Annotated in this window: 50 protein-coding genes and 1 pseudogene (1 of these 51 only partly in view); 22 read left to right on the forward strand and 29 right to left on the reverse strand. The window is 74.1% G+C overall.

Going from position 1 to position 56100, the window contains the following annotated elements:
* From ACYVO2_RS29990 to ACYVO2_RS30000, 3 genes and pseudogenes are all read left to right on the forward strand, one after another.
* Nucleotides 1–528: pseudogene (locus ACYVO2_RS29990) on the forward strand (glycoside hydrolase family 3 protein); the annotation flags it as partial.
* Nucleotides 529–661: 133 nt separating this feature from the next.
* Nucleotides 662–1723: an SIS domain-containing protein gene (locus tag ACYVO2_RS29995; RefSeq protein ID WP_461011184.1), complete on the forward strand. Its 1062-nt coding sequence runs from the start codon at nucleotides 662–664 to the stop codon at nucleotides 1721–1723.
* Nucleotides 1724–2059: 336 nt separating this feature from the next.
* Nucleotides 2060–3574 carry a histidine kinase N-terminal domain-containing protein gene (locus ACYVO2_RS30000; RefSeq protein ID WP_461011238.1) on the forward strand — a complete coding sequence of 505 codons (1515 nt, stop codon included), beginning with the start codon at nucleotides 2060–2062 and terminating at the stop codon, nucleotides 3572–3574.
* A gap of 202 nt (nucleotides 3575–3776) precedes the next feature.
* Here the strand turns inward: ACYVO2_RS30000 and ACYVO2_RS30005 are convergent, their stop codons facing one another.
* Nucleotides 3777–4034, reverse strand: coding sequence for a WhiB family transcriptional regulator (locus ACYVO2_RS30005; protein ID WP_461011185.1), 258 nt, complete (start codon nucleotides 4032–4034; stop codon nucleotides 3777–3779).
* Between the two features lie 331 nt (nucleotides 4035–4365).
* Nucleotides 4366–5328, reverse strand: a complete 963-nt coding sequence (locus ACYVO2_RS30010) for a diacylglycerol/lipid kinase family protein (protein ID WP_461011186.1) — start codon at nucleotides 5326–5328, stop codon at nucleotides 4366–4368.
* A 95-nt stretch (nucleotides 5329–5423) separates the two neighbouring features.
* Between ACYVO2_RS30010 and ACYVO2_RS30015 the strand changes: the two genes are divergently transcribed.
* Entirely contained in the window at nucleotides 5424–5921 is a 498-nt protein-coding gene (locus tag ACYVO2_RS30015; RefSeq protein ID WP_461011187.1) for a hypothetical protein, read from the forward strand.
* A 33-nt stretch (nucleotides 5922–5954) separates the two neighbouring features.
* On the opposite strand, the gene ACYVO2_RS30020 is transcribed toward ACYVO2_RS30015, so the two are convergent.
* The 4 genes from ACYVO2_RS30020 to ACYVO2_RS30035 all read right to left on the reverse strand — a co-directional run bounded on the left by ACYVO2_RS30020 (nucleotide 5955) and on the right by ACYVO2_RS30035 (nucleotide 10049).
* Nucleotides 5955–6803: an RNA polymerase sigma factor SigF gene (locus ACYVO2_RS30020; RefSeq protein WP_461011239.1), complete on the reverse strand. Its 849-nt coding sequence runs from the start codon at nucleotides 6801–6803 to the stop codon at nucleotides 5955–5957.
* Between the two features lie 319 nt (nucleotides 6804–7122).
* The gene (locus ACYVO2_RS30025) at nucleotides 7123–7536 is read right to left on the reverse strand and encodes an ATP-binding protein (protein ID WP_461011188.1); all 414 of its coding nucleotides are present in this window, start codon (nucleotides 7534–7536) and stop codon (nucleotides 7123–7125) included.
* A gap of 230 nt (nucleotides 7537–7766) precedes the next feature.
* Nucleotides 7767–8252 carry a GNAT family N-acetyltransferase gene (locus ACYVO2_RS30030; protein ID WP_461011189.1) on the reverse strand — a complete coding sequence of 162 codons (486 nt, stop codon included), beginning with the start codon at nucleotides 8250–8252 and terminating at the stop codon, nucleotides 7767–7769.
* Nucleotides 8253–8369: 117 nt separating this feature from the next.
* Nucleotides 8370–10049: an MFS transporter gene (locus tag ACYVO2_RS30035; protein ID WP_461011190.1), complete on the reverse strand. Its 1680-nt coding sequence runs from the start codon at nucleotides 10047–10049 to the stop codon at nucleotides 8370–8372.
* A 456-nt stretch (nucleotides 10050–10505) separates the two neighbouring features.
* Here ACYVO2_RS30035 and ACYVO2_RS30040 point away from each other — a divergent pair, with 456 nt between their 5' ends.
* The gene (locus tag ACYVO2_RS30040) at nucleotides 10506–10997 is read left to right on the forward strand and encodes an ATP-binding protein (protein ID WP_461011191.1); all 492 of its coding nucleotides are present in this window, start codon (nucleotides 10506–10508) and stop codon (nucleotides 10995–10997) included.
* Between the two features lie 138 nt (nucleotides 10998–11135).
* On the opposite strand, the gene pgi is transcribed toward ACYVO2_RS30040, so the two are convergent.
* A complete protein-coding gene (pgi, locus tag ACYVO2_RS30045) occupies nucleotides 11136–12776 on the reverse strand; it encodes a glucose-6-phosphate isomerase (protein ID WP_461011192.1) in 1641 nt (546 codons plus the stop codon).
* 294 nt (nucleotides 12777–13070) lie between these two features.
* Nucleotides 13071–13466, reverse strand: coding sequence for a superoxide dismutase, Ni (gene sodN, locus ACYVO2_RS30050; RefSeq protein ID WP_461011193.1), 396 nt, complete (start codon nucleotides 13464–13466; stop codon nucleotides 13071–13073).
* A 140-nt stretch (nucleotides 13467–13606) separates the two neighbouring features.
* On the opposite strand from sodN, the gene sodX reads away from it, so the two are divergent.
* Nucleotides 13607–14038: a nickel-type superoxide dismutase maturation protease gene (gene sodX / locus ACYVO2_RS30055; RefSeq protein ID WP_461011194.1), complete on the forward strand. Its 432-nt coding sequence runs from the start codon at nucleotides 13607–13609 to the stop codon at nucleotides 14036–14038.
* Here the strand turns inward: sodX and ACYVO2_RS30060 are convergent.
* A complete protein-coding gene (locus ACYVO2_RS30060) occupies nucleotides 13933–14571 on the reverse strand; it encodes a CGNR zinc finger domain-containing protein (RefSeq protein WP_461011195.1) in 639 nt (212 codons plus the stop codon). The two genes, sodX and ACYVO2_RS30060, sit on opposite strands and share 106 nt — an antisense overlap.
* A 156-nt stretch (nucleotides 14572–14727) precedes the next feature.
* Here ACYVO2_RS30060 and ACYVO2_RS30065 point away from each other — a divergent pair, with 156 nt between their 5' ends.
* A complete protein-coding gene (locus tag ACYVO2_RS30065; RefSeq protein ID WP_461011196.1) occupies nucleotides 14728–15507 on the forward strand; it encodes a class I SAM-dependent methyltransferase in 780 nt (259 codons plus the stop codon).
* Nucleotides 15508–15583: 76 nt separating this feature from the next.
* Here ACYVO2_RS30065 and ACYVO2_RS30070 read toward each other — a convergent pair whose 3' ends face one another.
* From ACYVO2_RS30070 to ACYVO2_RS30080, 3 genes are read right to left on the reverse strand one after another with little or no spacing between them, the layout of a single operon-like run.
* Entirely contained in the window at nucleotides 15584–16336 is a 753-nt protein-coding gene (locus ACYVO2_RS30070; protein WP_461011240.1) for an amino acid ABC transporter ATP-binding protein, read from the reverse strand.
* A gap of 11 nt (nucleotides 16337–16347) precedes the next feature.
* Nucleotides 16348–17283, reverse strand: a complete 936-nt coding sequence (locus tag ACYVO2_RS30075) for an amino acid ABC transporter permease (RefSeq protein WP_461011197.1) — start codon at nucleotides 17281–17283, stop codon at nucleotides 16348–16350.
* Between the two features lie 42 nt (nucleotides 17284–17325).
* Nucleotides 17326–18288, reverse strand: coding sequence for an ABC transporter substrate-binding protein (locus ACYVO2_RS30080; protein ID WP_461011198.1), 963 nt, complete (start codon nucleotides 18286–18288; stop codon nucleotides 17326–17328).
* Nucleotides 18289–18896: 608 nt separating this feature from the next.
* Here ACYVO2_RS30080 and ACYVO2_RS30085 point away from each other — a divergent pair.
* Together ACYVO2_RS30085 and ACYVO2_RS30090 are read left to right on the forward strand one after the other, a co-directional pair.
* Nucleotides 18897–20108, forward strand: a complete 1212-nt coding sequence (locus ACYVO2_RS30085) for an NAD(P)-dependent malic enzyme (protein WP_461011199.1) — start codon at nucleotides 18897–18899, stop codon at nucleotides 20106–20108.
* A gap of 85 nt (nucleotides 20109–20193) precedes the next feature.
* Nucleotides 20194–21159, forward strand: coding sequence for a zinc-binding dehydrogenase (locus ACYVO2_RS30090; RefSeq protein ID WP_461011200.1), 966 nt, complete (start codon nucleotides 20194–20196; stop codon nucleotides 21157–21159).
* Between the two features lie 25 nt (nucleotides 21160–21184).
* Here the strand turns inward: ACYVO2_RS30090 and ACYVO2_RS30095 are convergent, their stop codons facing one another.
* From ACYVO2_RS30095 to ACYVO2_RS30105, 3 genes are all read right to left on the reverse strand, one after another.
* Complete coding sequence (locus ACYVO2_RS30095) at nucleotides 21185–22231, reverse strand: PadR family transcriptional regulator (RefSeq protein ID WP_461011201.1); 1047 nt, start codon at nucleotides 22229–22231, stop codon at nucleotides 21185–21187.
* A complete protein-coding gene (locus ACYVO2_RS30100; RefSeq protein ID WP_461011202.1) occupies nucleotides 22231–23085 on the reverse strand; it encodes a DUF4097 family beta strand repeat-containing protein in 855 nt (284 codons plus the stop codon). Before ACYVO2_RS30100 ends, ACYVO2_RS30095 begins: the two co-directional genes overlap by 1 nt.
* A 177-nt stretch (nucleotides 23086–23262) precedes the next feature.
* The gene (locus ACYVO2_RS30105) at nucleotides 23263–23442 is read right to left on the reverse strand and encodes a DUF6104 family protein (protein ID WP_461011203.1); all 180 of its coding nucleotides are present in this window, start codon (nucleotides 23440–23442) and stop codon (nucleotides 23263–23265) included.
* Nucleotides 23443–23709: 267 nt separating this feature from the next.
* Between ACYVO2_RS30105 and ACYVO2_RS30110 the strand changes: the two genes are divergently transcribed.
* Nucleotides 23710–24945, forward strand: a complete 1236-nt coding sequence (locus tag ACYVO2_RS30110; protein WP_461011204.1) for an aKG-HExxH-type peptide beta-hydroxylase — start codon at nucleotides 23710–23712, stop codon at nucleotides 24943–24945.
* A gap of 152 nt (nucleotides 24946–25097) precedes the next feature.
* On the opposite strand, the gene ACYVO2_RS30115 is transcribed toward ACYVO2_RS30110, so the two are convergent.
* From ACYVO2_RS30115 to ACYVO2_RS30130, 4 genes are all read right to left on the reverse strand, one after another.
* Nucleotides 25098–28877 (reverse strand): multifunctional oxoglutarate decarboxylase/oxoglutarate dehydrogenase thiamine pyrophosphate-binding subunit/dihydrolipoyllysine-residue succinyltransferase subunit, encoded by a 3780-nt coding sequence (locus tag ACYVO2_RS30115; protein WP_461011205.1) that lies wholly within the window; start codon nucleotides 28875–28877, stop codon nucleotides 25098–25100.
* A gap of 277 nt (nucleotides 28878–29154) precedes the next feature.
* Nucleotides 29155–30207 (reverse strand): HAMP domain-containing sensor histidine kinase, encoded by a 1053-nt coding sequence (locus tag ACYVO2_RS30120; protein ID WP_461011241.1) that lies wholly within the window; start codon nucleotides 30205–30207, stop codon nucleotides 29155–29157.
* A 236-nt stretch (nucleotides 30208–30443) separates the two neighbouring features.
* Nucleotides 30444–31181, reverse strand: a complete 738-nt coding sequence (locus ACYVO2_RS30125) for a response regulator transcription factor (protein ID WP_461011206.1) — start codon at nucleotides 31179–31181, stop codon at nucleotides 30444–30446.
* Nucleotides 31182–31259: 78 nt separating this feature from the next.
* Entirely contained in the window at nucleotides 31260–31961 is a 702-nt protein-coding gene (locus ACYVO2_RS30130) for a spermidine synthase family protein (protein ID WP_461011207.1), read from the reverse strand.
* Nucleotides 31962–32108: 147 nt separating this feature from the next.
* On the opposite strand from ACYVO2_RS30130, the gene lon reads away from it, so the two are divergent.
* Nucleotides 32109–34550, forward strand: a complete 2442-nt coding sequence (lon, locus tag ACYVO2_RS30135; RefSeq protein WP_461011208.1) for an endopeptidase La — start codon at nucleotides 32109–32111, stop codon at nucleotides 34548–34550.
* A 67-nt stretch (nucleotides 34551–34617) separates the two neighbouring features.
* Here lon and ACYVO2_RS30140 read toward each other — a convergent pair whose 3' ends face one another.
* A complete protein-coding gene (locus tag ACYVO2_RS30140) occupies nucleotides 34618–35331 on the reverse strand; it encodes a FadR/GntR family transcriptional regulator (RefSeq protein ID WP_461011209.1) in 714 nt (237 codons plus the stop codon).
* Between the two features lie 205 nt (nucleotides 35332–35536).
* Between ACYVO2_RS30140 and ACYVO2_RS30145 the strand changes: the two genes are divergently transcribed.
* The 4 genes from ACYVO2_RS30145 to ACYVO2_RS30160 are packed head-to-tail and all read left to right on the forward strand — an operon-like array spanning nucleotide 35537 to nucleotide 40519.
* The gene (locus ACYVO2_RS30145) at nucleotides 35537–36853 is read left to right on the forward strand and encodes an enolase C-terminal domain-like protein (protein WP_461011210.1); all 1317 of its coding nucleotides are present in this window, start codon (nucleotides 35537–35539) and stop codon (nucleotides 36851–36853) included.
* 6 nt (nucleotides 36854–36859) lie between these two features.
* Nucleotides 36860–37909 (forward strand): sugar ABC transporter substrate-binding protein, encoded by a 1050-nt coding sequence (locus tag ACYVO2_RS30150; protein WP_461011211.1) that lies wholly within the window; start codon nucleotides 36860–36862, stop codon nucleotides 37907–37909.
* The gene (locus ACYVO2_RS30155; protein WP_461011212.1) at nucleotides 37906–39441 is read left to right on the forward strand and encodes a sugar ABC transporter ATP-binding protein; all 1536 of its coding nucleotides are present in this window, start codon (nucleotides 37906–37908) and stop codon (nucleotides 39439–39441) included. Before ACYVO2_RS30150 ends, ACYVO2_RS30155 begins: the two co-directional genes overlap by 4 nt.
* Nucleotides 39434–40519: an ABC transporter permease gene (locus ACYVO2_RS30160; protein WP_461011213.1), complete on the forward strand. Its 1086-nt coding sequence runs from the start codon at nucleotides 39434–39436 to the stop codon at nucleotides 40517–40519. The genes ACYVO2_RS30155 and ACYVO2_RS30160 overlap by 8 nt, the downstream gene beginning before the upstream one ends.
* A 313-nt stretch (nucleotides 40520–40832) precedes the next feature.
* On the opposite strand, the gene ACYVO2_RS30165 is transcribed toward ACYVO2_RS30160, so the two are convergent.
* Nucleotides 40833–41678, reverse strand: coding sequence for a lysozyme (locus ACYVO2_RS30165; RefSeq protein WP_461011214.1), 846 nt, complete (start codon nucleotides 41676–41678; stop codon nucleotides 40833–40835).
* Between the two features lie 235 nt (nucleotides 41679–41913).
* Here ACYVO2_RS30165 and ACYVO2_RS30170 point away from each other — a divergent pair, with 235 nt between their 5' ends.
* Nucleotides 41914–42468, forward strand: a complete 555-nt coding sequence (locus ACYVO2_RS30170; RefSeq protein ID WP_461011215.1) for a YbaK/EbsC family protein — start codon at nucleotides 41914–41916, stop codon at nucleotides 42466–42468.
* A 62-nt stretch (nucleotides 42469–42530) separates the two neighbouring features.
* Nucleotides 42531–42965 carry a MarR family winged helix-turn-helix transcriptional regulator gene (locus ACYVO2_RS30175; protein ID WP_461011242.1) on the forward strand — a complete coding sequence of 145 codons (435 nt, stop codon included), beginning with the start codon at nucleotides 42531–42533 and terminating at the stop codon, nucleotides 42963–42965.
* 1 nt (nucleotide 42966) lies between these two features.
* Here the strand turns inward: ACYVO2_RS30175 and ACYVO2_RS30180 are convergent, their stop codons facing one another.
* On the reverse strand, nucleotides 42967–43800 hold the full coding sequence (locus ACYVO2_RS30180; protein WP_461011216.1) for a hypothetical protein: 834 nt from the start codon (nucleotides 43798–43800) through the stop codon (nucleotides 42967–42969).
* Between the two features lie 506 nt (nucleotides 43801–44306).
* Here ACYVO2_RS30180 and ACYVO2_RS30185 point away from each other — a divergent pair.
* The 3 genes from ACYVO2_RS30185 (at nucleotide 44307) to ACYVO2_RS30195 (ending at nucleotide 46783) form a co-directional block, all read left to right on the forward strand.
* On the forward strand, nucleotides 44307–44831 hold the full coding sequence (locus tag ACYVO2_RS30185; protein WP_461011243.1) for a GTP-binding protein: 525 nt from the start codon (nucleotides 44307–44309) through the stop codon (nucleotides 44829–44831).
* 71 nt (nucleotides 44832–44902) lie between these two features.
* Nucleotides 44903–46153 (forward strand): styrene monooxygenase/indole monooxygenase family protein, encoded by a 1251-nt coding sequence (locus tag ACYVO2_RS30190; RefSeq protein WP_461011217.1) that lies wholly within the window; start codon nucleotides 44903–44905, stop codon nucleotides 46151–46153.
* 201 nt (nucleotides 46154–46354) lie between these two features.
* Nucleotides 46355–46783: an SsgA family sporulation/cell division regulator gene (locus tag ACYVO2_RS30195; RefSeq protein ID WP_461011218.1), complete on the forward strand. Its 429-nt coding sequence runs from the start codon at nucleotides 46355–46357 to the stop codon at nucleotides 46781–46783.
* A 50-nt stretch (nucleotides 46784–46833) separates the two neighbouring features.
* Here ACYVO2_RS30195 and ACYVO2_RS30200 read toward each other — a convergent pair whose 3' ends face one another.
* The 5 genes from ACYVO2_RS30200 to ACYVO2_RS30220 all read right to left on the reverse strand — a co-directional run bounded on the left by ACYVO2_RS30200 (nucleotide 46834) and on the right by ACYVO2_RS30220 (nucleotide 51039).
* A complete protein-coding gene (locus ACYVO2_RS30200) occupies nucleotides 46834–48024 on the reverse strand; it encodes a C40 family peptidase (RefSeq protein ID WP_461011219.1) in 1191 nt (396 codons plus the stop codon).
* Nucleotides 48025–48292: 268 nt separating this feature from the next.
* On the reverse strand, nucleotides 48293–48550 hold the full coding sequence (locus tag ACYVO2_RS30205; RefSeq protein ID WP_461011220.1) for a hypothetical protein: 258 nt from the start codon (nucleotides 48548–48550) through the stop codon (nucleotides 48293–48295).
* Nucleotides 48551–48578: 28 nt separating this feature from the next.
* Nucleotides 48579–49334, reverse strand: coding sequence for a metallophosphoesterase family protein (locus tag ACYVO2_RS30210; protein ID WP_461011221.1), 756 nt, complete (start codon nucleotides 49332–49334; stop codon nucleotides 48579–48581).
* Nucleotides 49331–50062, reverse strand: coding sequence for a TetR/AcrR family transcriptional regulator (locus ACYVO2_RS30215; protein ID WP_461011222.1), 732 nt, complete (start codon nucleotides 50060–50062; stop codon nucleotides 49331–49333). The genes ACYVO2_RS30210 and ACYVO2_RS30215 overlap by 4 nt, the downstream gene beginning before the upstream one ends.
* A gap of 47 nt (nucleotides 50063–50109) precedes the next feature.
* The gene (locus ACYVO2_RS30220) at nucleotides 50110–51039 is read right to left on the reverse strand and encodes an AurF N-oxygenase family protein (RefSeq protein ID WP_461011223.1); all 930 of its coding nucleotides are present in this window, start codon (nucleotides 51037–51039) and stop codon (nucleotides 50110–50112) included.
* 214 nt (nucleotides 51040–51253) lie between these two features.
* Here ACYVO2_RS30220 and ACYVO2_RS30225 point away from each other — a divergent pair, with 214 nt between their 5' ends.
* Nucleotides 51254–52255, forward strand: coding sequence for a Gfo/Idh/MocA family protein (locus ACYVO2_RS30225; protein ID WP_461011224.1), 1002 nt, complete (start codon nucleotides 51254–51256; stop codon nucleotides 52253–52255).
* 24 nt (nucleotides 52256–52279) lie between these two features.
* Here the strand turns inward: ACYVO2_RS30225 and ACYVO2_RS30230 are convergent, their stop codons facing one another.
* Entirely contained in the window at nucleotides 52280–52900 is a 621-nt protein-coding gene (locus ACYVO2_RS30230) for a DedA family protein (protein ID WP_461011225.1), read from the reverse strand.
* A 241-nt stretch (nucleotides 52901–53141) separates the two neighbouring features.
* Nucleotides 53142–54542 carry a hypothetical protein gene (locus tag ACYVO2_RS30235; protein WP_461011226.1) on the reverse strand — a complete coding sequence of 467 codons (1401 nt, stop codon included), beginning with the start codon at nucleotides 54540–54542 and terminating at the stop codon, nucleotides 53142–53144.
* 651 nt (nucleotides 54543–55193) lie between these two features.
* Between ACYVO2_RS30235 and ACYVO2_RS30240 the strand changes: the two genes are divergently transcribed.
* Nucleotides 55194–56100, forward strand: the 5' portion of a protein-coding gene (locus ACYVO2_RS30240) for a hypothetical protein (protein ID WP_461011227.1). Its footprint extends 50 nt past the window's final position; the window shows 907 of its 957 coding nt (coding positions 1–907); it begins with the start codon at nucleotides 55194–55196; its stop codon lies off the right edge, out of view.

Here is a 56100-nt window from a genome sequence, read left to right on the forward strand (position 1 = left end):
CGGGCGGTGCGGGCGGGCGCGCGGTCCGGCGCGGCACGGGGCGCGGCGCCGGACCCGGAGGTCGGGCTCGCCGCGGCGCGCCGGGCCCTGCGCCTCACCCCCGGCCCCGGCGCCTTCACCCCCGTCACCGAGCCGCCGCACGTGGCGGCCCTGACCCCGGTGGCCAACATCGCCGTGGGCGAGGACACCCCCTGGGGCCTGGCCGCCGAGCTGGACCGGCTGCTGCCCGGCACCACCGTGGGCACCCTGCGCGCCGCCGACGCCGCTCCCGGCGCGCTGCCCGGCGCCGTCGCGAACGTGCTCGACGAGGCCGGGGACCGTAGGATCGTCGTGGCGGTGCGCGACGTGCACCGGCACCCCTGGATGGCCTCCGCGCTGGCCGCGCTGGTGGCCGCCCGGCCCGACGCCGTCGTCGTCGAGATGGGCGTGCCGCAGGCCCCGCCGGCCGGAGCCCTGCACATCGCCACCCACGGCGCCGCCCGGGTGTGCGGCCGTGCCGCGGCCGAGGTCATCGTGGGCCTGCGCTGACGCGCCGCCGCCCGCGCCGCCCGACGACCGGACCGCCGCGCCGCCCGCGCCCGCGCCGCCCGCCGTGCCGTCCGACAGCGCTGTCCGAACCACCGGTCCCACCCGAACCACCGCCCGCCCTGGAGGCCCCAGCATGACCGCCGACCGCCCGACCCCCTCCGCTCCCGGCCGGATCATGGCCGGGGAGATGGCCGAGCAGCCCGCGGTCCTGCGCCGCGTCCTCGACGAGGGCGCCCCGCGGATCCGCGAGACCGCCGCCGCCATCGCCGCCCGCGGCCCCCGGTTCTTCCTGCTCACCGCGCGCGGCACCTCCGACAACGCCGCGCTGTACGCCAAGTACCTGATCGAGGTGCTGCTCGGCAGGCCCGCGGGCCTCACCTCGATGTCCACCACCACCGCCTACGGCGCGCGGCCCGACCTCACCGACTGCCTGGTGATCACCGTCAGCCAGTCCGGCGGCTCACCCGACCTGGTCGCCTCCACCGAGGCGGCCCGGCGCGCCGGGGCGATCACCCTCGCCGTCACCAACAACCCCGGCTCCCCGCTCGCCGAGGTCTCCGAGTACCACATCGACGTCCTGGCCGGGCCGGAGAAGGCGCTGCCCGCCACCAAGACCTACACCGCGGAGCTGCTGGCGCTGTACCTGTTCGTCGAGGGCCTGCGCGGCGGCGACGGCGGTGCCGCGGGGCCCCTGCCCGACCTGGCCGCCGGCGTGCTGGAGCGCACCGACGAGGTCAGGGAGCTGGCCCAGCGCTACCGGTTCGCCCAGCGGCTGGTGATCACCTCGCGCGGCTACGGCTACCCCACGGCCCGCGAGGCGGCGCTGAAGCTGATGGAGACCTCCTACATACCGGCGAGCCCGTTCTCCGGCGCGGACCTGCTGCACGGGCCGCTGGCCATGGTGGACAACGTCTCCCCGGTCATCGCGATCGTCCCCGACGGGCGGGCCGGCGAGGCCCTCCAGCCGGTGCTCGACCGGCTGCGGGGGCGGGGCGCGGACCTGGTCGTCATCGGGCAGCGGCCCCAGGTGGAGGCGGCCAGCGCCGGGTTCGTGCTGCCGTCGGGCGTCGCGGAGGAGGTGCAGCCGGTGCTGGAGATCCTCCCGCTCCAGCGGCTCGCCTACGAGGTGACGGTGGCCAGGGGGCAGGACCCGGACGCGCCGCGGGCGCTGGCGAAGGTGACGGAGACGCGCTGAGGCGGAGAGCCGGGCGCGCGGCTCACTTCGGGCCGCGGCGCCGGTTCGGGACCCTCAACCCGGCCGGCACCGCAGCCCTCCGCTGATGCCGGTCACCGCCGCGTCCCGGGGTGTGCGGACCCCGCCGACGCGCGTACGACCGGCTCGTAAGGCGGACCGCGCGGTCAGGGCAGAAGGCGCGTTCCGCCTCGTCCACCCCCTGTGCGGTCGGGAGTGGAAGTCGAGGCCGCCGTCCATTGTGGACTAGACCAATGATTCTGTCCAGGAGTTCCACCGGGAGTTCCACCGGATCCGGTGAAGACGCGATCTGGGGGTACGCTCCGCTACGTGCCCTCCATGAACGACCTCGTACGGCAGCACACCGCGCTCGGCGCCTCCGACCTGGAGTGGCTGCACCTTCTCGTCTCGGAGTGGCAGTTGCTCTCCGACCTGTCCTTCGCCGATCTCGTGCTGTGGGTGCCCACCCGCGACGGCACCCGCTACGTCTCCGTGGCCCAGATGCGGCCCAACACCGGCCCCACCTCCTACCTGAACGACATGGTGGGCCACATGGTTCCCCGCGGCCGCCGCCCGCTGCTCGACGCGGCCCTGGACGAGGGGCGGATCGTCCGCGAGGGCGACCCGGAGTGGCGGGAGGAGGTGCCGGTGCGGGTGGAGTCCATCCCCGTGCGCCGCGAGGGCCGGGTGCTCGGCGTGATCGCCCGCAACACCAACCTGCTCACCGTGCGCACCCCGAGCCGCCTGGAGCTCACCTATCTCCAGAGCGCCTCCGACCTGGCGCAGATGATCGCCGCCGGAACGTTTCCCTTCTCCGACGAGCAGGTCGACATGGACGCCTCGCCGCGGGTCGGCGACGGCCTGATGCGGCTCGACGCCGAGGGCGTCGTCCAGTACGCCAGCCCCAACGCGCTGTCCGCCTACCACCGCCTCGGCCTCGCCGCCGACCTGGTGGGTCTGCACCTGGGCCGCACCACGGCCGCGCTCGCGCCGTCCCGGGGCCCGGTGGACGAGGCGCTGGTGAAGCTGGCCAGCGGGTGGGCCCCGCGTGAGGCGGAGGTGGAGGGCCCGGACTGCGTGATCCAGTTGCGCACCATCCCGCTCAAGCCCAAGGGCGAGCGGATCGGCTCGCTGGTGCTGTGCCGGGACGTCACCGAGCTGCGCCGCCGCGAGCGCGAACTGATCACCAAGGACGCCACCATCCGGGAGATCCACCACCGGGTGAAGAACAACCTCCAGACCGTGGCCGCGCTGCTGCGCCTCCAGGCCAGGCGGATGGACTCAGCGCCGGCCCGCTCGGCGCTGGAGGAGGCGGTGCGCCGGGTCGGCTCCATCGCCATCGTCCACGAGACGCTCTCCCAGACGCTGGACGAGCGGGTGGACTTCGACGCCATAGCCGACCGGGTGCTCGCGATGGTCACCGAGCTGTCGCCGGGTCTTGTGGAGGGCCGCAGGACGGGCCGGTTCGGCATACTCGCGGCCGAGGTGGCCACCCCGCTGTCCATGGTCCTCACCGAGCTGCTCCAGAACGCGCTGGAGCACGGCTTCGGAGCGGGGGAGCGGGGCGCCCTGGAGGTCGGCGCGGTGCGCAGCCGGGAGGCGTCGCGGGCCGGTGACGGGCCGGGGCACGGCAACCGCGGCGACCGGGAGGCCCCGCGGGACCGGCTGCTGATCACCATCACCGACGACGGGCGCGGCATACCGGCGGACTTCGACCCGCAGACGTCGGGCAACCTGGGACTCCAGATCGTGCGCACCCTCGTCGTCGGCGAACTCGGCGGCCGCTTCGACATGAAGCCGGGGCCGGAGGGGGGCACACGGGTGCTGCTCGACCTGTGGATCGACGGGACCTGAGCCGGCGTCAGGGGGCGGGGGAGCGGGGTTGCTCCACGGGCCGCGGGCCCTGACCCCGCCCCGGCCCCGGGCACGCGAAAGCCCCGGCCGCGGGGAACGGTCGGGGCTTCTCACGCCGTTGCGTGGTGCGGGTTGCGCTGCTGGCTCGGGGGTGGGCCGTACCCGGTGGGCTGGGCCCTGGGCAAGCGCTGCGGGGGGTTCGTCAGGCGCTGTTGCTGCGCGCCCGGTTGCGGGCGGCGCGGCGCTTCATGGCGCGGCGCTCGTCCTCGCTCAGGCCACCCCACACACCGGCGTCCTGTCCGGTCTCCAGCGCCCACTGAAGGCACTGGTCCATGACCGGGCAGCGCCGGCAGACAGCCTTGGCTTCCTCGATCTGCAGCAGCGCAGGACCAGTGTTGCCGATGGGGAAGAAAAGCTCGGGGTCTTCCTCGCGGCACACAGCGCGGTGGCGCCAGTCCATAGCTGCTCCGTCTCCTCCTGTCGGCGGGATGGCCCCGCTGACACTGCTTGTGAATGTGAACGCTTTCACGAATCCCCTCACAAGAGAAGGGCCGACAGACGGGCTGTTCCCGCTGTGGTCCCGCAAGGGTGAGAGTGGATTCTGGCTTGTCGGGGCCCTTCGGAGGGGGCCGTCCCGATCGCCATGTAGAGCCTCGCAAACCTCGGGCCCGGATACAACCCCTTCCGGGAAGGTTTTTTTGATTCATTGGTGTCGTCTAGCTCACACCCCTACTTCCATGGGGTGGAAACCAGCCTGTGCGTTCGAGAAAAAGGGCTTTGCGGCCTTCTACTCACACAATCACACGCAGTGCTCGCCGAACACCTGTGAACGTGATGTTACTGCGGAGGCCCAGGTGATCGCCGTCCACCTGGAACGGCAGGGGCGTGTCCGTGGTGAGGGAGAACTCGGCGACGTCGTGGCGCGTCACCACGTGCTTGCCGCGCGGCCCGCGCGCCGACGACGACAGCAGTTGTGAACCGTACCGGAGCACGGCCGCCGGTGTCAGGCGGGTGAGCGCCATCAGGTCGAGGTCCGCGTCGAACGAGGCGTCAGGAGTGGCCCACACCGGGCGGTTGCCCAGATACGTCCACGGCGCGGTGTTGGCGACGATGGCCACCACCAGACCGGGCACCGGGTCCTCGCCCGGCTGCTCCAGGGTGATCCGGCCTTCCTTGCGGTGCGGGTCGCCCAGGTACTGCCGCACCACCTGGCGCACGTACAGCGGGTGCGTGGAGCGCTTGCCCTCGGCGCGGCGCCCCTCCACGCGGCCCACCACCCCGGCGTCGAAGCCGAGCCCGGCGCAGAAGGTGAACCACCGCGGCGGCACCGTCTCGTCGCGGGTGCCCGGGGTGCCGGTGGCCAGGCCCAGGCCCACGCTGCGGTCGCTGCCGGTGCGCAGCGCGTCCAGCAGCGCGCCGGTGGCCTCCACCGCGTCGTTGGGCAGGCCCAGGTTGCGCGCGAAGACGTTGGTGCTGCCGCCCGGCACCACGGCGAGCTTCGGCAGACCGGGGGCGGGGCCGTTGTGCAGCAGGCCGTTGACGACCTCGTTGACCGTGCCGTCGCCGCCGAGGGCGACCACCAGCTCCACGTCCGAGGACTCCGCCGCCCTGCGGCCGAGGTCGCGGGCGTGGCCGCGGTACTCGGTGGCCGCCACCTCCAGCTTCAGATCGCTGGCGAGCGCGTGGATCAGCACGTCACGGGTGCGCGCGCTGGTGGTGGTGGCTGCCGGGTTGACCACGAGAAGAGCGCGCATGGCGCCCAAGAGTACTGTGCTCCGCCGGGCCGCGGCGCACAGGTCCCAGGCGGGGCCGTTGCGCGGCGGCGCCCGGCGGGTTCTACGCTTCAGGGGTGAGCGCTAAGACCCCCCCGAAGCGAAACGGCCGCGGCCGGGACGGCCGGCCGAAGGGCCGCCCGGCCGAGGAGCCCGCCCGCAGGACGGACGGCGCCGGGCGCCCGTGGACGGTCGTGGTGGCCGCCGTGGTGGCGGCCGTCGAGGGCCTGGTGCTGGCCGCCTGGGGGCTGTACACGATCGTCGCCGGCCTCCTCGGCGACCCGGACGACCCGGCGCGCGCCGAGTTCGGCGGGCTGGTCGTGCTGTGCCTGGCGCTGATGCCGCTGGCGGCGGCGCGCGGCCTGTTCCTGACCCGCTCCTGGAGCCGGGGCCCGGTGCTGGTGCTGCAACTGCTGGCGCTGCCGGTGGCCTGGTCGATGGTGCAGAACGGCGGCGGGATGATCGCCGCCGGGGTGGCCCTGGGCGTCGCCGCGCTGGTCGGGGCGTTCACCCTCGTTCACCCGGCGACCACCGAGGCCCTCCAGAGCGAGCCGGGCGAGGGCCGGCCGGGCTGAGACGCCGCCCGGCCGCGGCCTGCGCCCGGCCGGCTACTCCTCGACCAGCAGCCGCTCGCGCAACTGGGCCAGGGTGCGGGCCAGCAGCCGCGAGACGTGCATCTGCGAGATGCCGACCTCCTGGGCGATCTGCGACTGCGTCATGTTCCCGAAGAACCGCAGCAGCAGGATCTTCTTCTCCCGCGGCGGCAACTGCTCCAGCAGCGGCTTGAGCGACTCCCGGTACTCCACGCCCTCCAGCGCGTCGTCCTCCGCGCCGAGGGTGTCGGCGACGGCGGGCGACTCGTCGTCCGCGTCCGGCACGTCGAGCGACAGGGTGCTGTAGGCGTTCGCCGACTCCAGGCCCTCCAGCACCTCCTCCTCGGAGATGCCCGGGTGCTCGGCGAGCTCGTGCACCGTCGGGGCGCGGCCGTGCCGCTGCGACAGCTCGCTGGTGGCCGAGGTGAGCGACAGGCGCAGCTCCTGGAGGCGCCGGGGCACCCGCACCGCCCAGCCCTTGTCCCGGAAGTGGCGCTTGATCTCGCCGACCACGGTCGGGGTGGCGTAGGTGGAGAACTCCACGCCGCGCGCCGGGTCGAACCGGTCCACCGACTTGATCAGGCCGATCGTGGCGACCTGGGTGAGGTCGTCCAGTGGCTCGCCGCGGTTGCGGAAGCGGCGGGCCAGGTGCTCCACCAGCGGCAGGTGCATGCGCACCAGCCGGTTGCGCAGCTCGGCGCGCTCGGGCGAGCCGTCCGGCAGCGTGGCCAACTGCTCGAACAGCGCACGGGCTCCGCTGCGGTCGGTCGGGTCGTGGTGGTCCATCGGCTCCGCCCCCGTGGTCCTGCGGTCCGGGGCCGCTCCCGGGGCGTCCGCCTCCGGGTCCGGCCGGCCCGGGCGCACCGGCTGCTCGGCGGGGACGCGGTCGCGGCCCCGCGGCGCGGCGGTGCCCCGCCGGCCGCCGTGCCCGGCCGCCCCCGCCTGGGAGGGGAGACGCGGCTCCGGCTCGCCGGTCGCGACGCGCTCCGCGCTCCGTTCCGATTCGCTCACGGCGCTCCCCCATTCCCTTCGGGACGAACCGGCGCCCGGCCGAGGGGCGCCGAGGCCGGACGCGAAACCGCCTCACGGCACCGGGCCGCCCGTGGCGCGCGGGCCGCGGAACCCCGCGGCGGGCGCCCGAGGGGGCCGGTGGTCGTGGCGGTGGTGGTCATGGCGGTCTTCCTCACGACTGCCCGGGGCCCGCACCGCGCTTCTTGTGCAGGCTGATGCTGACGGTACGGTCCTCGGCCACGCTGGAGTCCACCTCGCCGGCCAGTGCGGACAGCACCGTCCAGGCGAAGGTCTCGCGCTCGGGGGCGCGGCCGTCGGTGGTGGGGGCCGAGACGGTCACCCGGAGGGCGTCGCCGACGAGGCGGAAGACGCAGGACAGCACGCTGCCCGGCACCGCCTGCTGGAGCAGGATGGCGCACGCCTCGTCCACGGCGATCCGCAGGTCTTCGATCTCGTCGAGGGTGAAGTCCAAGCGGGCGGCGAGCCCGGCGGTCGCCGTGCGCAGTACCGACAGATAGGCCCCTGCCGCGGGCAGCCGGACTTCCACGAAGTCCTGCGTCCCGGGCTCGCCTGAGATCTGGGACACCCTCACCTCCAAGGTGACGCATGGTGGTTGTGCTGTTCCGCGACGGCTCCGCCGCTGGACGCGGCGGCCCGCCGTCGCTTACGGCCTGCGGTACGCCCCGATGCGCGACCGCCCGCAGACGCTATCGCGATCGGCAGCACGATGTCGCCCGGACGGAGCATGCTCCGCACCTGCGTCCTGTCACTCATGGTAAATCAATGAGTGCGCACAGTCACAGGGGTTGGGGCCCATCAATTCGAACGCGATGCCGCGAGCTCGCCCAGGGCGGCGCCGGAGAGCCGGAAGGTCGTCCACTCGGCCATGGGCTGGGCCCCCAGCGACTTGTAGAAGGCTATCGACGGCTCGTTCCAGTCCAGGACCGACCACTCGAACCGGTCGTACCCGCGCTCGGCGCAGATCCGGGCCAGCTCGGCCATCAGCGCCCTGCCGTGCCCGGCCCCGCGCGCCCGCGGACGCACGAACAGGTCCTCCAGGTACACGCCGTGGGTGCCCGTCCAGGTGGAGAAGTTGCGGAACCACAGCGCGAAGCCGACGGCCTCACCGGTCGCGTCGTCCTCCGCGACGAGGGCGAACGCCGCCGGGTGCGCGCCGAACAGCGCCGCGCGCAACTGCTCCTCGGTGGCACGGGCGCTGTCGGGCTCGCGCTCGTACTCGGCGAGCTCGCGGATCATCGCGTGGATCTCGGGGACGTCCGAGGCGGTGGCCGGTCGAATCATGCCGCCAGGGTACTAAGCCGCGGCGACACCCACACGGCCGCCGAGGACCGGCCGGCGGGCCGGCCGGTCCTCGGGGAAGGTGTGCCCGGCCCGGCCCGGGGGCCGCCCCGTCCGCCGTCAGTCCTCGCAGGGGGTGCCGCGCGGCAACTGGTAGCGGGCGCCTATGCGGTACTCGCCGGGGGCGCCGGCGTTCAGGCGCGTCCAGTCGCCGTCCGGCGCCAGGCAGCTTCCGGTGCCCTTCGCCTCGTCCTTGGGCAGGCCCAGCCAGGGCGAATACGGTATGCGCACCAGGACCGAGTCCGCGGAGGGCAGCTCGACGGTGATCTCGTCGGGCCCGGCCCGCTTGACCTTCGCCGGGGCCTCCACCAGCGGCTCCGCCTCGGTGAAGCGGAACAGGCGCCAGTTGTCGTCCTGCCACACCGGCTCCAGCCACGGCTGCCCGGCCCGGACCAGCTCCGCCTCCTCCTGCGCGTGCTTGTCCGGCGGCGCCTCGGGCAGCACCACGTAATGGACGGCCCAGCGGCGCAGCCACTCGCGGTAGGTCTCCGGGGTGAGCGTGCCGTCGTAGAACAGCGGGTGCCTGGCCATGTCGAGCTGCCGGTTCCACCCGCGCGCCAGGATCACGTGGGGCGCGAGGCCCGACGCCTCCCGGTGCGAGCGCTCCGGCACCACTTCCACACGCCCCCGGTACGCGCCCACGCGCTCCAGCTCCTCTATCAGCGGCGCGGTCCGCTGGTTCCACGAGGCGGCGGGCGTGGTCTCCACGATGTCCCGCGCGGGCTTGGCCACCGCCCACACCGCGGCCACCGCGAAGACCACGTATATGGCCATCACCTTGGGCCGGGTGGCCGCGGCGGCCAGCAGCACCACCCCGCCGAACAGCAGGGACAGCCGGTCCACGTTGGTGCCCACCGGCGAGGGGATCGCCCAGGCCAGCACCACGCCCACGGCGTACACCGCGGCGCCCACGCGGATGGTCTTCCACGACTTGGGCGCGAGCAGCGCCACGGCGACGGCGATGCCCGTCGGCAGGAACACCGAGATGAACGGCATCGGCTGCATGCCGCGGAAGGGGAAGAACAGGCTGGACACGCCCACCACGACCAGCGGGCCGACGGCCAGCGCGTACGCGGGCGGGCGCCGCTTGGTGAGGAACAGGGCGGCGGCGACGACCATCAGGAACAGGCCCGCCACCGGGCTGGAGAGCGTGGCCAGGGCGCCGAAGGACACCGCGCCCACCCCGCGCAGCGTCCGGGTGCCGCGGGAGGCGAACACGGCCACCACGGCGGCCAGCGCGAACATCACCCCGAGCGCGAAGGTCACGCGCCCGGACGCCGCGTTGCCCGCCAGGGCGCACGCCGCCCACAGCGCGGCGGGCCGCGGCCTGGCGACCTTGGCGCGCAGCAGGAGCAGCGCGACCAGACCCGCCGAGATCGTGCCCGCGAGCACCGCGACCGTGCGCACGCCGATCGCCGCCATGAGGTACGGCGAGATCACGCTGTAGTTGACCGTGTGCATACCGCCGTACCACGACAGGTTGTACGCGGAGTCGGGGTACTTGGAGACGAAGTCGGCCCAGGCGTCCTGGGCGGCCAGGTCACCGCCGCCGCTGGCCAGGAACAGCACCCACAGCAGGTGCAGCGCCGCGGCGAGCAGCATCGCGGCGGCGGCGGGGTGCCGGGGGTTCAGCCGGCGTCTCCATTGGCGCAGCCCGTGCCATCGCTGGAACCGCTCCCCGAGCGGGGCAGCGGGTCCCGGCTTCACCCCGGCGTCGCGCGCCGGCTCCCAAGTGGCCACTGCTGACGACTTCTCTTCCGGTAGCTGGTCGGTTTCGGAGCCCGGTCAGGGCGGCTTCTCCGTCGGTTTCCCCGGATCTCGCCGGCCTCCCGCCGGTTTCGCGCCGGTTTTCCGTCGGATTTCGTGGGGCCGCCCTCGGCAGGATACGAATCCGCGCACACAGCTCCGGTATGGCGAACGGCGCAACCGACGCTAGCACGGGCGTTCTTCCGACCGTCAAGCGGGTTTCCCCTGGCGTGGCGCGCCCGCGTGCGGCCCGTGCGGGGGCGCGCACGCCCCGTGATCACCGCGGTCCGGTCGAGTAACGCTAGGGGACGCGGTGGATCAGGCGGAACGCTGGGTAGTCGCTTATAGGGGCCTTTCCACCGCGGACCGGAAGGTGGGCGCGGCGGGCGGGCCCCGGGTACGGGGACAGACGCAACGGGCAGGCTGTGACGTGACAACGGGGGTTCCATCATGCGTGCTGCCAGGACGGAGCGGGCCTCGCCCGCCGGGGCCGGCGAGACGGACGGGGATCGGGCGGCGGACAGCCGAGTGCTGCGCCTGGACCGCGGGGCGAGCAGCGCCGCGGCGCGGGCGTTCGCCCGGCGCTGCCTGGCCGACTGGGGCGTGACCGAGGACTCGGCGCTCGGCCAGGACGCGGTGCTGGTCGTCAGCGAGCTGGTGACGAACGCGCTCATGCACGCCGACGCCGCCGAGGAGCTGCGCCTGGTGTGGCGGGCCCCGACGCTGGTGGTGGAGGTGCGGGACGTCGGCCGGGGGATGCCGCGCCCGCGCAGGGCCGGGACCGGCGAGCCGGGCGGCCGGGGGCTGGACATCGTCTCCAAGCTGGCGGAGCGGTGGCAGGTGAGCCTGGAGCCGCGGGGGCGCAAGACGGTGCGGGCGGAGCTGCGCCGCGCCGCCGCCGCGCCGGGCGTCGTGCACGAGCTGCGCGGCTCAGCGGGCTGACGGGCGCCCCGCGGCCCCGGAGGCGGCCGCGGGGGCGTCGACGAGGAGCCCCGGCCCGTCGGTGACGGACCGGGGCCGCTCCGCCCGCCCCCGGGTCCCACTGCCCCGGGCCCGCTGCCCGCGGGCCCGGGGAGGCGTTCAGCGCCCGCGCATCCGCCGGTAGCGGCGCACCAGGGCGCGGGTGGAGCTGTCCAGGGACGCGTCCACCTCGCCGCCGGGCACCAACTGCGGCTCGATGCGCTTGGCCAGCACCTTGCCGAGCTCCACACCCCACTGGTCGAAGGAGTTGATGTTCCACAGCGCGCCCTGGACGAACACCTTGTGCTCGTACAGCGCGATCAACTGGCCGAGCACGGCCGGGGTCAGCCGGGGCGCCAGGATGGTGGTGGTCGGGCGGTTGCCGGGGAAGGTCCGGTGCGGGACGAGCTCGGGGGCCACGCCCTCGGCCGCGACCTCCTGGGCGGTCTTGCCGAACGCCAGCGCCTGCCCCTGGGCGAACAGGTTCGCCATCAGCAGGTCGTGCTGCCCCCACGGGTCGGCCACCGGCTCGGCGAACCCGATGAGGTCGGCCGGGACCAGTTGGGTGCCCTGGTGCAGAAGCTGGAAGTAGGCGTGCTGGCCGTTGGTGCCGGGGGTGCCCCACACCACGGGGCCGGTGCGCACGGGCACCGGCCGGCCCTCCCGGTCCACTGACTTGCCGTTGGACTCCATGTCGAGCTGCTGGAGGTAGGCGGTGAACTTCGACAGGTAGTGGCTGTAGGGCAGCACCGCGTGGCTCTGCGCGTCGAAGAAGTCGCCGTACCACACGCCGAGCGCGCCGAGCAGCACCGGAAGGTTGGCCTCGGGCGGCGCGGTGCGGAAGTGCGTGTCCATGGTGTGGAAGCCGTCCAGCAGCTCCTGGAACCCCTCGGGCCCGATCGCCGTCATCAGGGACAGGCCGATCGCCGAGTCGAAGGAGTACCGGCCGCCCACCCAGTCCCAGAACTCGAACATGTTGGCCGTGTCGATGCCGAACTTGGCCACCTCGTCGGCGTTGGTGGACACGGCCACGAAGTGCCGGGCCACCGCGGACTCGTCCGCGCCGAGCCCGTCGAGCAGCCAGCGGCGGGCGCTGGAGGCGTTGCTGATCGTCTCGACCGTGGTGAAGGTCTTGGAGGAGACGACGAACAGGGTCTCGGCCGGGTCCAGGTTGTGCGTGGCCTCGTACAGGTCGGAGGCGTCCACGTTGGAGACGAAGCGGAAGTCCAGCGCCCGGTCGGTGTGGTCGCGCAGCGCCTCGTAGGCCATGGCGGGGCCGAGGTCGGAGCCGCCGATGCCGATGTTGACGACCGTGCGCACGCGCCTGCCGGTGTGCCCCGTCCACTCCCCGGAGCGCACCCGGCGCGCGAACGCGGCCATCCGGCCCAGCACCTCGTGCACCGCGGGCACCACGTCGCGCCCGTCCACCTCGATCACGTCGCCGGGCCGCGAGCGCAGCGCCACGTGCAGGACCGCGCGGTTCTCCGTGGTGTTGATCCGCTCGCCGCGGAACATCGCGTCGCGCAGCGGCAGCACGCCGCGGGCCTCGACGAGCGCGAGCAGCAGCCGCAGCGTCTCGTCCGTCACCAACTGCCGCGAGTAGTCGGCGTACAGGTCCCCGGCCTGGAGGGTGTAGCGCTCACCGCGCTCGGGGTCGGCGGCGAACAGGTCCCGCAGGTGGGTGTCGCCGAACGCCTCGCGGTGCTCGCGCAGCGCCTTCCACTGGGGCAGTGCGGTCAAGGGGGCGGGGGCTTCACTCATGGGGTGTCGCCTTTCTTCCGTCTGGTGCGTCAGCCGGTCGGGTGGTCTGGCCCGCCCGCCGCCGGACCGTGCCGTCCGGCCGCCGGGCGGGGGCCGGGAGCCCTCGGGCCCGCTTCCGGCGGGCGCCGGGTCGGGGCGTGCAGGCGAAGCGCCCGGTCCGCTTCAGCGGCCGGGCGCTCCGTTGCCGTGCCGCGTCACGGCCGGGCCGCCCCGCCGCCCCGTCCGCCGCTTCCACTGCGGCGGACGGGGCGGAACGGGCGCGGAGCACCGGACGTTGACGCCGCGTCAGGCCGGTCAGGCCTTCTTGGTCTCCCAGAAGATCTTGTCGATCTCGGCGATCAGGTCCAGCAGGGCCTGGCCGGTCTTGGGGTCGGTGGAGCCCTTGGCCGCGCTGGCGGCCTTCAGGGCGTCGTTGAACAACTGGTGGAGCTGGGGGTACTTCTCGAAGTGCGGGGCCTTGAAGTAGTCGCTCCACAGCACCGACAGGTGGTGCTTGGCGAGCTCGGCACGCTGCTCCTTGATGACCGCGGCCCGGGTGCGGAAGTGCGCGTCCTCGTTGGCCTGGTACTTCTCCTGGATGGCCTTGACGGACTCCGCCTCGATGCGCGCCTGCGCCGGGTCGTACACGCCGCAGGGGAGGTCGCAGTGAGCGCTGACGGTCACCGTGGGGGCAAACAGACGAGCGAACATGGAAGTCCTTCCTCGTGATCGTCTTCTCACGTGCGAGATTACTCCCAGAACCAGCGGATTTCTCGACCGCCCCTAGGGTCTTAGGACGAAAGTCTGGGTCACCCTGGGAAAGAGGGACCAACGCACAGGGAGGAACCGCGATGCGGACCGAGGACGCCACGACGCCGGACGCGCCGCCGCTGGGGTGGGCCGTGGTGGAGGGGCCTTCGATGGTGCCCACGCTGCGCGACGGCGACCGGCTGCTCGTCCGGTACGGCGCCGCCGTCAGGCCCGGGGACGTGGTGGTGGCCAGGCATCCGTTCCAGCAGGACCTGCTGGTGGTCAAGCGGGCCGCGGAGCGCAGGGACGGGGGGTGGTGGCTGCTGGGCGACAACTCCTTCGTGCCGAACGACAGCCGGGAGTTCGGCGTGGTGCCCGCCGAGCTCGTGCTGGGCCGCGCGGTGGCGCGGTACCGGCCCCGCCGCTCCTACTCCTCCGCCGCCACCTGGGTGCTCGGCGCGGTGCGCCCGCTGTTCCCGGCACGCGCCGCGGTCGTGGAGCGCTCGCTCTCCAGGCGCTTGCGGGCGCGGTAGGCGGCGACGTTGGCGCGGGTGGCGCACCGGTCGGAGCAGTAGCGCCGGGAGCGGTTGGTGGAGGTGTCCACGTACGCGTTGCGGCAGGGCGCGGCCTGGCAGATCCCCAGGCGGTCCACCCCCAGGTCGGTGACCTGGACGGCCAGGCCCATGCCGGCCAGCGCCGCGTAGTTGCCGGTGGCCGAGGTGGCGTGCTCGGCCAGGTGCAGGTGCCAGCGCGGCCTGCCCTCGTCGTCCAGGTAGTCGTGGCCGGAGATCTGCGGGCTCACGGGGTACTCCATCAGCAGCGCGTTGAGCAGGTCCACGGCTCTGACCTGGTCGCCCTCGTCCGCCGCCTCGAAGATGGCGCGCAGCCTGGTGCGCACGCCGCGCAGCCGGCCGACGTCGGCGTCGCCGGCGCGGCGGGCCACCGGGCTGCCCTCGGGGAAGAGCGCGCGCACGCCCTCCACCGAGGTCAGGGCGTCCTCGGCGCGGCTGGGCTGCTCGGTGTTCACCAGGCGCACCGCGTAGTCCGAGTAATAGGCCAGTTCCACGTCGAGTCCTTACGTCAGCGGTCCGGATGGGCTAGGGTCGTCGTGCTCGGGATCTGTAATGGATGACTGGGCCACCAGGGTATTACCGCGCGGGGTCGCGGCGCCGCCGCGCGCGCGGAATCCGGCCAAGGGCACGATCGGGGAAGGGGCACGGCCATGACGACGACCGCGCACACGCAGGCGGCGGCGGAGCAGGACTGGCGGCGCTGGCAGGAGAGCTGGGACCGCCAGCAGGAGTGGTACCTGCCCGACCGCGAGGAGCGGTTCCGGGTGATGCTGGACATGGTCGAGGCGCTGGTCGGCGAGGAGCCGGTGGTGCTCGACCTGGCGTGCGGGACCGGCACCATCACCGACCGGCTGCTGCGCCGGCTGCCGAAGGCGACCAGCACCGGGGTGGACCAGGACCCGGTGCTGCTCACCATCGCCCGCGGGTACTTCGAGCGGGAGACCAGGGTCCGGTTCGTCTCGGCCGACCTGACCGATCCGCGGTGGCCGGAGAAGCTGCCGCGCCGCCGGTTCGACGCGGTGCTCACCGCCACCGCCCTGCACTGGCTGTCGGCGGAGCAGCTCACGGGGCTGTACGGGCAGCTCGCCGGCCTCGTCCGCGACGGCGGCGTCTTCCTCAACGCCGACCACATGCCCGACCCGTCCACGCCGCGGATCAACGAGGCCCACTCCGCCCTGCTGCGCGCGCGCCGGGAGCGGGCCAGGGCCGAGGGCGTCCTGGACTGGGAGAGCTGGTGGCGGGCCCTGGAGGGCGAGGAGTGCTTCGCCGAGGCCCTCGCCCGGCGCAGGGAGATCTACGGCGGCGACGGCCACACCGAGTCCGAGGAGCCGCCGGCCTGGCACGCGGCCCGGCTCCGCGAGGCCGGGTTCGGCGAGGCCCGCGCGGTGTGGTGCTCGGTGAGCGACGCGCTGATGCTCGCGGTGAAGTAGGGCGGCCGGCGCACGAAGCGGCGGCGGCGCGCCCGGGAGCCCCGGGTGCACCGCCGCCGTCTGTCGCACCGCCGTCCTACAGCACCTTGGACAGGAACGACTTGGTCCGCTCGTGCTGCGGGTTGCCCAGGACGTCCCTGGGGAGCCCCGCCTCGACGACCACGCCGTCGTCCATGAACACCAGCGCGTCGCCGACCTCGCGGGCGAAGCCCATCTCGTGGGTGACGACCACCATGGTCATCCCCTCCTCGGCGAGGTCCCGCATCACGTCGAGCACCTCGCCGACCAGCTCCGGGTCGAGCGCCGAGGTGGGCTCGTCGAAGAGCATCAGCTTGGGCTGCATGGCCAGCGCCCGGGCGATCGCCACGCGCTGCTGCTGGCCGCCGGACAACTGCGCGGGGTAGTTGCCCTCCTTGCCGGTCAGGCCCACCCGGTCGAGCAGCTTCAGCGCGCGCTCCCGCGCCGACGCCCTCGTCTCCCGCTTGACCTGCACGGGGGCCTCCATGACGTTCTCCAGCGCCGTCATGTGCGGGAAGAGGTTGAACCGCTGGAAGACCATGCCGATGTCGCGGCGCTTGGCGGCGACCTCGCGGTCCCGCAGCTCGTACAGCTTGTCGCCGTGCTGCCGGTAGCCGACCAGCTCGCCGTCCACCCACAGCCGCCCGGCGTTGATCTTCTCCAGGTGGTTGATGCAGCGCAGGAAGGTGGACTTGCCCGAGCCGGACGGGCCGATCAGGCAGAACACCTCGCGCGGCGCGACCTCCAGGTCGATGCCCTTGAGCACCTCCACCAGGCCGAACGACTTGTGCACCGCCTCGGCCTTGACCATGGGAACCGCGCTCACTTGGCCACCTCCGGACGGCGCATCCGGGTCAGGTTGGCCCTGACCCGCTGGAGTGGGGTCGGCGGCAGGCTCCGGGACGAGCCACGCGCGTAGCGCCGCTCCAGGTAGAACTGGCCGATGCTGAAGACCGTGGTCAGGATCAGGTACCAGACCGAGGCGAGGAAGAGCATCTCCACCGCGGCGCCCGAGGTCTGCGCCAGGTCCGTGGTGGACTGGAGCAGGTCGTAGTACTGCACGGCGACCACCAGCGAGGTGGTCTTCAGCATGTTGATGAACTCGTTGCCGGTCGGCGGGACGATCACCCGCATGGCCTGGGGCAGCACCACCCGGCGCAGCGTCTTGCCGTGGCTCATGCCCAGGGCGTGCGCGGCCTCGGTCTGGCCCTCGTCCACGGACTGGATGCCGGCGCGCACGATCTCGGCCATGTACGCGGCCTCGTTCAGCCCGAGGCCCAGCAGGGCGGCGAGGAACGGGGTCATGAAGTCCGCCCACTCGTCCTTGTAGAAGCCCAGGTTGACCGTGTCGAAGACCAGGCCGAGGCTGAACCAGACGAGGAGCTGGACGTAGACCGGGGTGCCGCGGAAGAACCAGATGTAGAACCAGGCGACGGACGAGGTCACCGGGTTCTTGGACAGCCGCATGACCGCGAGCACCACGCCGAGCGCCACGCCCAGCACCATGGCGACGATCGTCAGCCACACGGTGTTGCGCACGCCGCGCAGCACGTCGCCGTCGAAGAAGAAGTCCGGGATGGCGCCGTAGTTGATGTCGCCCTGCGAGAAGGCGTACACGATGAGGCCGAGCAGGGTCAGCACCACGACCGCCGAGATCCAGCGCCCGTAGTGCCGGACCGGGATGGCCTTGATGGGCTCGGGGGAGGCCGCGGCCGGCGGGGGTCCGCCCGCGGGCCGCTTGTCGAGGGGAACAGTCACGTCCAAGGTGCCTTTCGAAGGGGGCAGCGGATCACCGCGCGGTCAGGAACCGCCGTTGATCTTGACCTCGGAGACCGCGCCGTCGGCGACGCCCCACTTGTCCAGGATCTTCTGGTACTCGCCGTTGGCGACGATGGCCTCCATGGCGGCCTTGAGGGCGTCGCGCAGCTCGGTGTTGTCCTTGCTCACCGCAATGCCGTAGGGGCCGGCCAGCTCCTGCTCGCCGACGAGCTGGAAGTCCTTGCCGCCGCCGGAGGTCTTCACCGCGTACGCGGCCACGGGGAAGTCACTGGAGCCCGCGACGGCGCCGCCGCTGCGCAGCCGGGTCTGGGCGGCGATGTCGGTGGCGAACGCCTCGATGGAGATCGCCTTCTGGCCCTGCCCGGTGCACTCCGCGGACTTCTCCTTGGCCAGGTCGTGGGAGGTGGTGCCGCGCTGCACGACGATCTTCCGGCCGCACAGGTCGGTCCAGGTGTTGATGCCCTCCGGGTTGCCCTTCTTCGTGTACAGGGACACACCTGCGGTGAAGTAGTCGACGAAGTCGACGCCCTCGCCGACCTTCTCGCCCTCGTGGAGGCCCTCCTGGCGGTCCTTGGTGTCGCTCATCGCCGACATCACGATGTCGTAGCGCTTGGCGCGCAGGCCGGTGAGCAGGCCGTCGAAGGTGCCGTTGTTGAACTTGAACTCGACCCCGAGCTCCTTGCCCATGGCGGCGGCGATGTCCGGGTCGATGCCGACCGTCTTGCCCTTGTCCTTGTACTCGACCGGCGGGTAGGCGATGTCCGAGCCGACCTGGATGACCTTGGAGTTCTTGTACTTGGCGGGCAGCAGGTCGGCGGGCGACTTCGCGGCGCCGCTGCCGCCGGACGGGGTGCTGCTCGCGCTGTTCCCCGGGTCGTCGCCGGAGTCGTCGGTCTGGTCCCCGCATCCGGCCAGCAGCAGCGCGCCGCAGGCGGCGATCGCCGCGGTGGCCAGCAGCCGGCGCCGGGTGGAGCGTGCGGTCATGGTGGATTCCTCCTGCGGGGGACAGCCAAAAGAGCGCTGGTGGCGCTCGTATGTGCGTTCGATACACACGACCCTGTGTGATTCGTGCATCTTGCCATCCGGACACCCCCTGGCAGGGCCACTGGTGTGTCAAAATCAGATAACGGGCGATCCCCGATGCGCTACTCGCGATGTCCCGCACGGCTGGGACCGGGCGGCGGCAGGCCGTGTCCGGCGGAGTGACGGCGGACTCCGGCAGGCGCCCCCGAGGCGAGATCCCGCCCGAAGTCATCGCGGACATCGCGGACTTGGGCGAACACCCCGAAGGACGGCAAAGGCCGGGACACCCGGGTGATCCGGTGCAAACCGGCCCATTCGGACCGGAGGATCCGGTCGCGTGTCCCGGAGGGAACCCGGGCGGGGTCCGGACGAGGTATTCCTCACACCCGGCCCCCACGGCTTCCGGTAGAACGGACCGACCGGACCGGACCCGCCGATCCTCACTCCCCGCATCCGGGGACCGAGCGCGCGCGTGCGGCCGCGCTCAAGCGCTCGTCGAGCACCACGAGCGGCTCGTCATCAACCCTCACGAGGCATCGCCCTCGCTACACGCAGACAAAGGGGTCACCGTGGCAGCGGAGATCATCCATTCCCCCAGCGACCAGTCCCGGCAGGACGCCGGGCAGGACATGATCGATCCGGCGTTCGCCCTCCACCGCGGCGGCAAGATGGAGGTGCGCGCCACCGTCCCGGTCCGGGACGCCGACGACCTCTCCCTCGCCTACACGCCCGGCGTGGCCAAGGTGTGCACGGCCATCGCCGAGCGGCCCGAACTCGTCCACGACTACACCTGGCGCTCGCAGGTCGTCGCCGTCGTCACCGACGGCACCGCGGTGCTCGGGCTCGGCGACATCGGCCCGCAGGCGTCGCTGCCCGTCATGGAGGGGAAGGCCATCCTGTTCAAGCAGTTCGGCGGCGTGGACGCGGTCCCGCTCGCGCTGGACTGCACCGACGTGGACGAGCTGGTGGACACCGTCGCCCGCCTCGCGCCGTCCTTCGGCGGGATCAACCTCGAGGACATCTCCGCGCCCCGCTGCTTCGAGATCGAGCGCAGGCTCCAGGAGCGGCTGGACATCCCGGTCTTCCACGACGACCAGCACGGCACCGCCATCGTCACCCTCGCCGCCCTGCGCAACGCCGCCCGGCTGACCGGGCGCTCCCCGGGCGACCTGCGGGCGGTGATCTCCGGGGCGGGCGCGGCCGGGGTGGCCATCGCCAAGATCCTCGTGGAGGCGGGGATCGGGGACGTGGCGCTGGCCGACCGCAAGGGCGTCCTGCACGAGGGCAGGGACGACCTGACCCCCGTCAAGCGGCTCATCGCCGAGCTCACCAACAGGACCGGCGTGTCCGGCTCGCTGGCCGACGCGCTGGCCGGGGCGGACGTGTTCATCGGCGTCTCCGGCGGCACCGTGCCGGAGGAGGCGGTGGCCACCATGGCGAAGGACGCGTTCATCTTCGCGATGGCCAACCCGGACCCGGAGATCCACCCCGAGGTGGCGCACCGGTACGCGTCCGTGGTCGCCACCGGCCGCAGCGACTTCCCCAACCAGATCAACAACGTCCTGGCCTTCCCCGGCGTGTTCGCCGGCGCGCTCCAGGTGCGGGCGTCGCGGATCACCGAGGGCATGAAGATCGCCGCGGCGGACGCGCTCGCGGCGGTGGTCGCGGACGAGCTGAGCGCGGACCGGGTGATCCCGAGCCCGTTCGACGACCGGGTCGCCCCCGCGGTGACCCGCGCGGTCGCGGAGGCGGCACGGGCGGAGGGGGTGGCGCGGAGGTAGGCGCCGCGGGCCGGCGGAGCCACGCCGGCAGCGTCACACCCCGGGTCCGTTCCCCGGAGGGCCCCGCGCCCCCTACTGTCGGATCATGTTCGCCGCATACGTCGCACGTTTCGACAAGGAGCAGCCGCTCGACGGGCTGGAGCTCGGGGAGCGGGCGGAGCCGCGGGAGTGCCCGGGGTGGACGACCGTGACCCTGCGGGCCGCGTCGCTCAACCACCACGATCTGTGGTCCCTGCGCGGGGTCGGGCTGGACGAGAAGAGCCTGCCGATGATCCTCGGGTGCGACGGCGCCGGGGTGGACGAGGACGGCAACGAGGTCGTCGTCCACTCCGTCGTCGGGCAGACCGGCCACGGGGTGGGCCCGGGGGAGCGGCGCTCCATCCTCAGTGAGCGCTACCCGGGCACGTTCGCCGAGCGGGTGTCCGTCCCCACCTGGAACCTGCTGCCCAAGCCCGCCGGCCTGTCCTTCGAGGAGGCCGCCTGCCTGCCCACGGCGTGGCTGACCGCGTACCGGATGCTGTTCACCAACGCGGGGGTGCGCCCCGGCGACTCGGTGCTGGTGCAGGGCGCGGGCGGCGGGGTGGCCACCGCGGCCATCGTGCTGGGCCGGGCCGCGGGCCTGCGGATGTTCGCCACCAGCCGGGACGCGGCCAAGCGTGAGCGGGCCGTGGAGCTCGGCGCCGAGCTCGCCGTCGAGCCGGGCGCCCGGCTGCCCGAGCGCGTGGACGCCGTGATCGAGACGGTCGGCGCGGCCACCTGGTCGCACTCGGTGCGCTCCCTGCGGGCCGGCGGCACCCTGGTGATCTCCGGCGCCACCAGCGGCTACAACCCGCCCGCCACCGAGCTGAACCGCATCTTCTTCCTGGAGCTGAAGGTCGTCGGCAGCACCATGGGCACCAAGGAGGAGCTCGCCGCGCTGCTGAACTTCTGCCAGGCCACCGGGGTGCGCCCGGTGATCGACTCGGTGCTCCCGCTCGACCGGGTGCGCGAGGGCATGGCGCGGATGGCGGAGGGCGAGCTGTTCGGCAAGGTCGTCCTGCGGATGGGCTGAGCGCGGGCGGGCGGGCCCGGGCGGCTCACTCCCGGCGCCCGCCCCCGTGCAGCACCACCCCGATGTGGGCGGCGGCCGTGGACAGGTGCCGTCGCACGTCCCGCAACTGCTCGCCGGTCAGGCCCCGGTCCCGGGCGGCGTCCCGCACGTCGTCCCGGAACCGGTCGAGCAGCCGCTCCAGGTCGCGCAGCGGCTCGGCGGAGGCGGTGTCGTCCGCCTCGGCCCACTCCGGCGCGGGCGCCCCGGCGGCCTCGGCCGCGCCGCGCCGCCCGCCGCCCGCACCGGAGCCCGCACCGGAGCCCGCGCCCGCGCCCCGCCCCGGCTCGGCGAGCGCCGCCAGCTCCCGGGCCAGCTCGCCGATGCCCTCGGCCAGCCCCGCGGGCCAGTCCCCGCGGCCCAGGTGCTCCTGCACCTGCTCCTGCACGCGCCGCTTGATCCGCAGCAGCTCCTCGCGGGTGACGGCCTGTGCCCGCTGCGCCTGCTCCCGGGCGGCGGCGGCCTCCTGCCTGGCCCGCCTGCTGTCCTCCTCGGCCCGGTGCGCCCGCTCCCGCATCTCCCGGCGCACCCGGCCCCACTCCTGCTTGGCGCGCCGCCACGCCTCCCGGTCCGCCCACGGGTCCCGTTCACCCCACGCCTCCCGGTCCGCCGGCGGCTCGCGGAACCCGCCCCCGCCGGGCGGCGCCTCGCGGACCCGGGCGGCCGCGGCCCGCACCTCCTCGCGCAGCTCGCGCGCCGACCCGCGCACGTCCTCGCGGATCTCGGCGGCGAGCCCGGAGACCGACGCGTGGATCTGCGCCTCCAGGTCGGCCAGCTCGTCCCGGCGCCCGGCCAGCTCCCTGCGGCCCGCCTCGGTGAGCGCGTACACCTTGCGGCCGCCCTCGGTGGTGTGGGTGACCAGGCCCTCCTTCTCCAGCTTGGCCAGGCGCGGGTAGACGGTGCCCGCCGAGGGCGCGTACAGGCCGTGGAAGCGCTCCTCCAGCAGGCGGATGACCTCGTAGCCGTGGCGGGGCGCCTCGTCCAGCAGGCCGAGCAGGTACAGGCGGAGCCTGCCGTGCGCGAAGACGGGGGCCATCACAGCACCGTCCCTTCCAGTTCCGCGGCGTCCGGATCCAGCGGCGGCCTGCGCAGCAGGGCCACCGAGCCGGACACGGAGTTCACCGACACCCTGCCCCGCCCCCGGCCCAGCGTGCCGTGCAGGCGCTTGGCGGAGTGGTCGCGGTGCAGGCGCAGCTCGTCGAACGCGGTGGCGACGGTGCCGCTCGCGGTGCCCGCGTCCACCCGGGCGTCCCCGCCGGACGGCAGCCGCACGGCGATCTCGCCGGAGACGGTGCTGAGCCGGACGGAACTGCCGCGCCGGGAGGCGGTCAGCGGGGCCAGGTCGAGCACCATGTCGCCGCTGACCGACTCGGCGTTCACCCGGCTGCCGGTGCCCTCCACCAGGGTGAGGGCGCCGGAGACGGAGTTGACGCGCAGGTCGCCGGAGACGCTCTGCGCGTCCACGCTGCCCGAGACGGTGTTGACCAGCACCCGCCCGGTCACCCCGACCAGGGTGGTGTCGCCGCTGACGGTGCTGATCCGGGTGCGGCCGCCGATCCCGGAGACCACGGTGGTGGCGGTCACCACGCCCACGTCGGCGCGGACGGCCGCGGGCAGGGCCACGGAGACCACGGCCTGCCGCCGCCGCGCCCTGGGCGCCAGCCAGCCCAGGGGGTTGCGCCCGTGCGGGTCGCGGTGGACGACGGCGAGCACGCCCCGCTCCAGGCGGACCAGCAGCGGCGGGCCCTCGACCCCGGTGACCTCCAGGCGCGGCGGGCCCTCGCCGGTGCCGACGACGTTGACCTCACCGCCGTACAGCCGCACCCGCAGGCTGTGGACGCCGCCGTCGAAGGTGAGTGTGCGCGGATCGGCTACGGTCCACTCCGGCATCCCGGGCCCCCTTGTGCGGCTGAGGTCAGCGACCTGTGAGATCTGCGAGGTCTGCGCGTGCGGTGCGTGCGGTGCGCGGGTGCGCACCGGGAGAACGCAACATATCGCGTTCTCCCGGTCTCACGATAGGTCGCGTCCGCCGCGCTGTCACGGGGAGGGTCCGCCCGGGGCCCGGCGCTACTCGTCGTCCTCGTCGTCCAGCCGGGCCAGCCAGGTGGCCAGCCGCTCCACCGGGATCTCGAACTCGGGGTTGAGGTCGACGAACTCGCGCAGCCGCTCGGCGAGCCACGCCAGGCTCACCTGCTCGTCGCCACGACGGTCCTCCAGCTCCTCGATGCCGCGGTCGGTGAAGTACAAGGCACACTCCGGAAAGGTGAAAGAGGGACGGGCCGGACGCCGCGGTCCGGGCCGGGGCAAAGCCAAGGGAAAAGGCTACTCAGCCGCGAACGGCCGCTCCGCCACCCCCGGGTGGGCTCCGTCACCCCCGGGTGAGGGGGCGCGGGAACTGCCGGGCCCCGCCGAACGTATGTCTGGCGAGCCGTACGGCGCCCCGTACGGGGGTGGGGTCCAGGGCCGACGCGTGGCCCCGGCGCCACTGGCTGCCGAGCGTGAGGGGGGCGGACCATGAGGCGCCTCGTACCCGACGCCGTGCTGTTCGAGCTGGGGGAGACCGGGTTCGGCGACCGCGCCGCGCGGCTCCTGGGCGCCGCCGCCCACCGCGGCCGGCATCTGCTCCTGCGCGCGGTGATGGAGGCGGCGGGGGGCCAGGCCGCCGCCGGCGGGCTGGCCGCCCGCCTGGACGGCCACTGGCAACTGCTGCGCGCCGCCGGGCGGGCGGATCCCGGCGCGGCCCGCCGCGTGCTGCTCTACCCGACCACGGGCATCTGGGCCCAGCGGTGCCTGCGCGAGCTGCGCGACGGCGGCGCCGTGGGCCCCGACCTCGCCGCCGACCTGGAGCACCTGGGCACCCTGGCCGCCACCGCGGCGCTGCGCGCCGGGCACCCGTTCCGACTGGAGCTGGTGCCCAGGGGCGGGGTGCTCGCGCTGCCCGGGCTCGGCGCGGTGCACGCCCCGGGCGAGGGCCGGGTGCTGGTCGCCGGGGACGCCGAGCGGCTGCGGATCACCCTTCCGAGCGACGGCGGGGACGCCGTGGTGGTGCGCCGCGGGTGGCGCCCCGACAGTTGGCGCTCCGCCGACCCGCGGTGGCTGTCCCTGTCCACGCTGCCGCACTCCACGCTGCCCGGCGCCGCCGCGGTGCTCGACGACCTCGACCCGTTCCGCGTCCCCGGCCCGCGCCCCGACGGGCGGGTGCCGGAGACGCGGCTCGGCACGGCCCGGCGGCTGCGCTGGCGGCAGCAGTGGGGCGCGGCGACCGCGCTGCTGGCCCGGGTGGACCCCGCCCGGCGGGAGGAGGCCGCCGCGCTGGTGCGCTGCGTGGTGCCGCTCGCCCACGGCGGGCCCCGCGCCCACGACCCGTCCGGCGCGGTGTTCACCGTCCTGCCCGGCACGCCCGCCGAGCTGGCCGCCTCCCTGGTGCTCCAGCTCCAGCACGCCAAGATCGGCGCGCTGCGCCATCTGGCGCCGCTGCACGAGGGGGCGGCGCCGGAGCCGATCACGGGCGCGTACGGGCGGCTGGCGCTGGCCGACTTCTGGCAGCGGGTGGCCCGCGCGGCCACCGACCCCGCCGAGCGCGACACCGCGTGGGAGCGGCACCACCGGCACGTGGCGGCCCTGCGCCTGCCGGGGCCGGACACCGGGCTCACCCGGCAGGGGCAGGTGTTCGTCGCGGCGATGGCGAACCGGCACGCCGCGCTGCTGGCCCACCCGTCCCCCCGCCTCCCCGTCCAACCCCTGCCGTAGCCGGCGGGGCCGTGGCCCGCCGCGTCCCCGGGCGGGCCGCGGCGGCGGGCCTCCGCCCGTCCCTGCGCCCCGCGGAGCGCCCCGCCCTCCGAGGACGACGGAGCCCCGCCCCGGTGACCCGGGGCGGGGCTCCGCGACGTCCGCGGGGGGCGTCAGATCTCGAAGACCTCGTCGATGAGCTGCTGCTGCTGCTCCTGGTGCCGCTTGGCCGAGCCGACCGCAGGGGACGACGACGACGGGCGGGACACCCGGCGCAGCCGGTCGGCGTTGTCGGGCGCCGCGCCGAGCACCAGGTCGAGGTGGTCGATCAGGTTCAGCGCGATGAACGGCCACGCGCCCTGGTTCGCCGGCTCCTCCTGGGCCCACACGTACTTCTGGGCCTTGGTGTACCGGGCGAGCTCCTCCTGGATCTCCTTCCCCGGCAGCGGGTACAGGCGCTCGATCCGCACCAGCGCGATGTCCTCGACGCCGCGCTTCTTCCGGGCCGCCTCCAGGTCGTAGTAGACCTTGCCGGAGCAGAACACGACCTTGCGCACGGCCTCCGGGTTCCGGGTGGCGTCACCGATGACCGGGCGGAACCGCCCGGAGGTGAACTCCTCCGTCCTGGAGGCCGCCGCCTTCAGGCGCAGCATCGACTTCGGGGTGAAGACGATCAGCGGCCTGTGGTGCGGGTTGTGCACCTGCCAGCGCAGCAGGTGGAAGTAGTTCGACGGCAGGGTGGGCATGGCCACCGTCATGTTGTTCTGCGCGCACAACTGGAGGAACCGCTCGATGCGGGCCGAGGAGTGGTCCGGGCCCTGGCCCTCGTAGCCGTGCGGCAGCAGCAGGGTGACGCCGGAGGTCTGGCCCCACTTCTGCTCGGCGGAGCTGATGAACTCGTCCACCACCGTCTGGGCGCCGTTGACGAAGTCGCCGAACTGCGCCTCCCACATCACCAGCGAGTCCGGGCGGGCCAGCGAGTACCCGTACTCGAAGCCCATGGCCGCGTACTCGCTGAGCAGCGAGTCGTACACGGTGAAGCGGGCCTGGTCCTCCGACAGGTACAGCAGCGGGGTGTAGTCCTCGCCGGTCTTGCGGTCCACCAGCACCGCGTGGCGCTGGCCGAACGTGCCGCGGCGGGAGTCCTGCCCGGCCAGGCGCACCGGCACGCCCTCCATCAGCAGCGAGCCGACGGCCAGCGTCTCGCCCATGGCCCAGTCGATCGTGCCGTCCTCGACCATGGCGGCGCGGCGCTGCAACTGCGGCAGCAGCCGCGGGTGGACGTTCAGCCACTCCGGCAGCGCCACCTGGGACTCGGCGACCCGCTTGACGACCTCCTGGCTGACGGCGGTGTCCACCGGCACCGGGAAGTCCGGCTGCGGCGGGCCCGGCTCGGCGACGGGCGCCGCCGACGCGGCCTCGCGGACCTCGGTGAAGACCTTCTCGAGCTGGTCCTGGAAGTCCTTCAGGGCCTGCTCGGCCTCCTCCAGGGTGATGTCGCCCCGGCCGATCAGCGACTCGGTGTACAGCTTGCGCACCGAGCGCTTCTTGTCGATCAGGTCGTACATCAGCGGCTGGGTGAACTGCGGGGTGTCCATCTCGTTGTGCCCGCGGCGGCGGTAGCAGATGAGATCGATCACCACGTCCTTGTTGAACGCCTGGCGGAACTCGAAGGCCAGCCGCGCGGTGCGGACCACGGCCTCCGGGTCGTCGCCGTTCACGTGGAAGATCGGCGCCTCGATCATGCGGGCCACGTCGGTGGCGTACATCGAGGAGCGGGAAGCGGCCGGGGCGGCGGTGAAGCCGACCTGGTTGTTGATCACCACGTGCACGCTGCCGCCGGTGCGGTAGCCGCGCAACTGCGACATGTTCAGCGTCTCGGCGACCACGCCCTGGCCGGCGAACGCCGCGTCGCCGTGCAGCAGGACCGGCAGCACGGTGAAGTCGGCGCCCGCCTTGTTGATGATGTCCTGCTTGGCGCGGGCGACGCCCTCCAGCACCGGGTCCACGGCCTCCAGGTGGGAGGGGTTCGCGGTCAGCGAGACCGCGATCTGCTCGCCGTCCAGGCCGGTGAAGGTGCCCTCGGCGCCGAGGTGGTACTTCACGTCGCCGGAGCCGTGCATCGACGTCGGGTCGAGGTTGCCCTCGAACTCGCGGAAGATCTGCGCGTACGACTTGCCGACGATGTTGGCCAGCACGTTCAGCCGGCCGCGGTGCGCCATGCCGATGACGACCTCGTCCAGGCGCGACTTGGCCGCCGCGTCCAGCACCGCGTCCAGCAGCGGGATGACCGACTCGCCGCCCTCCAGCGAGAACCGCTTCTGGCCGACGTACTTCGTCTGGAGGAACGTCTCGAACGCCTCGGCGGCGTTCAGCCGGCGCAGGATGCGAAGCTGCTCGTCGCGCTCCGGCTTGGCGTGCGGGCGCTCGACACGGTCCTGGATCCAGCGGCGCTGGGTCGGGTCCTGGATGTGCATGAACTCGATGCCGACGGTGCGGCAGTACGAGTCGCGCAGCACGCCGAGGACGTCGCGCAGCTTCATCATCGACTGGCCCGCGAACCCGCCGACCGCGAACTCGCGCTCCAGGTCCCACAGGGTCAGGCCGTGCTCGATGATGTCCAGGTCCGGGTGCTTGCGCTGCCGGTACTCCAGCGGGTCGGTGTCGGCCATGACGTGGCCGCGCACCCGGTAGGAGTGGATCAGCTCGAAGACCCGGGCGGACTTGTTGACGTCGTCGTCGTGGGTGGCGTCGATGTCCTTCAGCCAGCGGACCGGCTCGTAGGGGATCCGCAGCGCCTGGAAGACGTCGTCGTAGAAGCCGTCCTCGCCCAGCAGCAGCCGGTTCATCTGGCGCAGGAACTCGCCGGACTGCGCGCCCTGGATGACCCGGTGGTCGTAGGTGCTGGTGAGGGTCATCACCTTGGAGATGCCCAGCCTGTTCAGGGTGTCCTGCGAGGTGCCCTGGAACTCGGCCGGGTACTCCATGGCGCCGACCGCGATGATCAGGCCCTGCCCGGGCATCAGCCGCGGCACCGAGTGGACGGTGCCGATGCCGCCGGGGTTGGTCAGCGAGGCGGTGACGCCGGAGAAGTCGTCGACGGTGAGCTTGTTCGAGCGGGCGCGGCGGACGATGTCCTCGTACGCCTGCCAGAAGGCGAAGAAGTCGAGCGTCTCCGCCTTCTTGATCGACGGCACCACGAGCTGGCGGTCGCCGTTCGGCTTCTGGATGTCGATCGCCAGGCCGAGGCCCACGTGCGGGGGCTTGACCAGGAAGGGCTTGCCGTCCTTCTCCGTGTAGGAGTGGTTCATCTCCGGCATGGCCGCCAGGGCGCGCACCATGGCGTAGCCGATGAGGTGCGTGAAGGAGACCTTGCCGCCGCGGGCGCGCTTGAGGTGGTTGTTGATGACGATGCGGTTGTCGATCAGCAACTTCACCGGGATGGCGCGCACGCTCGTCGCCGTCGGCAGCTCGAGGCTCGCCGACATGTTGGTGACGATGCGGGCGGCCGGGCCGCGCAGCGGGACGAGCTCGGGCTCCTCCTTGGCCTCCGCGGCCGGCTCGGCGGCCTTGGCGGCCGGGGCCGGGGCGGGCTTGGCGGCCGGGGCCTTGGCGGGCGCGGCGGGCGCGGCCGGGGCGGACTGCCCGGCGGGCTTCGCCGGCGCCTGGGTCCCGTTCGCGGCCGGGGCGGGCGGTGGGGCCGGTGGGGCCTGGGCCGGCGCCTGCGGGGGCGCGGACGACGAGGATGCCACGGCTGACCCGGTGTCCGTGCCCGGCTTGTAGTCGGCGAAGAAGTCCCACCAGGCCCGGTCTACCGAGTTCGGGTCCTGGAGGTACTGCTGGTAGATCTCGTCAACGAGCCATTCGTTGGGACCGAAGCCCGCGGCCGGGCTCTGGCCCGATCCGTCCGGCTCGCTCGAGACGCTCGGAGTGTTGGGGGACTGTGGCGACACGGCGGCAACCGCCCTCTTCCGCTTCCTTGGATGGTGGACAGCGGGAAACAAGGCTACGCCTACAACCTGGGTTGATGCAGGCCCCGGGCTCCGGTCGTCGCGCAAGTCACACCCGAGCGAGGGTTTCACCGCCGCCGCGGTAGGGAATCGCAGTCCTTCCGCGCACTCGCGCCCGGCGCCCGCGCCGGGCGCGCCGGGGGACGGTCCTGTGGTGCGGCGCCGAGGCGCGCCCGCACGGCGCCGGGCGCGCGGAGGGGCGGGCGGCCGTGGGGCGGGGCTACTCCCAGGCCGCCTCGGCCTGGGCGGCGCAGCCCGGCAGGGTGACCTGGATCCGGCAGCCCCGCGGCGACTCGGCCACCCGGATCTCGCCGCCGTGCAGGTCCACGGCCCAGCGGGCGATGGCGAGGCCCAGGCCGGTGCCGCCGTCGCTGCCCGGGCCCTGGGAGGTGGAGGCGGCGCCCCGGTTGAACCGGTTGAACACGCTCACCCGCTCCGACTCCGGGATGCCGGGGCCCTCGTCCAGCACCTCCAGGTGCAGCGCGCCGGGCCCGGTGCCGCCGCGGGCGCTGACCACCACCCGGCCGTTGGGCGGGCTGTGCTTGACCGCGTTGTCGATCAGGTTCGCCGCGACCTGGTGCAGCCGCTCGGTGTCGGCGTACGCGGTCAGGTCGGCCGGCTGCACGTCCAGGTGCAGGTGGACGTCGTTGCGCCCGCGCGAGCCCACCGCGTCCACGCTGGCCGCCTTGAGCACCCCGGACAGGAAGGGCCACACCTCGAAGTCGCGGGCGTTCAGCGGCACCACGCCGTTGTCCAGGCGGGACAGGTCCAGCAGGTGGTCCACCAGGCGGCCCAGGCGCTCGGTCTGGGCCAGCGCCGTGCGCATCGTCTCCGGGTCGGCGCTGGACACCCCGTCCACCACGTTCTCCAGCACGGCGCGCAGCGCGGATATGGGGGTGCGCAGCTCGTGCGAGACGTTCGCGACCAGCTCCTTGCGGTGCTGGTCCACCGCCTCCAGGTCGGAGGCCATGCGGTTGAACGTCACCGCCAGCTCCCCGAGCTCGTCGCGCCGCCGGGTGCCGACGCGGCGGCTGTAGTCGCCGTGCGCCATGGCCCGCGCGGCGGCGATCATCTCCCGCAGCGGCGAGGTGAGGCTGTGCGCGATCAACTGGGTGAGCAGCATCGACGCGATGATCGAGAAGATCGTGATCACGCGGAGCTGGGTGTCGGTGCGGATGGCGACCACCACCAGGCCGGTGGTGATGAACACCGACACGATCACCAGCGTGGCCAGCTTGGTCTTGATCGAGAACGGCTGGACCGAGCTGAACACCCGGTCCCAGGTGCTCGGCTCCCGCCGCGGCTCCCGCCCGCCCCCCGGTGCCTGCGCTCCTGCTCGCTGCACTCGGCTGTGCTCCTCCCGCCCTGACCGGCGCCGTGTCGCTTCCGCTGGGTGGGGTGGACGCCGCCGCGGGCAGGGGCGCGACGCCCCCTGGACCCCCGCCGGGGCGCTCGCCCCGGACCCCACCGGGTCCCGCTTGCCGGGCGGTTCCCCGCCCCCTGTCGCCGCTACAGGGCCGGGGTCTCCAGCGCGTAGCCGACGCCGTGCACCGTGCGGATGCGCTCCGCGCCGATCTTGCGCCGCAGCGCCTTGATGTGGCTGTCCACGGTACGGGTGCCGGAGGCGTCCGCCCAGTCCCAGACCTCCGCGAGCAGTTGCTCGCGGGAGAGCACCGCGCGCGGGGTCTGCGCCAGGCACACGAGCAGGTCGAACTCCGTGGGGGTCAGGTGCACGTCCGCGCCCCGCACCCGCACCCGGCGCTGCGCGTGGTCGATCTCCAGGTCCCCCAGGTGCAGGGTGCCCGAGCGCGGGGTGCGCGCCGCCATGTCGGCCCGCTCCACCCGGCGCAGCAGCACATGCACCCGGGCGGCCAGCTCGCGCATGGAGAACGGTTTGGTCATGTAGTCGTCGCCGCCGACGCCGAGGCCGACCAGCATGTCCGTCTCGTCGTCCCGCGCGGTCAGCATGAGCACCGGCACCGGGCGCTGCGCCTGGACGCGGCGGCACACCTCCAGGCCGTCGAAGCCGGGAAGCATGATGTCGAGCACCAGCAGGTCCGGCTGCCAGGCGTGGGCGGCGTCCACGGCGGTGGGCCCGTCGGCCGCGGTGTGCACGCTGAATCCCTCGGCCCGCAGCCTGACCGCGATGGCCTCGGCGATGGTGGGTTCGTCCTCCACCACCAGGATCTTGCGCTGGGCCCCCGGGCTGGCGGCCCCGTTGCTGCTTGGAGGAGTGTGCGTCATCATCAGCCCCGCCCCGTACGTGAGAACTACTGGCCCGCAGCGTACGGTGCGCGGCACCGGTCGCGCACCGGGGATCCGGAGTCAGGGATTCCCATCCAGCGGGGCTTGAGCGAGGTGGACCACGTCCGGCTCGCCGCGGGGCACCTCCACGCGCAGGGTGCGCACCTGTGCGAAGTGGGCGCGCAGGCGCCGCTCGAACTCCGCGGAGTGCCGGGCGGCCCACACGGCGAGCACCCCGCCCGGGGTGAGGCGGCCGCGCAGCGCGGCCAGGCCCGCGTCGCCGTACAGCCCGGCGTTGGCGTCGGTGACCGTCCAGTCGGGGCCGTTGTCGACGTCCAGGCACATCGCGTCGAACGCCTCCCCGGGCTCGCCGGTGAGGTCGGTGAGGTCGGTCCGGACCAGTTCGACGCGGGGGTCGGTGTCCAGGGCGGCGCCGGAGAAGCGGGCCAGCGGCCCGCCGCGGTGCCAGTCGATCACGGCCTGCTCCCGCTCGACCACGACGATCCGGCCCCAGCGGGGCTCGGCGGCGGCCTCCGCGAGGGAGAAGCCGACGCCGAGCCCGCCTATGAGCACGGTGGGGCGCTCGCGCGGGCCGAGGGCGTCCAGGGCGGCGCGGACCAGCAGCCGCTCGGACCGGCCGTCGGAGGTGTCCATGAGGAAACAGCCGTTGGCGATGATCTCGTAGGTTCCCCGCTCCCCGCCGCGCCGCCGCAGCGCCACCTCGCCCCAGGGGCCGGTGCGGCGGTCGAGGACCACGGCGGGTGCCGTGTCGTCGCTGCTCATGGGGGTCATCTTGGCAGGAGAGCGACCGGGTGAGGTCTGATCGCTCACAGCGAACAGGGAGTGGGGAACACGGCGGCGCTGTTCAAGCATTGAGTCAGCAACGGCCTTGAGTCGTTGAAACTCAACTTGCCTGCCAAGGGAGAGATCATGGCTTCGACGTCCGCGACGCTCACCTTGCCGGTGCTGCCGCTCGACGACGCGGTGGTGCTGCCCGGCATGGTCGTGCCCCTCGACCTGTCCGACCGCGAAGTGCGCGCGGCCGTGGAGGCGGCGCAGGCCCGGGCGTCGGGCGAGGCCCCCGCCGAGGGCAAGCCGAAGGTGCTGCTCGTCCCGCGCACCGACGGCAGCTACGCCGCCTACGGCACGCTCGGCACCGTCGAGCAGGTGGGGCGGCTCGCGGACGGCGACCCGGCCGCCGTGATCCGCGGCGTGGCCCGGGTGCGGATCGGAGCGGGCACCACCGGGCCCGGCGCCGCCCTGTGGGTGGAGGGCGTGCGCGTGCGGGAGCCCAGCCCGGGCGACCCCCTGCCGGGCGCCGTCACCGAGCTGATGAAGGAGTACAAGGCACTCGCCGCGAGCTGGTTGCAGAAGCGCGGCGCCTGGCAGTTGGTGGACCGCGTCCACGCCATCGAGGACGTCGGCGAGCTCGCGGACAACGCCGGGTACTCCCCGTTCCTGACCACCGAGCAGAACGTGCGGCTGCTGGAGACCGTCGACCCGGTGGAGCGGCTGCGGCTGGCCGTGGGCTGGCTGCGCGACCACCTCGCCGAGCAGGACGTCGCCGAGACCATCCGCAAGGACGTCCAGGAGGGCATGGACAAGCAGCAGCGTGAGTTCCTGCTCAAGCGCCAGTTGGAGGCCGTCCGCAAGGAGCTCGCCGAGCTCAACGGCGAGCCGGAGGACGAGGCCGACGACTACCGGGCCCGCATCGAGGCCGCCGACCTGCCCGAGAAGGTCCGCGAGGCCGCGCTGAAGGAGGTCGGCAAGCTGGAGCGGGCCTCCGAGGCGTCCCCCGAGGGAAGCTGGATCCGCACCTGGCTGGACACCGTCCTGGAGCTGCCGTGGAACACGCGCACCGAGGACGCCTACGACATCCCCGGCGCCCGCGCCGTGCTGGACGCCGACCACGCGGGCCTGGACGACGTCAAGGACCGGATCGTGGAGTACCTGGCGGTGCGCAAGCGGCGCGCCGAGCGGGGCCTGGGCGTGGTCGGCGGGCGGCGCGGCGGGGCGGTGCTGGCGCTGGTCGGGCCGCCCGGAGTCGGCAAGACCTCCCTGGGCGAGAGCGTCGCCCGGGCCATGGGCCGCCGGTTCGTCCGCGTCGCGCTCGGCGGCGTGCGGGACGAGGCCGAGATCCGCGGCCACCGGCGCACCTACGTCGGCGCGCTGCCCGGCCGGATCGTGCGGGCGGTGAAGGAGGCGGGCTCGATGAACCCCGTCGTCCTGCTCGACGAGATCGACAAGGTGGGCTCCGACTTCCGCGGCGACCCGGCCGCGGCCCTGCTCGAGGTGCTCGACCCGGCGCAGAACCACACCTTCCGCGACCACTACCTGGAGATCGAGCTCGACCTGTCGGACGTGGTCTTCCTGGCCACCGCGAACGTGCTGGAGTCCATCCCGCAGCCGCTGCTGGACCGCATGGAGCTGGTGCGGCTGGACGGCTACACCGAGGACGAGAAGGTCACCATCGCCCGCGACCACCTGCTGCCCCGCCAGTTGGAGCGGGCCGGGCTGACCGAGTGGGAGGTCACCCTGGACGAGGCGGCGCTGCGCAAGCTGGCCACCGAGTACACCCGCGAGGCCGGGGTGCGCTCGCTGGAGCGCTCCGTCGCGCGCATCCTGCGCAAGGTCGCGGCCCAGACCGAGCTGGGCGACCGCGAGCTGCCCGCCGCCGTCGGCGTGGACGACCTGCGCGGCCTGATCGGGCGGCCGCACCACACCCCCGAGTCCGCCCAGGACCCGGCGGGCCGCCGCACCGCCGTGCCGGGCGTGGCCACCGGGCTCGCGGTGACCGGGGCGGGCGGCGACGTGCTGTTCGTCGAGGCGTCGCTGGCCGACCCGGAGACGGGCGGCACGGGCCTGACGCTGACCGGGCAGTTGGGCGAGGTGATGAAGGAGTCCGCGCAGATCGCCCTGTCCTTCCTGCGCAGCCACGGCGCCGAGCTGGAGCTGCCGGTGGGCGACCTGAAGGACCGCGGCGTCCACCTGCACGTGCCCGCGGGCGCGGTCCCCAAGGACGGCCCGAGCGCGGGCATCACCATGACCACGGCGCTGGCGTCCCTGCTGTCGGGGCGGCAGGTGCGGGCGGACGTGGCGATGACCGGCGAGGTGTCGCTGACCGGGCGGGTGCTGCCGATCGGCGGGGTGAAGCAGAAGCTGCTGGCCGCGCACCGGGCCGGGATCACCACGGTGCTGATCCCGCAGCGCAACGAGCCGGACCTGGACGACGTGCCCGCCGAGATCCTGGCGTCGCTGGAGGTCCACCCGGTGTCGGACGTGCGGCAGGTGCTCCGGCTCGCGCTCGAGCCCGCTCGGGCGGACGGCGCCGCGCCGGACCGGGGCGCGGACCGGGCGGTGGCGGCGGCCTGACGGGGGCGCGGCCCCTCCCCGCCGCGCAACGGCCCCGGCTCCCCCGCGGGAGCCGGGGCCGGGCCCGTCAGGCCCAGTCCTCCAGGTGGGCCCGCAGCCAGTCCTCCACCTCCGCGATGTGCACCGCGGCGGCGGCCCTCGCGGCGTCGGGGTCGCGGGCGGCCAGCGCCCGGTGGATCCGCGCGTGGTCCTTGCGCACCTGCGCGAAGACGCCCGGCTCCTGCCGCCCCCGGCCCAGGCGGGCGCGGAAGGTGCGGCTGGACAGGCCCTCCACGATCGCCGCCAGCGTCGCGTTGCCCGCCGCGGCCACGACCACCCGGTGGAAGGCCAGGTCGGCCGTCAGCAGCTCCTCCGGGTCGTCGGTCGCCTCCATCTCCGCCAGGTGCCGCTGCACCTGCGCCAGCTCCTCGTCGGTGATCCTGGCCGCCGCGAGCGCGGTCGCCGCCGGCTCCAGCAGCCGCCGCACCTGGAGCAGCTCCAGCAGTTGCTCCCCGCGGACCACCTCCGCCATCAGCCCGAACGTCTCCAGCAGATCGCCCGCGCCCAGCTCGGTGACGTAGATCCCCGAGCCGTGCCGCGCCTGGAGCACGCCCAGCACCGTCAGCGCCCTTATCGCCTCGCGCATCGAGCTGCGGGACAGGCCGAGCTGCGCCGCCAGGTCCCGCTCCGTGGGCAGCCGCTGCCCCGGCCGCAGCTCGCCCGCCGCGATCATCTGCTTGATCTGCTCGATCGCGCGCTGCGTCACCGTGCGCCTGCCCGGTGCCCCCTCCGCCGCCGTCATCAGCCGCTCCATGGCCCCCACCCCTTCCGCGTCCCACGCGCCTGGTGGGCACACATTCTGCCCTCAGGCTGCAATGGTCGGACCACTGGGGAGAGGATGGTCGAAGAAGATCCAAGAAGGTCCGAGAAAGATGCAGGACGACCTCTGTTCTCCCCCCGAAGAGGTCTGATAAATATGCCTGCACTGGCGACGAAGGGACAGCGGCATGGCGCCGGTCATCACTGCTGTGGACGTCCACGACATACGGTTCCCCACTTCGCTCGAGCTGCACGGGTCGGACGCGATGAATCCCGACCCCGACTACTCCGCCGCCTACGCGGTGCTGCGCACCGACGGCCCGCACGACGGGCACGGCTTCTGCTTCACCATCGGCCGCGGCAACGAGATCTGCACCGCCGCCATCCGCGCCCACGCCCCGCTGGTCGTCGGCCGCACCGTGGACAGCGTCGTCGGCGACCTCGGCGGCTTCGCCCGCGACCTGGTCCGCGACTCCCAGTTGCGCTGGCTCGGCCCGGAGAAGGGCGCGGTGCACATGGCCGCGGGCGCCCTGGTCAACGCCGCGTTCGACCTGGCCGGGCGGATCGCGGGCAAACCCGTGTGGCAACTGCTCGCGGAACTGCCGCCCGAGGCGATCGTGGACCTGGTCGACTGGCGCCACCTCACCGACGCGCTCACCCCGCGGGAGGCGCTCGCGATGCTGCGCCGCGCCGAGGCGGGCCGCGCCGAGCGGACCGAGCACCTGCTCGCCGAGGGCTACCCGGCCTACACCACCACCCCCGGCTGGCTCGGCTACAGCGACGAGCGCCTGGCCGAGCTGTCCCGGCAGGCCGTCGCCGACGGCTTCACCCAGATCAAGCTGAAGGTCGGGGCCGACCTGGACGAGGACCGGCGGCGGCTGCGCGTGGCCAGGGACGCCGTCGGCCCCGGCATCCGCATCGCCGTGGACGCCAACCAGCGCTGGGACGTGCCCGACGCGGTGGCGTGGACCAAGGCGCTCGGCGAGTTCGACCCGTACTGGATCGAGGAGCCGACCTCCCCCGACGACCTGCTCGGGCACGCCGAGATCCGCCGGGCCGTCGCCCCCGTGAAGGTCGCCACCGGCGAGCACATCCACAACCGGGTGATGTTCAAGCAGTTCCTCAAGGCCGAGGCGCTGGACGTGCTCCAGCTCGACGCCTGCCGGGTCGCGGGCGTGACGGAGAACGTCGCGATCCTGCTGCTCGCCGCCAAGTACCGGGTGCCCGTCTGCCCCCACGCGGGCGGCGTCGGGCTGTGCGAGGCGGTGCAGCACCTGGCGTTCTTCGACTACGCGGCCGTCAGCGGGACCCTCGACGACCGCGCGGTGGAGTACGTGGACCACCTCCACGAGCACTTCACCGACCCGGTGCGGGTGCGCGCCGGGCGCTATCTCGCGCCGACCGCCCCGGGCATGTCCACGAAGCTGCGCACCGAGTCGCTCCGGGACCACCGCTTCCCGGACGGGCCGGTATGGGCGGGCCGAGCCCACGGATCCGAGGAGTGAACAACGATGTTCCGCACCAAGGCAGTCACAGCGGCCGTGGCCTGCGCCGCCGCGCTCTCCCTCGCGGCGTGCGGCAGCACGGAGGACACCGGCGGGGGCGGCGCCGCCCCCGCCGGTGACGGCAAGGGCGAGGTCGGGGTGATCCTGCCGCTGCTGACCTCCCCGTTCTGGCAGTCCTACAACGACTACGTGCCCACCATGGCCAAGGCCGAGGGGGTGGACGTGCTCAAGACCGTCAACTCCAACAGCGACCCCGCGCAGCAGATCACCGACATCAACAACGCCCTCAACCAGAACGTCGCGGGCCTGGTGGTGGCCCCGCTGGACAGCGCGGCCATCGTGGCGGGTCTCGACCAGGCCGAGCGCAAGGGCGTCCCCGTGGTGGCCGTGGACGTCGCCCCGGACAAGGGCAAGGTCGCCATGGTGGTGCGGGCCGACAACGTCGCCTACGGCATCAAGGCGTGCCACTTCCTCGGCGGGAAGATCACCTCCGGCAAGGTCGTGCAGATCATGGGCGACCTCGCCTCCATCAACGGGCGGGACCGCTCGGAGGCGTTCCGCTCCTGCATGAAGGAGAAGCACCCCGGTGTGAAGGTGCTGGAGATCCCGGCCAAGTGGGAGTCCGACGCCGCCGCCTCCAAGCTCGACACCCTGCTCAACGCCCACCCCGACATCAAGGGCATCTACATGCAGGCAGGCGGCGTCTACCTGGCGCCGACCCTGCGCACCCTCAAGAGCAAGGGGATGCTGAAGAAGGCGGGCGAGGCGGGCCACGTCTTCGTCGTCTCCAACGACGGCATCCCGCAGGAGCTGGAGGCCATCCGCAAGGGCGAGATCGACGCCACCGTCTCCCAGCCCGCCGACGCCTACGCCAAGTACGGCCTGTACTACGTCAAGGCGGCCATGCAGGGCAAGACCTTCCGGCCGGGGCCGACCGACCACGGCTCCACCATCGTGGAGCTGCCCAGCGGGCTGCTGGAGGACCAGTTGCCCGCGCCGCTGGTCACCAAGGAGAACGTGGACGACCCCGAGCTGTGGGGAAACACCGTCAAGTGAGCGGCTCCCAGCAGACCGGGACGACCCGACGGGCGGCGCCCGGCACCCGCCCGCTCGTGGAGGCGGTCGGCGTCACCAAGCGCTTCGGGCCGACGCTCGCGCTGGACGACGTCCGGCTCACCGTCGAGCAGGGCCGCACCCACGCCCTGGTCGGACGCAACGGCGCGGGCAAGTCCACCCTGGTGGCGATCCTCACCGGGCTCCAGGCCCCCGACACCGGGAAGGTGCGGTTCGACGGGGCCGACGCGCCGCCGCTGGCCGACCGCGCCGCCTGGCGGCAGCGGGTGGCGTGCGTCTACCAGCGGTCCACCATCGTCCCCGACCTGACCGTCGCGGAGAACCTGTTCATCAACCGCCAGACCACCGGGCGCGGCGGCGTCATCAGTTGGCGCCGTACCCGGGCCAGGGCCGCCGAGCTGCTGGACGCCTGGGACGTGCGGGTGGACCCGGACGCCCGGGCCGGCGACCTGAGCGTGGAGGACAGACAGCTCGTCGAGATCGCCCGCGCCCTGTCGTTCGGCGCCCGGTTCATCGTGCTGGACGAGCCCACCGCACAGCTCGACAAGCGGGAGATCGAGCGCCTGTTCACCCGGATGCGGCAGCTCCAGGACTCCGGGGTGACGTTCCTGTTCATCTCCCACCACCTCCAGGAGGTCTACGAGGTCTGCCAGACCGTCACCGTGCTCCGCGACGCCCGCTGGATCACCACCGCCCCCGTGGCCGACCTGCCGCGCGGCGCGCTGGTGGAGGCCATGGCGGGGGAGGCGGTCACCGCGGCGGCCGTGGTCCGCCACGACACCGCGGACGCGCCCGTGCGCCTCGCGGTGCGGGGGCTGACCGGGGACGGCTTCGCGGAGGTGGACCTGACCGTGCGGCGCGGCGAGGTGGTCGGGCTCGCGGGCAGCAGCGGCAGCGGCAAGATCGAGCTCGCCGAGTCGCTGGTGGGCCTGCGCGGCCCCCGCGGCGGCACCGCCGAGCTCGACGGCGCGCCGCTGCCCCTCGGGGACGTCTCCGGGGCGCTGGCCGCCGGGGTCGGCTGCGTGCCCAGGGACCGGCACCACCAGGGGCTCGTCCCGCAGATGTCGGTGGGCGACAACACCACCATGACCGTGTCCCACAGGCTCGGCCGGTTCGGGCTGGTCGCGCCCGGCCGCCGGGCCGCGTTCGCCGCGGAGCTGATCGACCGCCTGGACATCCGCACCGAGGGTCCCGGGCAGGGCGTGCAGGCCCTGTCGGGCGGCAACCAGCAGAAGGTCGTCATGGCCCGCGCGCTGGCCTCCGACCCCAGGCTGCTGGTGCTGATCAACCCCACCGCGGGCGTGGACGTGAAGTCCAAGGAGTCCCTGCTCGGCCGGATCGACGCGGTGCGCGAGGACGGGACGGCGGTGGTCGTCGTCTCCGACGAACTGGACGACCTGCGGCACTGCGACCGCGTGCTCGTGCTCTTCCACGGCCGGGTGGTGGCCGAGCACCCGGCCGGATGGTCGGATCACGACCTCATCGCCTCGATCGAAGGAGTGGACCATGGCTGAGGCGGGGGCCGGAACACCGAAGACCGCCGGGGTGCCGCGGGCGCGGACGGGCGGTGGACGGGCGCCCGGGGGACCGCCGGGGACCAGCGGCGGGCGGTCGCCCGCCGCCACCCGGGCGGTGCTGCTGCGCCGGGCCAGGGAGCTGGCGCTGGTGCCCGCGCTGCTGCTCCTGCTGGCGCTCGGGCCGCTGGTGGACGACTCGTTCCTGACCGAGCGCAACATCATCTCCATCCTCGGCGCCTCCGCCGCGCTGGCGATGGTGGTGCTCGCCGAGTCCCTGGTGCTGATCACCGGCAAGTTCGACCTGTCGCTGGAGTCGGTGGTCGGCATCGCCCCGGCGATCGGCGCGCTGCTGGTGCTGCCCGCCGCGCAGGCCGGGTTCGGCACCGAGCTGCCCACGTGGCTGGCGCTGCTCGCGGTGTTCGCGGTCGGCGGGGCCGTGGGCGGGTTCAACGGGCTGCTGGTGGTGAAGCTGCGGCTGAACGCGTTCATCGTGACGCTGGCCATGCTGATCGTGCTGCGCGGCCTGCTGGTCGGCGCCACCGAGGGCAGGACGCTGTTCGGGATGCCGGAGGCCTTCCACACCCTGGCCACCACCACCGTGCTCACCGTCCCGGTGTCGGTGTGGCTGGCGGCGGCGGCGTTCGCGGCGGCCGGGTTCGTGCTGAAGTACCACCGCTGGGGCCGGGCGCTGTACGCGATCGGCGGCAACGCGGACGCGGCCCGCGCGGCGGGCATCCGGGTGGAGCGGATGACGCTGGCGGTGTACGTGGTCGCGGGCCTGCTCGCGGCCGTCGGCGGGCTGATCCAGACCGGGTACGTCGGCGCGATCAACGCCAACCAGGGCCAGAACATGATCTTCACGGTGTTCGCGGCCGCGGTCATCGGCGGGGTCAGCCTGGACGGCGGCCGGGGCACGATGTTCGGCGCGCTGACGGGGGTGCTGCTGCTGGGCGTGGTGCAGAACCTGCTGACGCTGGCTCAGGTGGAGTCGTTCTGGATCCAGGCGATCTACGGCGGGATCATCCTGCTCGCCCTGATGATCGCCAGGGTGACGACGGGGCGGGCGCAGGATTGAACCGGGGGGTGGGGGCATTCCTCCGGAGGCCGGGGGCTCCGCCCCCTGGACCCCCGCCGGGGCCGCGCCCCGGGCCCCGGAGGGGGTGTTGCTCCGGGGGCCCGGGGGCTGTGCCTCTTGAGCCCCCGCCGGGGTCTCCGGCCGTGGACGGTGTGTGCGGCGGTGGGGCCGTTCCTCCTTGCCGCTCCTTCGCCCGTGGCCGGGGGTGAGGGGTGGGTTCGCGGAGGTGGGGTGGAGCGCCTGGGTCCAGAGGGCTTCGCCCCCTGGACCCCTTCGGGAGCCGGGCCCCGGGGTTCCGGGGCCCGGCCGCGTGTCAGCCGTTGGCCAGGGCCTGGAGGCGGTCGTAGGCGCCGTTGAACCAGTTCTGGTCGCCGGGGAAGGTGCCCGAGGAGGCGTACTGCCAGATCGTGTGGAAGCCCCAGCCGTTGGGCAGGGTGCCCACCGTGGAGGCGTAGCGGGCGATCCACAGCGGGTTGGTGGAGCCGAAGGCGCCGCTGTTGCCGGTGCACTGGGTCCACCAACTGGTGGAGGTGTAGATCGTGGGGTAGCGGCCGGTGCGGGCCAGCACGGTGTTGCTGAAGTCGCGGATCCAGTTGACCATCGCGGCCTGGCTCAGGCCGTAGCAGGTGGCGCCGTACGGGTTGTACTCCAGGTCCACCGCGGGGGGCAGCGTCTTGCCGTCCCTGGACCAGCCGCCGCCGTTGTCGACGAAGTAGTTGGCCTGCGCCGCGCCGCTGGAGTAGCCCGGCAGGGCGAAGTGGTAGGCACCGCGGATCATGCCCACGTTGTAGGAGCCGTTGTACTGCTGGGCGAAGTAGGGGTTCTTGTACGAGGTGCCCTCGGTGGCCTTGACGTAGGCGAACCGGGCGCCGTTGGCCCAGGCCGAGGACCAGTTGACGTTGCCCTGGTGGCTGCTGACGTCCATGCCGGCGACCTGGGCGCGCGGCTGCCTCGGCGGGACGTTGTCGGGGTCGCCTCCCTCGTGTTCGAGGATGGTCGAGCCCGCCCAGTCGTCCTCGGGGTGGGGGATGGTCTCGCCGCCGGAGGCCGAGGCCGTGGCGGGCATGAGCACCAGCAGGGCGAACACGGCGATCAGCGCGGTGAGCGCGGAGCGCAGGGAGCCGCGGGGGGTTCGCCGGTACGGTCGGTGCGCGGACATGGTGCGCCTCCTGTGGGGGAAGGGGGCGGTTCCGGCCGGGTTGGTGTGGCCATGTCAGATTGAAGGTAAGGGCGGCGGGGCGGCGATGAAAGAGTCCTTCGTTGACGCCGTTGGTCCAGACCACTGCGGCAAAGCCCCAGGCTGCGGCTTTGGGGTTTGTTAACAATGAGAGTTTCAGCAACTGCCGGACGGAGGGCGCCGCGAGGGGGGCCGCGCCGCCGGTTAGGCTGCGCGCATGACTGCCGCACCCATCGGGAACTTCACCGAGGCCTGGCCCGCCGCGCGGCGTCCCGAGCTGCTGGCCGGGCCCGTCGCCGCCGCGCTGCCCCTGCCGGGTGACGCGCAGGCGCTGGTGGTGGACACCGACCCGGAGGCCGCCGACACCGCCGCGTTCTGCGCGCGGTACGGGGTGGCGCCGGAGGAGTCCGCGAACTGCGTGGTCGTCGCGGCGAAGCGGGGCGGGGAGACCACACTCGTGGCCTGCGTGGTGCTCGCGCACACCCGGGCCGATGTGAACGGGGTGGTGCGGCGCAGGCTCGGGGCGCGCAAGGCGTCGTTCGCGCCGCGCGAGACCGCCGTGGCGGAGACCGGCATGGAGTTCGGCGGCATCACGCCCGTCGGGCTGCCCTCCGGCTGGCCCGTCCTGGTCGACCGGGCGGTGCTGGACGTGCCGTGGGCCGTCGTCGGCAGCGGGGTGCGCCGCTCCAAGCTCCTCGTCCCCGGCAAGGCCCTCGCCGCCCTGCCCGGCGCCGAGGTGGTGGACGGGCTGGGCCTGGGCGGCCCGGCGTGAGCGGGGCGTACCGCCGCGGCGGCGGCGCCCCCGGGGAGCCCGGCGGCGGGGGAGAGGGCCCGCTGGACGCGCTGGAGCGAGAGCTGTCGGTGCTGCTGCGCCGGGCCCGCGCCAACATGGCGGAGATGGCCAGGGAGCTCCACCCGGACCTGGAGCCCGGCGCCTACGGCCTGCTGATGCGCCTGGAGGGGGCCGGGCCGCAGCGGGCCACCGAGCTGGCGTCGTTCTTCGGGGTGGGCAAGGCCACGATGAGCCGCCAGTTGCGCGCGCTGGAGGGCCTGGGCCTGGTGGCCCGCGAGCCGGACCCGGCCGACGGCAGGGCGTACCTGCTGACGCTCACCGACGAGGGCCGCCGCCGCTTCACCGGGGTGCGCACCGCCCGCCGCGCCCGCTACCTGGAGATGATGGCGGCCTGGGACCGCGCCGAGGTGGCGGAGCTGGCGCGGCTGCTGCACCGGCTGAACGCGACGGCGGAGGGCGAGCAGCCGCGCGCCTGAGTCACAGCTCGGCCAGCACCGCCGTCGCGTCGTCGTGCCGCTTGTGGCGCCCCCGGGCCGCCCCGGCGCACTCGGCGGCCCGCACCCGGGCGATCAGCTCCCGGGGGCCCTGCTTGCGCAGCAGCGCCATCGCCCCGGCCCAGTCCGTCTCGCCGAACATCTCCACCAGCCGTGACGCCCCGTCCGACAGCGCCGCCACCGCCCGCACCTCCTCCCGCGGCACCGCCCCGGCCACCGCCCGCGCGGCGACCGACGGGTCGGCCGCGGCGGTGAAGAACCCGCCCTCGGCGTTGCGCAGCGCCTCCACCGCCGCCACGTACTCGGCCACCGCCGCCGCGCGCTCCGGCGCGTCGGCGGCGAGCGCGCGCACCGCCGCCCGCCGGGCCGTCACCGGGTCGGGCAGCCGGTCGAGCCGGTCGTCCAGGACCGCCTCCACCCTCGTGCCCAGGTCGAGCAGCAGCACCGAGTCCGACAGCACCAGGTACTCCACCGACTCCGGTGACCACCGCACGGCGACCACGGTGGCCTGGGGCGTGCGGGCGTGAGATAGGTCACAGCCCCCGGCGTGCGCCCGCGCGGTCCGCTCGATCGCGTCCGCGAGGCATGCGCGCAGTGAAGCGCCGGGGTGCGATGTGGCCATCTCCAGCAGGGCGCCGCCCAGCCGGGAGGCGAACCAGGGGACGCCGTGGACGCAGCCGTCGTCGTCCGGCGGCGGGGTGACCCCGTCCAGCAGGACCAGCGCGCCGCCGCGTCCGGCGGCCGGGAGCGCCGCGGAGGCGAAGTCCTCGTTGGGGCGGTCGGGACCGCCGGGTTCGGTGGCCAGTTCGATGCGCATGGCGGCCATTGTCGACCCGGGGGGAGCGGAGCATGGCGTATGGTGACGGCTTTGACAGGTCTGGACCAGCCCCTGGGCAGCACTTGTTGACGCCTGGGAAGTAATGTTCACTCGTTCGGGTGGCTGTGCGGAGAAGCGTGGCGCTTCGCGGCGTCGCTTGCGAGGGTCGAGCGCGCCGGGGAGCCGCCGATCGCGTGTGCGGTGGCCGCGGGCCGGCCGGCGCGCCTCCGCGGAGTCGGAAACTGAAGCGCGAGAAGGATGCGAGAACCGGTGCGGACGAGGCATAGGCCGCTGGCAGGCGCCCCTGTCACGGCACGGCACCGCTCCCCCGCGTTAGCCGAGGGGGAGCCATGCGCCTGAACACACAACCGGCCGGTACCGGCGCTTCCGAGCACGCGCTTGTCGAGAGGGTGGCGGTGCACGAACAACAGAGGGCACGGACCTTCGACGCCGAGACGGCACCGGCGGGGACGGACTCCGGGGACGGTGCGCCGGTCTCGACCAAGATCGTGGTCTCCGGCGGGTTCGGCGTGGGCAAGACCACCTTCGTCGGCGCGGTGTCGGAGATCACGCCGCTGACGACCGAGGCCGTGATGACCAAGGCCAGCGAGGGCCTGGACGACCTGCGGTCCACGCCGGGCAAGACGACCACCACCGTCGCGATGGACTTCGGGCGGATCACGCTCGACTCCCAGCTCGTCCTCTACCTGTTCGGCACGCCCGGGCAGAACCGCTTCTGGTTCATGTGGGACGACCTGGTGCGCGGCGCCATCGGCGCGGTGGTGCTGGCCGACACCCGGCGGCTCGCCGACTGCTTCCCCGCGCTCGACTACTTCGAGACCAGCGGCCTGCCGTTCGTGGTGGCGGTCAACCAGTTCGAGGGCACGCAGGCGTACACGGTGGACGACGTCCGGGACGCGCTGTCGCTGCCGCGGACCATACCGGTGGTGATCTGCGACGCCCGCGAGCGCCAGTCCGCGGTGCACACGCTGATGTCGCTGGTGTCGCACGCCCTCACCCGCGCCGCCTGACGGGGTTTCGGTCACCGGGCGGGCGCACGGAGGCCGTGGCGGCGGCTCGGGACAGGCGGAAGGCGACGGCGATGGCGCGCACGGCGGTGGTGGTCGGGGCGGGGCAGGCCGGCCTGCACCTCGCGCTCGGCCTCCGGTCGCACGGCTTCGACGTCACCCTGGTCGCCGACCGCACCCCCGACGAGGTCCGCGGCGGGAGCGCGCTGTCCGCGCAGGCGATGTTCCACCCCGCCCTGGAGTGCGAGCGGGAACTGGGCATCGGCTTCTGGGAGCACCAGGCGCCGCCCGTGGAGGGGGTGGCCGTCCGGCTCGTGGCGAGCGGCGGCACCCACCCGCCGGGACCGGTCGGCCGGCTGCGCCACCCCGCCAGGTCCGTGGACCCGAGGGTGAAGCTGGCCGGGTGGATGGAGACGTTCGCGCTCCGCGGCGGGCGGCTGGTCGTGCACACCGCCGGCGTGGCGGACCTGGAGTGGTTCGCGAGCGGCGCCGACCTGCTGGTGGTGGCCACCGGCGCGGGCGGGGCCGGGCGGCTGTTCGCGCCCGACCCGTGGCGCGCCCCGCGCCCCGCGCCGCGCAGGACGCTGGCCGCCGTCCACGTCCACGGCCTGCGCCCGCACCCGGAGGACGGCGGCACCGCGCTGCGGTTCACGGTGGTGCCCGGCGTGGGGGAGTGGTTCACCCTGCCGTCCCTGACCACAACGGGCCCGTGCGACGTGCTGGGCTGGTCCGCCCTGCCCGGCGGGCCGGCGGACGTGTTCGCCGGGGCGGGCCACGCCGAGCGGCTGCGGCTCGCCCTGGAGCTGACCCGCCGCCACCTGCCGCAGGAGCACGCCCGCGCCGCCGGGGCCGAGCCGGCCGACGCCCGCGCCTCCGTGGTCCACCACCCCGCCCCCGGGGTGCGGCCCGCCGTGGCGGTGCTGCCCTCGGGGACGCCCGTGCTCGGCGTCGCCGGGGCCGCGCCGCTCGACGACCCGTTCACCGGCCAGGGCGCCGCCGCCCGGTGCGCCGCGTCCTGCCTGCGCAGCGTCGTCGAGCACGGCGACCGCCCGTTCGACGCGGAGTTCCTGCGGCGGGCGTCCGAGCGCTGGCGGCGGCAGGCCGAGCCGGCCGGGCGCTGGACCGACGCGCTGCTCGGCCCGGCGGCGCCGTGGGCGCGTGACCTGCTGCGCGCCGCGGGCGAGGACGGCCGGGCGGCGGACCGGTTCGCGGCGGCGTTCGCCGACCCGGCGACCCTGGAGAGATGGTTCCACGACCCGCGGGCGGCCGCGCGCGGCGCCGGGGCGGCCGGGGCGCACCGCCCTGTATTACCGGTCGAGAGCTGAATAACCCGGAATTCGGCACGATACCGGACGAATAGCAGCACATCTCCGGCGCCACCGCGGCGCGTTTTCGCCGCGCGGAATTCATTCGGCCACCTCACCGGCCTGACGACGCGTTATGGAATTCTCGCGGGCATGTGTTGGAGGGTTGCGGCAAGACTACTGGCAGGGCAACGAGACGCACGATGACCGAAAGGACCCGCCATGCGGATGGCGACCGAGATCGAATGCGAGATCGGCATGGACCTGATCATCGGCATGGATCTGATCGTCGGGGTGGACCGCACCCTGCCGGTGACCGCCGACCTCTACTACAGCAGCGCGGCGCCGTACCAGGTGGAGGCGACGTTCCGGCACGGTGAGGAGAAGATCGCCACCTGGGTGTTCTGCCGCGAGCTGCTGCTGGAAGGGGCCGAGCGGCCGGTGGGCGAGGGCGATGTGCGGGTCTGGCCCGACCGTGCCCGCGGCCTGGTGTGCCTGGGGCTGACCGCCCCCGGCGGCAGCTCGCTGCTGCTGGCCCCGGCGAGGGCGGTCGCCGAGTGGAACGCCAAGATGGTCCGGGCCGTGCCGCGGGGCACCGAGAGCGCGCACATCGACCTCGACCGGGAGATCGCGGCCCTGCTCGCCGGCTGAGGCGGACCCGGCCCGAGGCTCCCGGCAGCCGGGTCCGGCCCCGCGGCGGGTCAGGAGCGGGCGGGCGGCTTCGGCGCGCCCGCGCCGTCCACGGCCCGCTCACCCGGGTCCGGGCGCACGGCGCCCAGCACCGGCATCCCGCCGACCGGCGAGACCTTCACCACGTCCCCGGTCCGCGGCGCCTGCACCACCTTGCCGTCGCCGATGTACATCGCCACATGGGTGGCGCCCGGGTAGTAGATGACCAGGTCACCGGGGCGGAGCTGGTTCATCGGCACACGCGGCAGTTGCCTCCACTGCTCCTGGCTGGTGCGCGGTATCGGCGTCCCGGCGTACTCCCACGCCCTGGAGGTCAGGCCCGAGCAGTCGAACGCGTCGGGGCCCTCGGCGCCCCACAGGTACGGGTCGCCCAACTGATCGAACGCGTAGTCGATGGCGCGCTGCCCGGCGCCCGACGGGTTGCGGTCGTCGTGCCCCAGCACCCCGGAGTCGACGAACTCCTCCTGCGCGGCCCGGGTGCCCTCCTCCTCCAGCCGCTTCAGCTCCTCGCGCTCGGCGCCGGTGAGGGTGCTGACGATGTCCTCGACCTGCTCCAGCCGCTTCTCGACCTTGTCGCGGGCCGCGCGCTGCCGCTCGGCGAGCCCCTCCGCCTCCTCCAGCGTCTCCTTCTGGTCGTCGACCAGGTCCTTCAGGTCCCGCTCCCCGGCCGCCAGGTCGCGCACCACCTCGGCCTGCGCCTCGGCGGCGCGGTTCAGGTCGTGGCCGCGGTCGAACGCCTCCCGCGGGTCGTCGCTCAGCAGCAGCCGGGAGTAGTCGGACAGGCCCAGGTCCCGGTACTGGCGGCGGGCCAGCTCCCCGGCCACGGCCCGGTTCTCGCGGAGGTCCGCGCGCTGGTCGCCGAGCTGCTTGTTGAGGTCGTCCAGCTTGCGGCGCGCCTCGTCCAGCTTCTCCTGGGCGGTGTTGTACTCCTCGGCGGCCTCCTCCGCGGTGCGGTACAGCGACTGGAGGCGGTCGAGCAGGGCCCTCAGCTCCTCCTCCGCCAGGCCGCCGGGCGGGGCGGGCCGGTCGGTGGGCGGCGGGGTGTCGATGAACGACGGGTCGGACGCCTGCCCGCCGGGGGACCGGCCGCCGGGGTCCGGGTCGGCGTACGCGGCCTGGGGCGTGGTCAGCGCCGCGCAGGCCAGCAGGGCTCCACAGGTCAGGGCCCGGCGCGGCCAGCCCGGGGAGCGGCGTACTGACATCCCATCACCTCCGCAGCAATCACCATTGTCCGGAGTGATCCTGCCATGACTCGTCGTACTTATTAAGGGGAGTTGAGGCGTTCGGCGCAGTCCGTCACCCACCCGTACGGCGTCGTTCACTCCGGCGCGCGAGGCACCGTCAGGTGCGGGACCGGGGCACGCGCCACAGGAGGAGACATCGTGTGCGGCGGCGGGGTTGCACTCTTCGGCCGCGTCCGTGCGGGGCGGGGCGCCGGCGGCGGGCCCGGGGCGGGACGGGGAGCGCGGGTCAGCGGCGGCGCCAGGGCCACTTCGGGCGCTCGGTGCGCCCCTCGGGGTCGTACTCGTACCGCCAGCGGGAGCCCCGGCCGCGGCGGGGGGACGGGGCGAGGACCCGCCGGTAGACGTGCACGGCCGCGGTGGAGCCGTCCTCGCCCGGCACCGGGACGGAGTACGTCTTCGGCGGATTGCCGGTCATGCCGACGAGCACGGGCAGCACCCGCCCGTCCAGCGGCCCCCCGGTGAACTCGGTGTCCTCGCTACGCACGGGACCATGCTCCCACCCGGGCCCTGGCTCACCGCGGCGCCCTGCCGTCGCCCGGCCCGAACGCCGCGAGGGCGTCCTCCGCCGAGTTGCGGGCGAGCACGTACTCGTCCGCCCACCGCGCCGCGCCCGGCCAGGCCGACTCCGCCGCGATGCGGGCGCAGGCCGCCGCGAGGTCGAACGGGGTGCGGCGCAGCGCCACGCCGTCCGGGCCGAGCAGCGCCCAGTGCGCCCCCGGGCGGCCGTAGGGCATGCCGACGCTGCCCGGGTTGACCACCAGTCGGCCGTGGGTGAGGCGGACGAACGGCATGTGGGTGTGGCCGCACACCACCGTCTCCACGTCCCGCGGCACCCCGTCGAGCACCTCGGCCCAGCGCGCCGGGCGGGAGTCGACCAGCACCGTCTCGCTGTCGTCGCGCGGGGTGGCGTGGCAGAACAGGACGCGGCCGAGCCCCGGCACGTCCAGCGTCGCCGTGGCGGGCAGCGCGGCGAGGCGGGCCACCTGGTCCTCGCGCAACTGCGCCGCCGCCCAGGGCGTGACTTCGTCGGGGCTCTCCCGCGCCGTCCCCCGCCGGTGCTCCACCAGCTCCCGGTCGCCGTTCCCCGACACCCACACCGCGCGCTCGCCCAGCGACGCCAGCAGGTCCAGGGTGCGCACCGGCTGCGGCCCGGAGGCCAGGTCCCCGCAGAGCACGACCCGCTCCGCGTCCCGCACCGCGGGCTCGGCGAGCACCGCCTCAAGCGCGGGCAGCACCCCGTGCACGTCCGACAGCACGGCCACGCTCACAGCAGGTGCTCCAGCGTCGCCCCCATCGGCCGCAGGCGGCGGGCCAGGTCGCCCGCGGGCCCGTCCCGGTCCTCCAGCGCCAGCACCGGGGCCAACTGCGCGGCCACGGTGGCGTCCCCCGCGGCCGTCACCACCAGCAGCCCCACGAAGTGGTCCACCAGCCAGGTCCGCAGCTCCGGCGCGGGCGGCTGCTTGCCCTGGTCGAGCCAGGCAAGCGACACCGTCTCCACCGACGCGATCCACGAGCGCACCGCGAGGACCAGGCGGGGGCTGGGCTCGGGCACGGCCAGGTGGTCGAGCACCCGGTGCAGCGCGTCGCGCCGCACCTGCTCCACGATCTCCCCGGCGCGGCCCGCCGCGGTGACGCCGCCGCCGCGCAGCAGCGCCGCGTAGCCGGCGTCGTGCTCGTCCACGAACGCCAGGTAGCGGTCCAGGACGTTGGCCAGGCGCTGGGTGGGGGTGCCGGTGGCCGGTTCCACGAACCGGCCGGACAGCTCGTCGGCGGCGGAGCGCATCGCGGCCTCGTAGAGCTGCCGCTTGCCGCCGGGGAAGTAGCGGTACACCAGCGGGCGGGAGACCCCGGCAGCCGCCGCCACGTCCTCCAGGGAGACCTCGTCGGGGGCGCGGCGGCCGAACAGGTCGAGGGCGGCGGCGAGCAGTTGCTCGCGGCGCTGCTCCACGGGCAGCCGCCGGTAGGCGCCGCGCCCCACTGCTTCGAATGCTGCCATGCCCCGCAGGGTAACCGGCCGCCCGCCCCTGTGACGTGGGGCTACGCTCACAGCAGTCCGCTGCTGCGCCACACCCGCGCCCACGGGCCGCGGATCAGCCCGATCTCGGTCAGGAAGTCGGTGAGCCTGCGGGCGGAGGCGCGCATGACCTCGCGGCGGTGCCCGCTCGCCGCGGCCTGGGCGCGCGCCTGCCGCGGGTCGAGCCCCACGTTGGCGTACACCCGGGGGCTGATCAGCGACCTGCTGACCACGCGGGCGGCCTCGGCGGCGGTGAACCGGGTCAGGCGCAGCTCCCAGGCGGGCGCGGTCCCGGCCTGGCGGCTCAGCTCCTCGCGGGCGTAGCGCACGTGCCGGGCCTCCTCCACCACGTGGATGCGGGTGACCTGGCGGATGACGGGCTGCACCGTCTCGTCCGGGAAGGTCTGACGCTGCATCCAGTCCAGGATCTCCTCGCACAGCAGGGTGGCGGTGAACGACCCGGGGGTGGTGGAGACGGTCTTCATGAAGCGGGCGAGGTTGTGCTCGGCGCGGCCGGGCCGGTAGACGGGGGTCTCCAGGCGGTCGATGAGCCGCGCGAACATCTTCGAGTGGCGGCACTCGTCGGCGACCTCGGTGAGGGCGTAGCGGACATGGCCGCTGGTCGGGTCCAGGTCGTAGATGTGCCGGGCCAGCAACTGCATGAGGATGACCTCGAACCAGATGCCGCTGCCGGCCAGGCTCGCGGCCTCGTGCCGGGACAGCTCCAGGCGCCGCCGCTCGCTCATGCCGTGCCACAGCGGGGTGTCGTAGAGGCTGACCAGGTGCGGTGGCAGGAACCACTTGCCGTCCTCGAGCGGCGCGTCCCAGTCGACGTCGGTGTCGGGGTCGAAGGAGTGCTTGACGGATGCCTCCAGCAGCCGGGCCGCGACGCGTTCGCGTGCCTGGGAGGCGGTGAGGACGGCCGTGTCGGCCCTGGTGGTGGCAGGAGTGCTGGTCAAGGTTGCCCGCTCCTTTCCGGGAGGGGGCGGGCGCGCGCCGGGTGGCCCGCGCCCGGGGCGCTCGGCCCACCCTCTCCATCGGCAGTCGGCTTATAAGACTGTCTTCTTATAAGACTGCGTGTCAGCAAGGGCGTCAATCCCCCTGCCCCATCCCCGTGGGCACCCCGCGAGGAGGGGCCGTGCCTCCGGCGCCCTCCATGCATAGGATCTGATCATGTCAACCGACGGCGCCCCGATCAGATGGGGCATACTCGCGACCGGCGGCATCGCCGCGGCGTTCACGGAGGACCTGCGGCTGCTGCCCGACGCCGAGGTCGTCGCGGTCGGCTCCCGCTCCGCGGAGTCCGCCCACCGGTTCGCGAAGACGCACGGCATCCCCCGGGCCCACGGAAGCTGGGCGGAGCTGGCCGCCGACCCCGAGGTGGACGTCGTCTACGTGGCGACCCCGCACTCCGCCCACCACGCCGCCACCGAACTGCTCCTGCGGGCCGGCAAGGCGGTGCTGTGCGAGAAGCCGTTCACGCTGAACACGCGCCAGGCCCGGGAGCTGACCGCGCTCGCCGACGAGCGCGGCCTGTTCCTCATGGAGGCCATGTGGACCCGGGTCAACCCCGTGATCCGGCGCATGGCCGAGCTGATCGCCGACGGGGCGGTGGGCGAGGTGCGGGCCGTCCACGCCGACTTCGGGTTCGCCGCCCCGGCCGAGGCCACGCACCGGCTGCGCGACCCGCACCAGGGCGGCGGGGCCCTGCTCGACCTGGGCGTGTACCCGGTCTCCTTCGCCCACTTCGTGCTCGGCGCGCCCGCGCACATCGCCGCGTGGGCGCGGCTGAGCCCGCAGGGCGTGGACGAGAACACCGGCATCCTGCTCGGCTACGACAGCGGGGCGGTGGCCACCCTGACCTGCTCCATCGTGGCGGGCACCCCGGTGGTCGCGGCCGTCAGCGGCACCGCGGGGCGGATCGAGCTGCCGCACGGGTTCTTCCACCCCGACGGGTTCGTGCTGCACCGGCTCGGCCGGGAACCGGAGCACGTGCGGGTGCCGGGCGGCGAGGAGAGCGGCAACGGGTACACCCACGAGGCCGTCGAGGTGATGCGCTGCCTGCGGGCGGGCCGCACCCAGTCGCCGCTGGTACCGCTGGCCGACACCCTGGCGGTGATGGAGACGCTGGACGCGGTGCGGGAGCGGATCGGGGTGCGGTATCCGGGGGAGTGACGGGCGGCGGGGGCCGGCGACGGGTCAGACGTCCGCGGCGACCGGCTCGGCGCGGCGCCTGTTGTGCACCAGCAGCCGCACGGTGACCGCGCCGGCCACCACGAGCGCGCCGCAGGACAGCGCGGTGCTCAGCCACGACGCGTCGAACCACTGCCCGCCGACGTACCCCAGGCCCACGCTGTACGCGGCCCAGACCACCCCGGCCAGCGCCGACCACGGCAGAAACTCCGCCAGCGTGCGCTGGGTGGCGCCCGCGGCGACGCTCACCACGGAGCGGCCGGCGGGCGCGAACCGCGCCAGCACCACCAGTGGACCGCCGCCGCGGGAGACCACCTCGCCCAGCAGGTCCTGGGCGGCCGAGAGCCTGCGGTTGCGCTTCATGTGGCTGTCGATCCACCGGCCGCCGCCGCGGGCGAGCCGGTACGCCGCCAGGTCGCCGAGGCAGGAGGCGGTGGCCGCGCACAGCAGCAGCATCAGGGTCTCGGCCACCGCGAAGGTCTGGCCGGTGGCGGAGCCGGCCGCGGAGGCGGCGATCAGCAGGGCTCCGCTGGGCAGCACGGGGAGGAAGACGTCGAGCATCACCGACAGGGCGACGACCGCGTACACCCAGGGCGAACTGAGCAGTGCGCCCAATTGATCCAACACGTGTGCCTTCTCCCCCGCATCCCTCCCGGGACTTCCAGGCGCCATCCCCTCGTGGCCGCAGGCCAGGTGCAGCGGAGCGGCGGGGGCGCTGTGTTCCCGAATGGCTCTCCCGAGCCATCCAACCGTACAGCGTACGCGGTGCCGTGTAACGGGGGTATTCGCGGCGCTGCCGGTGCCGATCACCCGTCGTGCGCGGATTGTTATGATTATCGGGCCGTCAGGGCCGGGTGTGTGGGCGGTATCACGTCGCCACGGCCGCCCGGCCGGCCTCGCCGCCGCCGCGCCACCCGGCCGCTCCCCGGTCCTCCAGCTCCGCCCTGAGCGACGCCACCGCCGCCGTGACCCGCGGCGAGGCGCAGTGCCGCGCCAGCCCGGCCGCCTCGTCCGCCAGGGCCCGCGCCCCCGCCAGGTCACCGGTCCGCAGCCGCGCGGTGCCCGCGAGCGCGGTGTACAGGCAGCGGTCCCGGGTGAACGACGGGTCGAGCGCCCGCACCGCCGCCTCCAGCAGCGGCCCGGCCTCCTGCGCGCACCCCAGGTGCAGCAGCGCGGTCCCCGCCTGAGCCGACAGCTCCGCCGCGCCGAACCAGTACAGCCACGGCGGGTCCGCGCCGTCCCCCGCCCCGGCCAGCAGTTCCCCGGCCCGGTCCAGCGCGTGCCGGCACCGCGCCGCGTCGCCCAGCACCGCCAGGGCGCGGGCCCTGCGGGTGGCGGCCATCGCCCGCAGCCGCCCCCCGCCGCCCTCCGCGGCCAGCGCGGCGGCGTCCGCCGCGGCCAGCGCGTCCCGGGGCCGGCCCGCGAGCAGCGACTGGAGGGACAGGCCCGCCAGCAGGTGCGCGGCCAGCGGCCGGCTGCCCGCGCTGTGCGCCGCCCGCAGGCCGGTCAGGAAGTACCGCTGCGCCGCCGCGTGCCGCCCGCCGTCCGCCGCCGCCCAGCCGCCGAGCTGCGCCAGGTCGGCCGCCACCGCGAACAGCCGGGCCCGCACCGCGGCGCCGGGCACCCCGCGGTGCAGCAGCTCCGAGGCCAGGCGCAGGTCCGCCTCCACCCGGTGCCGCACCGCCGTGCCGCCGAGCCGGTCGTCCAGCCTGCGCAGCCCCAGCACCCCGCTCTCCAGCCAGGCCGCCGTGCCCGCGTCCGCCGTGCCCGCGTCCGCCACGCCCGCGTCCGCCACGCCGTCCCGCGGCCCGTCCGGCTGCCCGTCCGGCTGCCCGGCGGGCTCGGGGGCCGCCGCCCAGTCGGCGATCGCCTCCCGCAGCGCCCGCCCCGTCAGCAGCGGATACCCCCGCAGGTCCTCGGCCCCCGCCCCGTCGCCCAGCAGCGCCCGCAGCGCGGCCAGGGCCCCCTCGGGCGTCCACGGCAGCCCCGCGGGCACGCCGTCGTGCACCGGCAGCCACCCCGGCCAGGGCTTGGCGTCCACCTCGCGCAGGGGCACCCCGAGCGCCCTGGCCAGCGCCCGCTGGCTGTCCGGCTCGGGCACCACGCCCCAGTGCTCCCACCGCCAGACCTTCTCGCGGCGCGCGGCCATGGGCACGCCCATGGCGCGGGCGTTGTCGGCTATCACCCGGGCCAGGTCCTGGTAGGTCCAGCCGCGGCTGCGCCTGACCTGGGCCAGGGGGTGGGGCGAGGCTTGAGGAGCGCTCTTCACGACCGTGGTTCTCCTCGTCACCGGGGGCGCATGGGGGGCTGACGAAGGCTCAAGGGAGCACGCAGTGCGCGAGGATACCCCCGCCCCCCGCGCGCCCACCGGGGCTCCTGCGCCGGAAGTGACGCGTGCCACGACCCGGATCGGGTCCCACGGCGGGGTCCGACGGCCCCGGGGGAGGCGCCGGGGCACGCTCGCCCGCCCTCCTGACGCCGGATCCGCTCCCCTCGGCGCGACGCCCCGTCGCGGCCCGCCCGTCGCGGCCGTCCCGCCACCGCCCGACCTGACGCGGCCCGCCCCCCGCGGCGCCCGTGCGGTGCCCTCGCGCGACCCCCACTCGTTACCCGCCGGTTACCCAACCTGTATTTCTGCGCACATCGGTTCCCGGAAACACCCACGGGACTACACCGAGACAACAGATTCGCACTTGATGCGAACAACCCGTTACCGCTTGGCTGTGGTTGATCACCGAGCGTCGGCGGCACCCACCCGCACACCCGCAGACCGCGCCCGGGACCCCAGAGCCGACAGAGCCGGAGGTGAGGCAGGCCGTGGAGACACCCGCATCCGTGCCCGGCCCTCCGGGCGCCGGTCCGCACCCCGCCCCTGCCCACGCGGGTTCCGCCCGCCCGACCGCCGCACCCCTGTGATCTGATGCCGCCTCCACCCTTCCGCTTCTCCCTGTCCAGGGACCAGTTCGGCTTCGACCCCGCCCTGGACGACACCGCGCTCGCGGAGGCCAGGGACGCCATGGCCCTGGGCCGCTGGACGGAGGCCCGCTCGCTGCTCCTGGAGACCGGCGACGACTGGGACCTGCGCGGCCACCGCCTCGTCGTCCTCGCCGAGACCGCCGCGGGAGCCGGCTGGGCGCAGGACTGGCTGCTCGCCGAGCCGGACAGCCTCGACGCCGCGATGCTGCACGCCTTCGCCACCGTCCTGCTCGCCTCCCGGGGGAAGGGCAGGCCCGAGGCGGCCCGCGAGGCGTGCCTGGCCGCCGCCCAGCGGGCGCCCGCCGACCCCTCGCCGTGGCTGGCCATGCTGATCCTCGCCCGGCACACCGGCACCGACGACGAGCGGATGCGCGCCTTCGACCAGGTCCGCGGCCGGCACCGCCCGCACCACCACGCCCACCACCTGATGGCCGCGTGCCTGGCGGAGCGGCAGAAGGGCGACGGCGACGACCCGTTCCACGAGGTGTACGAGTTCGCGGAGTGGGCCGCCGACGAGGCGCCCCCCGGCTCCCCGCTCGCCGCCCTGCCGGTCGTCGCCCACACCGAGCGGTACCGGGTGCTCGCCGAGGCGGGCCTGGAGCCGCGCAACCCCGCCAACTCCGAGCACTGGACGACCTGGCGGGCCCGCCAGGTGCTCAACACCGCGTTCAGTTGGTGGCTGGAGTGGGACGGCGCGCGCCACCCGAGGTTAAAGGTCGATCTGAACTTCCTGGCCCACGCGAAGTTCCACGAGGGCCGCATGGCGGAGGCGGCGGGCCTGTTCAACAGCATCGGGCCGCACGCCACCCGGGCCCCCTGGTCCTACCCGGGGCGCGACCCGAAGAAGACGT

This window comes from Streptomyces capparidis (assembly GCF_054782095.1).

What these genes read in the sequence shown, in the direction of transcription:
- ACYVO2_RS29995 (WP_461011184.1), top strand. Translation starts at nt 662, where the DNA reads ATGACCGCCGACCGCCCGACCCCCTCCGCTCCCGGCCGGATCATGGCC.
- ACYVO2_RS30000 (WP_461011238.1), top strand. Translation starts at nt 2,060, where the DNA reads ATGAACGACCTCGTACGGCAGCACACCGCGCTCGGCGCCTCCGACCTG.
- ACYVO2_RS30005 (WP_461011185.1), bottom strand. Translation starts at nt 4,034, where the DNA reads ATGGACTGGCGCCACCGCGCTGTGTGCCGCGAGGAAGACCCCGAGCTT.
- ACYVO2_RS30010 (WP_461011186.1), bottom strand. Translation starts at nt 5,328, where the DNA reads ATGCGCGCTCTTCTCGTGGTCAACCCGGCAGCCACCACCACCAGCGCG.
- ACYVO2_RS30030 (WP_461011189.1), bottom strand. Translation starts at nt 8,252, where the DNA reads ATGATTCGACCGGCCACCGCCTCGGACGTCCCCGAGATCCACGCGATG.
- ACYVO2_RS30040 (WP_461011191.1), top strand. Translation starts at nt 10,506, where the DNA reads ATGCGTGCTGCCAGGACGGAGCGGGCCTCGCCCGCCGGGGCCGGCGAG.
- pgi (WP_461011192.1), bottom strand. Translation starts at nt 12,776, where the DNA reads ATGAGTGAAGCCCCCGCCCCCTTGACCGCACTGCCCCAGTGGAAGGCG.
- sodN (WP_461011193.1), bottom strand. Translation starts at nt 13,466, where the DNA reads ATGTTCGCTCGTCTGTTTGCCCCCACGGTGACCGTCAGCGCTCACTGC.
- sodX (WP_461011194.1), top strand. Translation starts at nt 13,607, where the DNA reads ATGCGGACCGAGGACGCCACGACGCCGGACGCGCCGCCGCTGGGGTGG.
- ACYVO2_RS30065 (WP_461011196.1), top strand. Translation starts at nt 14,728, where the DNA reads ATGACGACGACCGCGCACACGCAGGCGGCGGCGGAGCAGGACTGGCGG.
- ACYVO2_RS30070 (WP_461011240.1), bottom strand. Translation starts at nt 16,336, where the DNA reads ATGGTCAAGGCCGAGGCGGTGCACAAGTCGTTCGGCCTGGTGGAGGTG.
- ACYVO2_RS30080 (WP_461011198.1), bottom strand. Translation starts at nt 18,288, where the DNA reads ATGACCGCACGCTCCACCCGGCGCCGGCTGCTGGCCACCGCGGCGATC.
- ACYVO2_RS30090 (WP_461011200.1), top strand. Translation starts at nt 20,194, where the DNA reads ATGTTCGCCGCATACGTCGCACGTTTCGACAAGGAGCAGCCGCTCGAC.
- ACYVO2_RS30095 (WP_461011201.1), bottom strand. Translation starts at nt 22,231, where the DNA reads ATGGCCCCCGTCTTCGCGCACGGCAGGCTCCGCCTGTACCTGCTCGGC.
- ACYVO2_RS30100 (WP_461011202.1), bottom strand. Translation starts at nt 23,085, where the DNA reads ATGCCGGAGTGGACCGTAGCCGATCCGCGCACACTCACCTTCGACGGC.
- ACYVO2_RS30110 (WP_461011204.1), top strand. Translation starts at nt 23,710, where the DNA reads ATGAGGCGCCTCGTACCCGACGCCGTGCTGTTCGAGCTGGGGGAGACC.
- ACYVO2_RS30125 (WP_461011206.1), bottom strand. Translation starts at nt 31,181, where the DNA reads ATGATGACGCACACTCCTCCAAGCAGCAACGGGGCCGCCAGCCCGGGG.
- ACYVO2_RS30130 (WP_461011207.1), bottom strand. Translation starts at nt 31,961, where the DNA reads ATGAGCAGCGACGACACGGCACCCGCCGTGGTCCTCGACCGCCGCACC.
- lon (WP_461011208.1), top strand. Translation starts at nt 32,109, where the DNA reads ATGGCTTCGACGTCCGCGACGCTCACCTTGCCGGTGCTGCCGCTCGAC.
- ACYVO2_RS30140 (WP_461011209.1), bottom strand. Translation starts at nt 35,331, where the DNA reads ATGACGGCGGCGGAGGGGGCACCGGGCAGGCGCACGGTGACGCAGCGC.
- ACYVO2_RS30145 (WP_461011210.1), top strand. Translation starts at nt 35,537, where the DNA reads ATGGCGCCGGTCATCACTGCTGTGGACGTCCACGACATACGGTTCCCC.
- ACYVO2_RS30150 (WP_461011211.1), top strand. Translation starts at nt 36,860, where the DNA reads ATGTTCCGCACCAAGGCAGTCACAGCGGCCGTGGCCTGCGCCGCCGCG.
- ACYVO2_RS30160 (WP_461011213.1), top strand. Translation starts at nt 39,434, where the DNA reads ATGGCTGAGGCGGGGGCCGGAACACCGAAGACCGCCGGGGTGCCGCGG.
- ACYVO2_RS30165 (WP_461011214.1), bottom strand. Translation starts at nt 41,678, where the DNA reads ATGTCCGCGCACCGACCGTACCGGCGAACCCCCCGCGGCTCCCTGCGC.
- ACYVO2_RS30170 (WP_461011215.1), top strand. Translation starts at nt 41,914, where the DNA reads ATGACTGCCGCACCCATCGGGAACTTCACCGAGGCCTGGCCCGCCGCG.
- ACYVO2_RS30180 (WP_461011216.1), bottom strand. Translation starts at nt 43,800, where the DNA reads ATGCGCATCGAACTGGCCACCGAACCCGGCGGTCCCGACCGCCCCAAC.
- ACYVO2_RS30190 (WP_461011217.1), top strand. Translation starts at nt 44,903, where the DNA reads ATGGCGCGCACGGCGGTGGTGGTCGGGGCGGGGCAGGCCGGCCTGCAC.
- ACYVO2_RS30195 (WP_461011218.1), top strand. Translation starts at nt 46,355, where the DNA reads ATGCGGATGGCGACCGAGATCGAATGCGAGATCGGCATGGACCTGATC.
- ACYVO2_RS30200 (WP_461011219.1), bottom strand. Translation starts at nt 48,024, where the DNA reads ATGTCAGTACGCCGCTCCCCGGGCTGGCCGCGCCGGGCCCTGACCTGT.
- ACYVO2_RS30215 (WP_461011222.1), bottom strand. Translation starts at nt 50,062, where the DNA reads ATGGCAGCATTCGAAGCAGTGGGGCGCGGCGCCTACCGGCGGCTGCCC.
- ACYVO2_RS30225 (WP_461011224.1), top strand. Translation starts at nt 51,254, where the DNA reads ATGTCAACCGACGGCGCCCCGATCAGATGGGGCATACTCGCGACCGGC.